Origin of the sequence: Candidatus Pelagadaptatus aseana (genome assembly GCF_040362265.1) — a bacterium.
In the GTDB taxonomy this organism is placed as follows: Bacteria; Pseudomonadota; Gammaproteobacteria; order Pseudomonadales; family Cellvibrionaceae; genus Pelagadaptatus; species Pelagadaptatus aseana.
This window is the reverse complement of the sequence record NZ_BAABNJ010000008.1, coordinates 1-57,487: the sequence shown is the minus strand read 5'-3', so window position 1 is coordinate 57,487 and position 57,487 is coordinate 1. Positions and strand designations below refer to the sequence as shown.

Here is a 57,487-nt window from a genome sequence, read left to right as displayed (position 1 = left end):
CTGGCATGATGCTGTCCGATGATTACATCAAAGCCGTAGCCGAGGCTGTTCACTCTGTGGGCGGCCTGTTTGTGCTCGATTGCATTGCCTCCGGCACCATCTGGGTGGATATGAAATCACTGGGTGTGGACGTGCTGATCAGCGCGCCGCAAAAAGGTTGGAGCGCATCTCCTTGCAGTGGTCTGGTGATGATGACTGCCGCGGCCAATGCCCGTCTGGCTGAGACGACCAGCAGCAGTTTTGCCTGTGATCTGAAAAAATGGCGCCAGATTATGGAGGCCTACGAAAACGGTGGTCACGCCTATCATGCCACCATGCCCACCGATGCCTTGACCCAGTTTCGCGACACCATGCTGGAAACCAAAGAGTATGGTTTTGACAAGGTGCGCGCCGAGCAGCAGGAGCTGGGCGATCGGGTTCGGGCCCTGCTGAAGGCCCGTGGCATTCAGAGTGTCGCCGCTGAAGGTTTTGAGGCTCCGGGGGTGGTGGTAAGTTACACCCGCGATGCCGAGGTGCAAACCGGTAAGAAGTTTCTGTCTCTGGGGCTGCAGATTGCCGCAGGTGTGCCCTTGCAGTGCGATGAGCCTGAGGGTTTCCAGACTTTCCGTCTGGGGCTGTTTGGTCTCGACAAGCTGCACAATATCGACCGCACCGTTGCCAATCTGGAAGAGGCTCTTGATAAAGCGGGACTCTGAGTTCCGCAACCTCTGATATCTGTCAGTTCCGGCCCGATTCCTTACTTTTCGGTGCCGGGACTGTATCTTCTTCGGTATTTTGATATATTTGAGTAATCCATAACTCATAAAAAATACCCATCCATGCCCCTGCTCAAACTATGCTTATTGGTCATCTGGCTTGCGTCGCTGGCACCCTCTGCCCTTTCAGCGTCCGTGCTGAAGATGGATTGTTTTGCCGCGGATGATGGCAGCCCCTACTCACCATTGACATCTTTGCTGCGTGAATTGTTTGAGCCGTTTGATAAGGAGCTGGTCTGGCAGAGTGAGATGACCGTGCCCGGCACCAGTCAACAGTTGATTGACGGAGAGCTGGATGGCTCCTGCGGCCGACTCAAGGTCAGTAACCATCAAGAAATCTGGCCGGATATGGTGTTTCTGGATGTCCCGGTGGCGGCCGTTCATACCGCCATCTGGGTGCGGCGTGATACCGAGAGGCTGGATCCAAGGTCTGACAAAATCGGTTATCTGAAAAGTATGGAAGTGTTTCAGGATCAGGCGAGTGCCATGGGGTTTGCCAATGCTGTTGCTTTTGATCAACCGGGGGCACTGTTTGAGTCACTGCGGCAGGGTGAGTTAGATGGCATCTTTGGTGATGAGGGCTTGCTGGGTTTTGATCAGCATGTGGCTGGTATGCGCCATGAAGGGCTGTATGTCTATGAGCGCATCTCCAAGCTTCAGGCCTATCCGATGATTCACAAACGCTTTGCCCATCTGAAGTCGGCATTGGAGGCGCGCTTATCCATACTCACCCGGCGCTTTATGGACAATACGGTGGCCCTGCAAATGCCGGGACAGCTGCCTGCCCCTGGTGCTGAAACCATTGTCTTTGGTTGTCCACGCTATCCGGGGTCATTAATCAGTAATGCCTTCGAAGCGTTGCACAGTCAGGCTTTTGCTCGACTGGGTATGGCTTTTAAAATGGAATCCCTGCCTTTTTTACGGGTAGAGCAGGGGTTGGCTGATGGCCGTTTCGGAGGCTCCTGTGGTCGCCCGGTTTCTCTGGATAGCGCTTTGGGTGTTCCGCTGGTGCCGGTGGATTATCTGTTGGCGAGAATTTCGATTCAGTTGTGGGGCGCCCGTCAGCAGCTGAGGCAGGAATCCCTGTTTGAGCTCCCAGAGGGCAGTCGTGTTGCTGCCGTCAGAGGCATCTCACTGGGGCCGGTCGACTTGCGGCGCTATTTTCAGGATCGTGGTGTAAACCTGATCGAGCGTGGTGATGTACGTCAGGTTGTGGAAATGATCTCCAAGGGTGAAGTGGATTATGTACTGGGTTATCAGACGCCGTTTATGGATGCCATGAATACCGTCAAGGTGAAGCGGGATCTCTATCTGATTGCCTCCGGCCCGAAAGAGAAAATTATCCCGTTTTTGTCGGAGCAATACGCGCACTTGCGTGATGATTATGCTCAGGCCCTGTTGGGGGTGGGGGTCAACTTTGATCAGGTGGTACTGGAACTGTCCAATCGCTCTCTGGTGTATTACTACCCCGACTACGAATAACAATAACACTGCCGAATAACGTTAATTAATCTGTTAATACTATGCGAACACTCAAACACCTCTGGTGTGCGGCCACTCTGTTGCTGACCTGTAATCAGGTTGGTGCCGCCACTGTTAATGACAGCCTCAAAGTGGTTGAAACAACCAACCGCTCGGCCATTGCCTCTCAGAAAAAGGTAGACAAGCTGGCTCTGGAAACCCAGCGGATGCTGGAAGAATATCAACGCATCCTGCGCAATACCGAATATCAGGATGCCTACAATGCTCAGTTGCAGCAGTTGAAACAAAATCAGGCGATGGAAATCGATGCCCTGAAACAGCAACTCAATGATATTAATGTCACTCAGATGCGTATTGTGCCTTTGATGTTCAGCATGGTCGATGCGCTGGAAAAGTTTGTGGTTCTGGATTTGCCCTTTCAGCAGGCCGATCGCATCAGTGCCGTGGTTCAGTTAAAACAGCAGTTGCGCAACCCCAGTCTGTCCGTGCCGAATAAATATCGCATGCTGTTGGAAGCCTTTCAGGTAGAAAGTGACTATGGTCGCACTCTGGACGCCTATCAGGGGCGACTGAGTGAAGGTGAGGTGGAGCGCTCTGTAAACTTTTTAAGAGTGGGTCGCATCGCGCTCTACTATCAGACGCTCGACGGACAGGAGAGTGGTTTGTGGCATGTTGAAAATGATCAATGGCAAGTGTTACCCGAGACCATGAATCACGCCATCAAACAGGCCATGCGTGTGGCCAGAAACCAGTTGTCGCCGCAGTTGATGAACTTGCCTGTGATCAAGCAGCAGGAGGGAGAATCATGAAGCGCAGTATGCCATGGTTAATTGTTTGTCTGCTCTCATGGTCCGGGCTGGTATTGGCCTCTGAGCAGCCGGCAACCGGTGTGGATTACGATGGCCGGCAAATTACCAATCTCGATGAGCTGTTGAATGCTGTGCGCGAAACCCGGCGTCAGGAAAAGCAGCTGCAGCAGCGGCGTGAGAGAGAATTCCTTAATGCCCGAAACCGGCAGAAGGCTCTGCTGGAGCAGGCCAAGAGGGACTTTCGCATTGCCCAGAAAGACAATAACCCGCTGCAAAAAATCACCGAGCTGAATGCCGCGGAAATCAAGAAGCTGAAACAGCAACTGGAGACGCGCAAACAGGAAATGGGCGATGTCTACAGTATCTTCAATGAGTTTTCCGGTGATCTGGCGACGGTTCTGAATGGCTCAATGACGGCGGTGGAATTTCCCGATCGCAGTGAGCAGTTGCAGCAACTGGCCAACCGCGAGCGCCTGGCCAGCATTACCGATATGGAAAACCTGTGGTTGTTGTTGCAGGAAGATATGACGGCCACGGCCAAGATCAAACCATTGACTGTGCCGGTAGTGGCCACCGATGGCATGACCGAGATGGCGGCAGTGACTCGTGCGGGGGCTTTTACCGCATTCAGTAACGGTCGCTTTTTGCGCTATATCCCTGAAGTGGGTGAGTTGTTGGCGCTGGAGCGTCAGCCAGCCGGTCGCTTTCAGGCGGCGATTGCCGATTATGAAGAGGCAGCCGCGGGCGAGCTGACCCGGATTACGGTGGATCCCTCCGGGGGCAGTTTGTTGGGTTTGTTGTCCTACACCCCCGATTTGCGCGAGCGCATTGAGCAAGGCGGTCTGGTGGGGATGATTATCCTTGGCCTGGGTGCTCTGGGTGTTGCCATCACTCTTTGGCGCCTCGGTTATCTGAGCTGGGTCTACAACAAGATTCGTCGCCAGCAGCGCAACATTCATCAGCCCTCGGATAACAACCCGTTAGGGCGCGTTATTTTGCAGGCTCAGCAACACAGCGAGGGCGCACTGCAGCAGTCCGACAAAGGCGAAGCCCTGCAATATACCCTTGATGAAGCCGTGCTGGTGGAGGTGCCGAGTCTGGAGCGAGGCCACAACTTTATTAAGCTGCTGGCAGCCATTTCGCCGTTGCTGGGACTGCTGGGCACTGTGACGGGAATGATCCTGACCTTTCAGGCCATCAGCTTGTTTGGCAGTGGCGATCCCAAATTAATGGCCAGCGGTATTTCCCAGGCGTTGGTGACTACCGTGCTGGGGCTGGTGGTGGCTATTCCCTTATTGTTTGGTCACAGTCTGGTGTCCTCTCTGTCGCGCAATATGATTCAGCGCCTTGATGAGCAGTCGGCGGGTCTGATGGCTGAGCATATGGGCGCCGATGACAATATCCTGCCCAGGTAATCGAGATGAAGGTATTGCAGGATTTACAGTGGCTGATGGATCAGGGCGGTGACGTTCTCTGGGCGTTGTTTGCCACCTGCCTGATGCTGTGGTTTTTGATTCTTGAGCGATTCTGGTTTGTGCAGCTGACTTTTCCCAAGCGTCTGCAACGAGCGGTGAGTCAGTGGCATGAGCGCACGGCTAACCGCAATGACCAGCACAATCACTGGCTCGATCGCAGTGGACGCCAGTTGACCATATCCGAGTGCAAGCTGCAGTTGCAGAGTAATCTGGCGATGATCAAAACCTTGATTGTGCTCTGCCCGCTGTTGGGTTTGTTGGGCACGGTCACGGGTATGGTGAGCGTGTTTGAAGTGATTGCAGTGGTGGGGACCAGTGACGCTCAGGCCATGGCTCAGGGGGTCTACCGAGCCACAATTCCGACCATGGCGGGATTGGTGGTGTCGCTGTCCGGGTTGTATTTCTCCTCTCGCTTGCAGCATCAGGCGGATGCACAGGTCAGTCTCGCCACCGACCATTTAATGAATTCCTGATTGGGGTCGTTTTGCGTAATGAGTCTACGTCGACATAACAAAAACAGTGACGAAGCCGAGCTGGATATGACGCCGATGCTCGATATCGTCTTTATCATGCTGATCTTCTTTATTGTCACCACCTCGTTTGTCAAAGAGGCGGGTATTACGGTGAATACCCCGAAATCCCAGACGGCTTCGAAACAGGAAAGTGCCAATATTTTTATCGCCATCACCCGCGATGGCGAGGTGTGGATCGATAAGCGCCCGGTGGATGTCAGGGCCGTGCGCTCGGTGGTGGCCCGTCTGCATGCGGAAAACCCCGGCGGCTCGGTGGTGATCCAGTCCGACAGTGATTCCGCAACCCGCACACTGGTGGCGGTGATGGATCAGGTGCGCATGGCCGGTATTGAGAAAATTGCCATTGCGGCCGACGAGGCCGGCTGATGCGTCTGTTGTTACTGCCGGTGGCGCTCGCCATCACCGTGGGCATTTTTCTGTTTATGCAGCGCCTGATCAATGTGGATGGTTCGGATCTGGATCAGGTCGAGATCGCGGCGGCGGTGACCCTGTATAAACCGCCACCGCCAGAAGATCCGGAGCCGGAAGATGAGCCGGAACCAGAAGCTGCAGAAGATGAGCCGCAAATGGAATCCTTGACGGCGGCGGTAGAGAGTCCGCAGCCATTGCAGGATAGTCAGGCCCCCCCTCTGGATGTCGGTCTGGGCAATATCGATATCGGTCCTGTAGGCGATGGCTGGAGTGCGCCTGCCGTGGCGGGTTCCGGTCTGGAAGGATTGGGGCAGGATAACAGCGGTTATGTTGAGGTGGTGCCCTATACAACGCGAAAACCCGTAGTGCCAGAGCTGGCCTGGAAGAATAAGGTCAATGGCTGGGTATTGGTGGTATTTAACGTGGATACCCGCGGTGCAACCAAAAACATCCGAATACTCGATGCCAATCCCAGAGGCATTTTTGAAGAGGCGGTCCTGGAGGCCGTTTCGACATGGCGTTACTCCGTGAAGGGTATCAGTGGGTACCGGGGCGATATGGTGTTGACTCAGAAAATCGAGCTCAACTGGAAGGATTACAGACCGGAGAAGGGCCTGTGGTGAGGCGAATTGGGTTGGCTCTGGCAGTTGCCTTTACGGCAGTGATTGTGACACCTGCATCCGCAGAGTATCGCAGTAAGGTGTATCTCGATCCAGGCAAGAAAATTGATGAAAGCGTATCGCTGTCGATCGAGCAGTTGGAGCAGCAACTTGGCAGTTTTGATGATGCCTATGCCCGCTCCAGTGCCGGTCGCCATCTGGCTCGCCACTATCTGAATAACAAACAATACGATAAGGCCGTCGAGTTTTATCGCAAAGCCCTTGCCGATCAAGGTCTGTCGGAGATTGCCAATCGGGAGATGCAGCGTGAGCTGGCCTCGGTTTATTTACTGAAGCAGGATTACCCCAAGGCTCTGGCGTTGTTGCAGGATATCAGGGCCCAGTTGCCCGAGCCCGATGACGGATTGCTGTTGCTGATAGGGCAGGCGCAGTTCAAAAGCGGTGATTATCTGGCTCTGGCCGATACGCTGGACGATTTGATGGATCGTCTTCAAACTTTGTCTGACCCACAGCTGAAACAAATGCTGGCGATGAGCTGGGGCAGTCGCAATTATCAACAGAGCGAAACCCTTCTCAAGACCATGATTGATCGCGCGCCGGAGGATATGACCCTGTGGCGTCAACTGACGTCCATTTATCTGACTCAGAACAAACAGAAAGCGGCGCTGGACCGGTTGGCTCTGGCCCGTGAAAAGCGTCTGGATTTTTCCGAGCAGGACATCAAGTTACTGGCCAACCTTTATATGTCCACCAAGGCGGCCGAAAAGGGTGCCAGGGTATTGTCCGAGGCCATTGGCAGCGGCGAGCTGGAGGCCAACGCCGAGCATTACAAGCAGTCATTCGAATACTGGCTGATGGCCCGTGAACAGGCCAAGGCAACCACGGCCTTGAAGCAGGCCGCCAGTCTCAGTGGTGAGATGGAGTTGTATTTGAAGCTGGCACAGCTGTATATGGAGCGGGAAAAGTGGGCGCAAATGAATCAGACTATTTTGCAGGCCTGCCGTGATACCGTGGCAGACAAGTACGTGGGTCGCGCCAATTTGTATCTGGGTATCAGTCAGCTCAAATTGAACGATAGAGCTGGCGCGCGCCGCTCCCTGATCAATGCCACCCTGATGGGTTCCCAGTGGCAGAAGGCCAATCAGTGGCTGCAATTTATGCAGGCTGAACCGGCCAGTGCCAAAGAGATGCGCTCCATTAAAGGCCCCTGCCAGCCCCTCGATCCGGACATTCGCATTGTTGAAGATGCTCTGATTGCCAGCGTCGACCAGGCCAGCGTCGACCAGGCCGGTGGCGGGGCGCAAAACACTGAGTCTGAGGCATCCGCCGGAGACGGGGCCAGTGAGCTCAATATCAAGGTGGTGGAACAACAGCGTTTCTATTTCACCACGGCCAAACTGCAACGCGACACGATGCAGCAGCAGCTGCGACGTTTGATGGTGCCGCTGGGAGTTCGTTTGGTCCGCAGCGGTGGTTCGATTGATGGGCCGCTGCACATCTTTTTCAAGGGTGACGAAATCATGCAGGGTGAGTCCCTGAGTCTGAGTGCCGGTTTTCCCATCAAGGGTGCGCCACCCTCCAAAGGGCGTTACAAGAGCAAAATATTGAAGGCCTTTAAGTGCGCCTCATTGCAATACAGCGGTCCTGCCGATGGCCTGCGTGCGGCCTGGGAGCAGCTGGCCCGCGATGCGCTGGTGGCAGGTTATGAATTGAGTGGCCAGAGCCGGCAAATTCTGGAGCGGTCAGATAACGGTGATGAGATCAGTGCGGAGTTGCAGCTTGGGGTTCTTTAAAAATACGGTCATTGCGAGGAGCGTAGCGACGTGGCAATCCCTTTGCGGTGATACGTGATCTTAGAGATTGCCGCGTCGCTGTGCTCCTCGCAATGACGAGAGGTTATTTGAGTTGCCCTAAAAGCACCTGCAGCGGATGTGGCAGCTGTACCTGATCCTCACGCTTCACCTGACTGCGACACGAGTAACCGGTTGCCATCAGTTTGCCGTTGTTTTCCGGCTGCTTGATGATCTCACCCCAGGACTGACGGTAAATGGCCTTGGAGGTCGCTACGTTTTTGGCTTCGTGGCCGTAGGTTCCCGACATGCCGCAGCAGCCAGTCGCCTCCAGTGAGTAAGCCTGGCCCAGACCGGTAAAGATGGTTTGCCAGTCTGCCATGGAGGCTGCGGCATTGGTTTTCTCGGTGCAGTGGGCCAGCATTTTGTACTCGCCTGTCTTGAAGTCATTGCGGTGTGTCGCCAGTGCATCGGTCTGTTGTGCCAGCCACTCCTGAATCAGGGCGACTTTAGGCGCCTGTTCACCCATGACTTTCTGGTATTCGCTGCGATAGGCCAATGTCATTGATGGTTCCAGACCAATCAGGGGAATGCCCGTATCGGACAAGCTGTTCAGGAACTCGGCGGTTTTGCTGGCCGTGTTTTTGAACTGCTTTAAAAAGCCGTGCACGTGCAGGGGTTTTCCATTGGCTTTAAAGGGTGACAGCATGGGGTTGAAGCCCAGTTTCTTCAGCAGCTGCAGGGTGTCGAGTACCACCTGAGTATCAAAGTAACTGGTGAAGGCGTCCTGTACCAGAACCACACTCCGGGCTTTGTCTTTATCTGACAGGGTCAGAATGTTTTCGATGGTGGCATAGCGTACCCCGAGGCCAGCTATGGCCTTGTCGAGATCCACGCCTGACAGCAGGGGGCTGTCGACCATGCCTGCGGTGCGAGCCATAAGGCTCTGCATGAATTTGGGCTTGATCAGAGCGTTATAAAGCCAGGCCATGCGGGTCAGGACCGGGATCATATACTCCAGTCCGCCAATAAAATAATCTTTCAGTGGGCGCAGGTAGCGGCCGTAATAGATTTCCAGAAACTTGCTGCGAAACTCCGGCACGTCCACTTTGATTGGGCACTGACCGACACAGGATTTGCAGGCTAGACAGGCGCTCATGGAGTCCATCACTTCGTTGGAGAAGTCGTAGTCGCCTCGGCTGCGACCCCAGGTGTTTTTAATGCGGGCTGGCAGCGACACAAAAAAGTTTTGCTGACGCTGGTTCTGGCTTTCGGCTACGGGATCTATGCCACGTTCGCTCAGTTGTTTGAGCCATTCGCGGATCAACGATGCGCGCCCTTTGGGGGAGTGAATACGCTGGCGCGTGCCTTTCCAGGATGGGCACATGGCGTCATTGGGGTTCCAGTTGAAGCAGGCGCCGTTGCCATTGCAGTACATGCCTTCGCTGTAACCCTCCCACACGTGAACCGGAATGATGCGGTCCTGCTGGCCACGGGTCGGTGCCTCGTCGATTTTGGTGAGTTCGATGCTGGCTTTAGGGGTGGCGATTTTACCCGGATTCAATTGGTTGCGAGGATCGCAAGTGGCTTTGATGCGTTGCAGTTGCGGGTAGAGATCACCGAAAAACTCCGGAGCATACTCAGAGCGCAGGCCTTTGCCGTGCTCTCCCCAGAGCAGTCCGTGATATTTCTTGGTCAATGCGGTGACGCCATCGGAAATTTCGCGGATCATCTTTTCCTGTTCCGGATCTTTCATGTCGATGGCCGGGCGCACATGGAGTACGCCGGCGTCTACATGACCGAACATGCCATAAGCCAACTGATGGCTGTCGAGCAGGGCGCGGAACTCCAGAATAAAGTCGGCCAGATGCTCAGGTGGCACGGCAGTGTCTTCCACAAATGGAATGGGGCGGGCTTCACCCTGAGCGTTGCCCAACAGGCCCACGGCCTTTTTGCGCATACCCCAGATTTTGTTGACCGCACCAGAGCCCATGGCAATGGAATAGCCGATGCTTGCGCCCTGACCGTTGGCGGCATCCAGTTGTTCGGTCAAACGGGCCATATTCTGTTTCAGGGTGGTTTCATCGTCGGCGGTAAACTCCACCAGATTGATGCCCTGAATGTTACTCTCGCCGTCGGCTGCAAAAAACTCCGATACGGTGTGCCAGACGATGTCGTTCATGGCCAGGTTGAGCACTTTGGAATCAATGGTTTCAATCGACGTGGGGCCGGCTTTCATTAACTCGGTGGCATCGCGCAAGGCGGAATTGAAATCCGCGTATTGCACATTGACCAGTGCTGAGCACTTGGGGATAGGGAGCAGGTTAAGCTTGGCTTCGGCGATAAAGCCAAGGGTGCCTTCAGCGCCACAGAGAACGCTGTTGAGATCAAACCGGTCGTCCTCGGTGCGGATATGGGCGAGATCGTAGCCTGTCAGGCAGCGGTTCAGTTTCGGGAATTTGTCGGCAATGGCCTGATGGTGCTCCTGCTGAATGTCGTTAACCACGCGATGCAGTTCGCCAACCCGATCCTGACGACTGGCGACCGACTGGTATTCCTCATTGTTGAGCGGTGTTGAGGTCCATTGGCTGCCGTCGAGAAACACCGTGGTCAGTGAGAGCACATGATCGCGGGTTTTGCCATACAGGCATGAGCCCTGTCCCGATGCGTCGGTATTGATCATGCCGCCGATGGTGGCGCGATTGCTCGTGGATAATTCCGGAGCAAAGAACAGACCGTGAGGTTTCAAGGCGGCATTCAGCTGATCTTTGACTACACCGCACTGAACCCTGACCCAGCGCTCTTCCGTGTTGATCTCCAGAATATTGTTCATGTGTCTGGAGGTGTCGACAATCAGGCCATCGGTTAGCGACTGGCCGTTGGTGCCAGTGCCGCCACCGCGGGGGCTCAGGACAATATCGCGAAAGCCCTTGGTGTTGCTTAACTCGGTGATGCGGATCAGGTCGTCGATATTGCGCGGATAGATGACCCCCTGTGGCAGCACCTGATAAATGGAGTTGTCGGTCGCCAGAACGGTGCGATTGGCGTAGTCCGGGTTCAGGTCGCCTTCAAAACCACAGGATTTGAGGGTGTTGATAAAAGCCAGGTATTGAGCCTGAACCGGGGAGGTCTCTTGGATGCTGGGGATCATGGGCGTCGCTGTGTGTCTTCAATATCGGGTGGCATTTTACCGCGGAGCCCGGACCTGTGGCTAGGCGGTAAAGTGTAAATTGGTGTTCTATAGTAAATACAAGCCAGAGCAGGGATAAGCCATGACTTATACAGAGAATCGCAGGCGTTGCGAGCGCATACCTTACCCGGAATCCGGTGTGACCACGGTCATTGTTGGTGCCAGTACGGATAATTATTCTGCACAGGATATCCAGGTGGTGGATTTCAGTCGGTCAGGGTTGGGAATACAGTCTGGCAATCGCTTTGCCGTGGGCGATACCCTGCAATTGGATATGTCACTGTCAGGCGGGCCGCCACTGCACCTCAATGCCGTGATCTGTAATCGCCGACAGGGCAAGAATAGCTACCGCTATGGCGCCTTTTTTGAGTATGAGGTGTTGCCCACGACCCGGGAATCCGGTGATGTGTTGGAGCAGGTGGAGATGGATCTGAGTGAGATGCGCAGCGGTCGCTGAGTTATTCCTCGTCACCAAAAATCCCAAACAGAGCATCCTTTTCATCTGCGCTGACATTGGCCGTCGGTTGCATATCTTGACGCACCCCTGCTTTAACCTGATTGCGCCCGCCATGCTTGGCTTCATAGAGGAGGCTGTCTACCCGGGCGACAAATTCTTCCCGGGTTTCATGGTGTGTGTGGGTGTAGATGTCGATCCCCATACTGGCCGTTAACTGAATACTCTGGGCGCCCGCTTCGGTTTCAAATTCCAGTGGGGTGTCGGCGATCAAGGCTCGCAGCCGCTCCGCAACCTGAGTGCCCGTGAGAAGGTCGGTAGAGGGCAGAATGACAATAAACTCTTCACCGCCGTAGCGGCAGGGAATGTCCAGTTTGCGAATGGCAGTTTTCAGTAGCTTGGCGGTCTGCACTAATGCCAGGTTGCCTACCTCGTGCCCCCAGTTGTCGTTGACCTTTTTAAAGAAATCCAGATCCACCAGAATCATGGCGGTGGGCTGACCGGTGCGCTGGGTGCGCTCCATTTCTTTGTCTATGATCTGACAGAATTGGCGGTAGTTGCCCAGTTGGGTCAGTGAATCGGTTTGCAGTTGTTCGTTGAGTGCCTCAATGGTTTCCCGGCTGTTGATCAGCTCATCAATAATGTTGCACTGGTTTTCGCCCACCGGGCAGGTCGGGGCGGTTTGAGGGGTATCGCTTGGCACTCTGACTCCTTGGTTGTGGTTTTTAGTAGCGGCCACATTTGTCCTTATTTTAGGTAATTTTTCGGCGATAGAAAGAGCGGCTGTTGTTACAATTCAGGACAAACAGACTTTTTACCAGCGTGAATCAGGAAACGGTTATGGATTTGGAAGCGGTTCGTCGGGAGTATCTGGCGGGTGGATTGCGGCGCAATGATTTGAACGATGACCCGATGGAGCAGTTTGAGTTGTGGTTAAAGCAGTCCATTGATGCGGGTTTAAAAGACCCCACGGCGATGACGCTGGCAACTGTGGCGAGCAATGGCCAGCCAAGTCAGCGGATTGTGTTACTGAAAAATCTCGATCAGCGGGGGTTTGTTTTCTATACCAACTACCACAGTCGCAAGGCCGATGAGATTGAGGGTAATCCTTTGGTCAGTCTGCACTTTCCATGGCATATGCTGGAGCGTCAGGTAAAAGTGTGTGGTCGGGTGGAAAAGGTCTCCCAGACCGAGTCGTTGAAATATTTCTTGTCGCGCCCCAAGGAAAGTCAGTTGGCCGCCTGGGCTTCCGAGCAGAGCCGGCCGGTGTCGTCCCGGCAATTATTGATGCAGCAATTCGGTGTCATGAAAGATAAATTCAGCAAGGGTGAGGTGCCGCTGCCCAGTTTCTGGGGTGGCTACCGGGTAGTGCCTGAAGAAATTGAATTCTGGCAAGGGGGCGAGAGCCGTTTGCACGATCGCTTTTCTTACTCGCGCGATGGTGATAATTGGGATATTCAGCGATTAGCCCCGTAACCCCTCAGTCCCTGTCATCCCGAGCGCAGCGAGGGATCTCTAAGGAGGCTCTCTTGCCGGAAAGAGATTTCTCCGCAATGCGTCGAAATGACATTAATCAGTATGGGTTTTAGTAATGAAATACATCGAAGTAAAACAGCCTGGTGATGCCACTGGCATGCATTTGGTGGAGGGTGCTGCGCCTGTGGTGGGTGCGGGAGAGGTTCTGATTAGCGTCGCCTATGCCGGAGTCAATCGCCCGGATGTATTGCAGCGGCTGGGTTTGTATCCGCCGCCGGTGGACGCTTCGCCGGTGCTTGGTCTGGAGGTGTCTGGTGAAATTGCCGCTGTAGGCGAAGGTGTGGCTCGCTGGCAAGTGGGTGATCGGGTGTGTGCCTTGGTCAACGGCGGGGGCTATGCAGAGCAGGTGGTAGTGCCGGCCGGGCAGTGCCTGCCAGTACCTGAAGGGCTTTCCATGGCCGAGGCTGCTGCCTTGCCGGAAACCTGCTTTACCGTCTGGAGTAATGTGTTTGATCGGGCCGGATTAGAGCTCGGTGAATCGCTGATGGTTCACGCTGGCGCCGGAGGCATTGGCACCACGGCCATTCAGATGGGGGTGGCTCTGGGAGCCAAGGTATTTGCCACGGTGGGTTCACAAGATAAGGCAGAGCTATGCCGCTCGCTGGGGGCTGAGCTGGTAATTAATTACTGCGAGCAGGATTTTGTCGATGTCGTAATGGCGCATACTGCTGGCAGGGGGGTGGATGTCACGCTGGATATTGTTGGCGGTGATTACATCCAGCGCAATATCGATATGGCCGCCATTGAGGGGCGTGTCGTCAATATTGCCTTCTTGCAGGGGGCCAAAGCGGAAATCAATTGTATGCCGGTGATGCTCAAGCGATTAGTCCTGACGGGGTCTACCTTGCGACCGCAATCGACACAAGCGAAGGCGCTTATCGCCAGTCGACTGCAGGAGACGGTCTGGCCGTTGATTGAATCCGGCAGGATCAAGCCGGTGATGGCCGCTGAGTTTGATCTGGCCGATGTCGCAGAGGCTCATCAGTTAATGGAGTCCAATCAATTGCTCGGCAAGGTAGTGTTAAAAGTGTCGCAATGATGAGAGGCTGAAAAGGTTTGTCATGACAGAGAAAAATAAACGCCCTCTGGAGGGCATTCGTGTTATCGAGATGGGGCAGCTGCTGGCGGGTCCCTTTACCGGCACCATGCTGGCCTATTTTGGTGCCGAGGTGATCAAGGTTGAGCCGCCCAATGGCGGTGACCCCATTCGGGGTTGGCGTCTGGTTGAAGACGGCACTTCCTATTGGTTTCGCAGTCTGGGGCGCAACAAGAAATCCGTGACGCTGGATCTGCGCCAGCAACAGGGGCAAGCGCTGGCTCGGCAATTGATAGATAAGGCCGATGTGGTGGTGGAAAACTTTCGCCCCGGTGTGATGGAGAAGTGGGGGTTGGGGCCTGAGGAGATCAAAAAGACCAATCCTGAGCTGGTTTACGCGCGGATTTCCGGGTTTGGTCAGACCGGTCCCTACGCGTCGCGTCCAGGCTATGCCTCTGTCTGTGAGGGTATGAGTGGATTTCGCTACGTCAATGGCTTTGCGGATCAGGCGCCGGTGCGACCCAATCTCAGTATTGGCGATACCATTGCCGGTATTCACGCGGCGCTGGGTATCGTGATGGCGTTGCTGGCCCGGGAAAAGGGTAATGGCAGTGGTCAGGTGGTGGATGTGGCTCTGTACGAATCCATGTTTAACCTGATGGAGGCGGTGGTGCCAGAGTACTCCGGCGCGGGTGCGATTCGCGAGCCTTCAGGTACCACGGTTACCGGCATTGTGCCCACCAATACTTATCGCTGCGGTGATGGCAAATACGTGGTGATTGGCGGCAATGGCGATTCGGTGTTTAAGCGTCTGATGGAGGCTGTCGGGCGCAAGGATATGGCTGAGGATGATCGGCTGAAGAGCAATGCCGGGCGGGTCGAGCATGAGCTGGAAATTGACAAGGTATTGGCTTGCTGGTGTCTGGAAAGACCGTCCGAGGCCGTGCTTGCCACTCTGGAAGATGTTCGGGTTCCGGCAGGTCCTATTTACAATGTGGCGGATATGTTTGCCGATCCACATTTTCAGGCTCGGGGCCTGTTTGAGCGGGTGGAAATAGACGGTAAGCCGCTGGATATACCAGCCATTATGCCCAAGCTCTCGGGTACACCGGGTGAGACCCTGTGGCCGGGTGGCGAAGTGGGTAGTCATAATCGGGATGTGCTGGAGGGGGTGTTGAGCTTGTCCGAATCGGATCTTGCTCGCCTGAAGCAACAGGGGGTCATAATTTGACCGGTGGTTCATTAACACGATTCTTTTGGTGATAAAAGGTCACTTTTTCAATTTCAATTTGTCTTAAACGGACAAGTTTTTGTCTTGCTGCGACGGTGTTAATTACTGTTAAGAAATGCGGGTAAAAGCTTGGACATTCATTCCAAACCCTTCTATGATTCTGCGAATCTGCCTATCTATAAAGGCAGTATCCTCTGTCCAAAATAACTTATAAACACTCTTCGAGGAGAGAATAAATGAGAAAGAGAGCTTTAGCTGCCGCGGTCCTCGCGGGCATGGCTACCCAAGCGTCTGCCTTCCAGTTTGATACAAATGAAGATTGGGACGTTCGCTGGGATAACACCTTTAAATACAACCTGATTCAGCGTGTTGCTGACTACGACGAAGATGTTGTAGCAGATACTTTTACCGCTGATTCCGATCGCAGTTTTGAAAAAAACGATATCGTCAGTAATCGTGTTGATTTGTTGTCTGAGCTGGATGTGGTTTGGAAGGACACTTTGGGCTTCCGTGTTTCCGCCGCCGCTTGGTACGACCACGCTTACAAAAACGATATGAACTCTGATGATATCGATATTGTTAACTGGGGTACTGCCAAGAGCACCTTGCCTGGTGAGTTGACCGATCGTGGTGAAAAATATCACCATCAGGGTGGTGAGCTGCTGGACGCCTTTGTCTTCTGGAACTGGGAGCTGGGTGATGTTCAGGGTAACTTGCGTGCTGGTCGTCACGTGATCTACTGGGGTCAAAGCTTGCTGGGTACTGCTGCAATCAATTCCGCCGGCGGTGCAATGAACCCTCTGGACTTCTCTAAAGCTCTGTCTGTACCGGGTTCTGAAGCCAAAGAGCTGTTTATGCCCACCAACAAGATTTCTACCCTGATGCAGCTGACTGATAACTTGAGCTTCTCCGCTTATTACAGTCTTGAGTATCAGCACACACGTCTGCCTACCGGTAACTCCTATTTCTCTCCTTCGACCGGTTTTACTGACGATTATGAGACCTTCTTCCTGGCTCCGGATTTGGGTTATGCGGCAGAAATTCACGATGACGAAGAGCCCGGTTCTGGCGAGTGGGGTGTGAATTTCTCCTACTATTTCGAAGATCTGGGTATGGAAGTTAGTGCTTTCTACCTGAACTATCACGATAAGATTCAAAATGGTTTGACCGCGTCCTTGAACCCACTGGGTCTTGTTGTTGCCTCCCAAGGTGTGCTTGCGGGTGTTGTTCCGAACCTTATTGCCGATAACATTGCGGATGGCGTAACCGATGCACGTTACATCAATGCTCCGGGTGCCGACCAGGCCCTGATTCTGGCTGATGGTACTGTTGCGTCCTCTATCGGTGATGCTAAGTGGGTCTACAAGGCCGATATTGATCTGTATGGCCTGTCTTTCTCCAAGCAAATTGGCGATATCAGCTACGGTTTGGATATCGTTCATCGTCGTGACATGCCAATCCGTGTGGACTTGAACAGTGTGGTTGGGCGTTCTGCAAGTGAGCTTGTGGCTACTGGCTTTGCAACAACCTTCACTTATGCCGACTTTTTGGCAGCTGACGAAGATAACTACCCACAAAATACCGGTGACACTTGGCACGTAGTGATCAATGCCCTTGGTCTGTTGAATGACAACGGCTGGTGGGAAGGTGGTAGCTACATTATCGAAGCCACCTTTAACTGGGTTGAAGACATCGATTACAGCCGTCAGCCAGAGTATCTGACCCTGGTTACTCAGGATCTCGAAGGTTCCGGTAATATCTATGTTGACGAAGGCCGTATCGCCAGCCACTTGGCTGTTTTGTTCCGTCCAACCTGGTATCAAGTGTTCCCGGGTGTTGACCTGACTGTGCCTGTTTCTGTGAGCATCGGTATCGACGGTAACGGTACTTCCAGCTTCCTGGGTGATGAAGAGTCCGGTAGTGCTTCTATTGGTCTGGACTTCAACGTTAACCAAACCTGGTCTGCAGCTATCAAGTACAACAGCTTCTTCGGTCCTGTTGATAACGGCTTTGGTAACCGCCTGAAAGACCGTGACAACATTTCTCTGACTTTCAAGCGCACTTTCTAAGTAGCGATATAAGAATAATCTAAGGAGATATACCTAATGTTATTTCGTAAATCTTTGATTGCAGCGGCCTGCACCCTGACTCTGGGTGCTACCCAGGCTTGGGCTGGCTCTGCTGAAGAAGCTGCCATGCTCGGCGGCGACAAGTACACCCCTGTAGGTGCAGAGCGTGCAGGCAACGCCGACGGCTCCATCCCTGCTTGGAATCCTAACGGCCCGGCCAACTTTGATGCCGCTGGTGGCGCTTACCCTGATCCGTACGCCGGTGAAGCCAAGCTGTTTACCATCGATGCCTCCAACGTTGATCAGTACGCTGACAACCTGACCGAAGGTGTTAAAGGTCTGATCGCCAAAGGCAACGGCTTCTCTCTGGATGTTTACCCATCTCACCGTGACATTGGCTACGCCGACTGGATTGTTGCCAATGCCAAGTACAACGCTGAGCATGTAACTCTGGAAGACGACGGTCAGCGCGTAAACGGCAACAAGCCGGGCGTGCCTTTCCCGTTTCCTAAGTCTGGTCTGGAAGCGATCTGGAACCACATGGTTCGTCCGATTCCTTCGCACACCTACACCTACGACAGCTACTACGTAACCAGCTCCGGTAAGCCGATTCTGTCGACTACCGCTGAAGGTTTCTACAAGATGGTAGCCTTTGAAGGTGAAATGGTTAATCAGGTTGCTTCTGATGTGCCTTGGCTGAAGCTGCGTATTAACTACTCTGCCCCAGCCCGTCGTGCCGGTGAGATTCTGCTGGTACACGAGCCAGGTGCTGACTTTACCGAAGGTAAAGGCCGTAAAGCATGGCAGTACCTGACTGGGCAGCGTCGTGTACGTCTGGCACCTGCGGTAGCGTTCGATACGCCAAACCCAGGTATCGCCGGTACTTCTACCTACGATGATTCTTTCATCTACAACGGTTCTCCAGAGCGTTTCAGCTGGACTCTGGTTGGCAAGAAAGAGATGTACATCCCTTACAACGCCAACAAGTTCGTTATGGAAACCGAAATCGCCGACGCACTGGGTGAGAACTTCATCAAGCCTGAGTACGTTCGTTGGGAGAAGCATCGTGTATGGGTTGTTGAGGCTGACCTGAAAGACGGTAAGCGTCACATCTACAAGAAGCGTCGCTTCTACCTGGACGAAGATACTTGGGGTGCTATGGCTTCTGACGCCTACGATGCCCGTGACAACCTGTGGCGTGTACAGCTGAACTACCCAGTTCACTTCTACGACAAAGGCATGAACTGGGGTACCAGCTACACCGGTTATGACCTGCTGCAAGGTATCTACAACGTTAATACCAAGCCAACTCCAGGCAAGCTGAAGCTGGAAGTGACCAAGGGTGATAAGTTCTTCACTCCGAAAGGTCTGGCTCGTGGCGGTGTTCGTTAATCGAACACCCCCGTGTTGAAGGGGGTGCCGCCTATGGCGGCGCCCCTTTTTTGTAAGAAATTTAGTGTTTAAAAATTTTTGAGGTAGTCGTTATGCTGGTGACAAAAACCAGAATCTGTCTGCTAATCTGCTTGTTTATTTCGCAGTTGGCCCAGGCGTCGGTTGATTACGATGTGCTGGATTTGCCTGCTGTCGAAAGCAAGATGGCAACCAAGTCTTTAATTTACAACGTAAAGACGTTTGGTGATCGTACATTCGCAACAGGTCATAAAGGTCATATCCTCTATTCTGATGATAATGGCGACACCTGGACACAAGCTCAGGTGCCGGTTCGTCTGGGTATTCTGGATATTTATTTTGTCAATGCAGATAAGGGTTGGGCCGTAGGCCATGGTGGCGTGATTTTGCACTCTGCCGATGGCGGTGAAACCTGGGAAAAGCAATATGACGGCTATCGCTTCGGCGAAGAGGGGCTCAAGTATTATCAGCAAAGAGCTGAGGAAGACCCCGAGAGCGAATTAATGGAAACACTGGTGTATGAAATGGAATACGCCGTTTCACAAGGTGCGGATAAGCCCTTTTTCAGTGTTTATTTTGATTCCGAGACCGTAGGTTATGCCTTTGGTGCCTACGGCATTATTGTTAAGACGGAAGATGGGGGTAAGACCTGGGTGCACTGGATGCACACAGTGGAAAACGACAGCTACTACCATCTGTTCGATTACACCATGATGGAAAACGGCCGTTTTCTGTTAAACGGTGAGGCTGGTCTGATTTTCGATGCCAGTGTTGAGGATGATTACACAACGTTACTTCCGAATTCTCCCTACGAGGGCAGCTTCTTTACCAGTACGACTGCATCAGATGGCAGTTTGATTGTCGCCGGTCTGCGCGGATTTACCTTTGTTAGTCAGGATAACGGTCAAAATTGGCAGGAGTCGAAAAAGCCGCAGACCGGTTCCGTGGTTGATTCGATTACTCTGGCGGATGGCCGCGTGATTGCTGTGGCAATGACCGGTGAGGTTTTGGTGAGTGACGATAATGGCAACAGCTTTAACAAGGCTGCCATCCCATACGTAGGGCCAATTTTTGCAGTTGGCGCTGGCGGAGACGGCCACTTGTTGTTGGCCGGCCCCAGAGGCATTATCAAGGTCGCTTTTGCCGACTGAATAAACCTGATAAGAAAATAGGTATTTGGAGAATTTTAAATGGCAACTTCATCTGACAATGATCTGCCGGTAATCGCCGATCTAAAGGATTTTGACCCAAGCACGGGTACTTTCCTTGAAAAGCTGGTGTTTAACCATCGCAGCACCGTGGTGATTCTTTGTGTTATCACCACGATTATTCTTGGCTATTTTGCAGCGCAAATTCAATTGCAGGCCGGTTTCGAAAAGATGCTGCCCAAGAAGCATGAGTTTGTACTGAACTACAACGACAACCGCGAATATCTGAAAGGCTTGGGTAATAATATTCGTGTGGTTTTGTCCAACAAGCAGGGCGATATTTACAATAAGCAATATCTGACGCTGTTGGAAAAACTCAATGATGAGTTGTTCTTCATTCCAGGCGTGAACAAAAATGCCTTGAAGTCCCTGTGGACACCAAACACCCGCTGGCGTGTTGTGACCGAAGCGGGCTTTGAAGGTGGTCAGGTAATTCCGGGTGATTACGATGGCTCTCAAAGAACCATCGATATGATTAAGATCAATGTGCGCCGTGCCGGTATCATTGGTGATCTGGTAGCCAACAACCATCAGTCATCGGCGATTATGGTGCCATTGATGGACATTAATCCGGTCACCGGTGAGAAGCTGGACTACAAAGAGCTGAGTGACGAGTTAAACAGAATTGTTGCTGACTTTCTCGCTGAGGCCAAGGCTGAAGGCGCGGATGTGGATGTTCACATTACCGGTTTTGCCAAGCTGATTGGTGATTTGATCGATGGCTTGACCGTTGTGATTGGCTTCTTTGCTATTGCTGTAGTGATTGCGACTGCCCTGTTGTATTGGTACACCAAAGGCTTCCGTGCCACGGTTATGGTGATTTTCTGTACTTTGATTGCGGTTGTTTGGCAGCTGGGTCTGCTGTCCCTGTTTGGTTATGCGCTGGATCCTTTCTCGATTCTTGTTCCATTCCTGGTGTTTGCCATTGGTGTGAGTCACGCGGCGCAGAAATTGAACGGTGTGTTACAGGATATGGGTCGGGGTACTCACAAGTATGTGGCTGCCCGTTACACCTTCCGTCGCCTGTTCCTTGCGGGTGTAACAGCGCTCCTGTCTGATGGTGTGGGCTTTGCCGTACTGATGATTATTCAGATTGATGTGATTCAGGATCTGGCCGTAACTGCGAGTATTGGTGTACTGGTTCTGATCTTTACCAACCTGATTCTGACGCCAGTTGTGCTGTCTTACATCGGTTGTGGTGAGCGCTCCGTTAGGCTGGCTTCCAAACCACAGAAAAGTATGGAAGAGATGCACTGGTTGTGGCGTTTCCTGCTGCTGTTCACTGAAAAGCGTTGGGCTGTCGTCGCTATCGTGATCGGTGTGATTCTGGCTGTTGGCGGTTTTAAAATCCGTGAAAATATCCAGATTGGTGATTTGGATCCCGGTGCTCCTGAGTTGCGCCCTGACTCCAAATACAATCGCGATATCGCTTTTAATGGTGCCAACTTCTCGGTAAGCAGTGACATTTTTGCGGTTATTGTCAAAACACCACGTGACCGCTGTGCCAACTATAAAGAAATGAGTCTGGCCAATGAACTGGAGTGGCGCTTCCGTCAACTGGAAGGTGTGGATGATATTCGCGGCCTCAATGTTCGTGCTCGCAGCATTATGGCTGGTATTAATGAAGGCTTCCCCAAGTGGATGGATTTCTTCCGCAATCAGGACACCATCAACTACGCAGTACAAGAGCTTGTGACGCTGGGTATGGTGAATCCGGGTTGTTCAATCTACCCAATGATGGTTTATCTGAAGGATCACAAAGCAGCGACCCTGACATCGGTTGTTAATGTTCTTGAGGAATTCAATAAAGAATATCAAACCGATGAGATTCAGTTCCTGGGTGCCGCTGGTAGCTCTGGTTTTGAAGCGGCCACCAATATCGTGGTGAAGGCTGCCAATACCAAGATGCTGTTCTACGTATACGGTGCGGTAATCTGTCTGTGTATGTTGACCTTCCGCTCCGTAGCCGGTGTGGTCTGTGCGGTACTGCCTCTGATGTTGACCTCGATTCTGTGTGAGGCTCTGATGGTTGTACTGGGTATGGGTGTTAAGGTGGCTACCTTGCCGGTAATTGCACTGGGTGTTGGTATCGGTGTGGATTACGCACTCTATGTACTGACTGTGATTCTGGCAAAAGAGGCTGCCGGCTTGCCATTGAAACAGGCTTACTACGAGACTCTGAACTTCACTGGTCGTGTGGTTGCGCTGATTGGCGTGACTCTGGCCGCGGGTGTAATTACCTGGGCCTGGTCGCCCATTAAGTTCCAGGCGGATATGGGGATTCTGCTGACCTTTATGTTCCTGTGGAACATGGTGGGCGCATTAATCCTGATGCCGGCTCTGGCTTACTTCCTGCTGAAGCCAAAGCAAGAGCATGCGTGATTCACTTTTCAATAAGTGAGTAAACAAAAAACGGAGCCATTTGGCTCCGTTTTTTTATGTCTGCTGGCAAGCGCTTTGAGGTGTTTGTCATCCTGAGCGTCAGTGAAGGATCTGTTGGGGGTTCTTCCTCCTTTCAGTCGTCAGAATGACAGTTGTGGTTGTTCGTTAGCTAGTTACAGTACTTGTCCACCGCTTCCTGAGAGGTTTTGATTTTTTCCTTGCGCTCATTTTGGTCGATAAAACGGTAGTCATCCCCTTCTTTTACCCGAATTCGAGGTTTCTCTTTCAGGGTTTTAAGATTGAACTTGGCGCGCTTACAGTTTTCTTTGTTTTGAGAGGCGACTTTGGGGTCCGCAGGAGCGTTAGCCTGTTCGTCGAAATTATCTCTGTCGCCTGCGGGTTGGCTTTCCGTGCTCGGTGCGATTGCCTTGGGAGCGGCTGGTTCGCCTTTAATGTTGGACGTGTGCACTTTGATGGATGGTTTGTCGGTAGGGGGGTGCGAGGAATAGTGGGTGGTGCCGTTTTCATCGGTCCAGCGGTAAAAATCCTTGCTCACAGCCTCACCGCAGATCAGCAAGCCAAGTGACAGTGCCATAAGCTGTTTCATCGGGGTGCCTGTGAGTGTTCGTGCTGGGCGCATAGTCCAAGTCCTTTACTTTTATATGAGATGTAATGCATTAAGCATAAACTACTGGCGAGCATATGGCAGCCTTTTGAGGCGTTGGCAGAAGGCTGATGTTGACCAAAAGCCTTACAGGGCTTGACTTTGGGATTAAAATTGCGAGAATGGCGGGCTTCGCTAGATGGCGTGTAGAACGCATTGTAACCTCAATGCATCTCAACCAGGCTCGGCTACTCAGAAGTAGAGGCTTGGCCCCGGTTCTATTCTTGACCGGGTCTACTCGCGGTAAGTCAACCGCTTACCGGACCATCCCAGTTGCGTAGGTGCGTCCACCGGCGTTACCTATTCGGCGCTGGTGCAGCTAACCCGCTGCTCCGGGTCGATAAAGCTTCGTTTTGAATCGCTCTTGTTGACCATCACAATAGCCGGTAGACGGGTATTGCTGAGTCGGTGTGCTTAAAAATGCATCCGGTGGTGGGTGGCGATTCGTATCTGATTACAGTACGCAAATATTGAATTGTTTTGAAAGAGGACAAGCAGGTGGAAATGCTATCAGGCGGCGATATGTTGATTCGCTCCTTGGAAGAAGAGGGTGTTGAGCTCGTTTTCGGGTACCCGGGCGGGGCAGCACTGCATATTTACGACGCCATATTTAAGAATGAGGCGGTCAAACACATTCTGGTTCGTCACGAGCAGGCTGCGACGCATGCTGCGGACGGCTATTCGCGCGCTACCGATAAGGTCGGTACCGTGCTGGTAACATCGGGTCCCGGTGCCACCAATGCCATTACTGGTATTGCCACGGCGCATATGGACTCCATTCCGATGGTGGTGATTTCCGGTCAGGTGCCGGCAGAGAAAATTGGTGAAGACGCATTCCAGGAAACCGACATGATCGGTATTTCCCGGCCGATCGTTAAGCACAGTTTTCTGGTGAAGCACGCCAGTGAAATTCCTGAAATCGTCAAAAAGGCTTATTACATCGCCAGAACCGGTCGCCCGGGGCCAGTGGTTATCGATGTACCCAAGAGCGTTACCACTCCGGGCGAATTGTTCCCGTTTGAGTACCCGAAGAAAGTAAAAATGCGCTCTTACACTCCGGCTGTAAAAGGCCACAGTGGTCAAATCAAGAAAGCGGTACAGATGTTGATGGAGGCCAAGCGTCCTGTCATCTATTCCGGTGGTGGCGTTGTCACGGGTCAGGCCAGTGATTTACTGACGGAATTGGCCAGGGAATTAAATTTCCCGGTAACCAATACCTTGATGGGTTTGGGGGCGTTTCCAGGATCAGACCCCCAGTTCCTGGGTATGTTAGGTATGCACGGTTTCTTTGAAGCCAATACGGCGATGCATCACTGTGATGTGATTCTGGCTGTGGGCGCACGCTTTGATGATCGTGTTACCAATACGCCAAGCAAGTTCTGTCCGAACGCCAAGATTATCCATATTGATATTGATCCGGCGTCTATTTCCAAAACCGTCAATGCGGACGTGCCTATTGTGGGTTCCGTTGACAGTGTTCTGAAAGAAATGGTTGCGTTGGTCAAATCCAGCGATGAAAAGCCGGACGAGACTGCGCTGGGCGATTGGTGGAAACAAATCAACGAATGGCGTGATCGCCATGGCCTGTGGGTCAAGCCCCGTTACAATACCGGTGGTGACAAGATCATGCCTCAGGAAGTTATCCAAACCCTGTGGGAAGTTACTGAAGGTAAGGCCATTGTGTCTTCCGATGTTGGCCAGCACCAGATGTTTGCTGCCCAGTACTATCGCTTCGACAGTCCTAAGCAGTGGTTGAACTCCGGTGGTCTTGGCACCATGGGTTTTGGTTTGCCTGCGGCTATGGGAGCTGCGTTTGCGCACCGCGATAAAGACATTGTCTGTGTGACCGGCGAAGGCTCGATTCAGATGTGCATTCAGGAGCTGTCTACCCTCACGCAGTACGGGTTGCCAGTGAAAATAATCTGTTTGAACAATCAGGCGCTGGGCATGGTGAAGCAGTGGCAGGATATGGTCTATGATAGCCGCTATTCTGAAATCCACTATGAGGATTCGCTGCCCGACTTCGTCAAGCTGATGGAGGCCTATGGCCACGTAGGTATCGAGGTGACTGAGCGCTCCGAATTGCGAGCCAAGATGGAAGAAACCTTTGCCTTGAAAGACAAAGTAGTATTTTTAAATGTTTACGTGGACCCAGCCGAGCACGTTTACCCAATGTTGGTAGCGCCGGAAGGCTCCATGCGCGATATGTGGATCAGTAAGACGGAGCGCACCTAAGATGAGACGTATTATTTCGGTATTGATGGAAAATGCCCCGGGTGCCTTGTCGCGAGTTGTAGGCTTGTTTTCCCAGCGTGGTTACAATATTGAGACCCTGACTGTGGCGCCAACCGAGGACGAGACCCTGTCACGCCTGACGTTGACCACCATTGGTGATGATCACAAGATTGAGCAAATTACCAAAAACCTCAACAAATTGATTGATGTGGTTAAACTGGTTGATTTGACTGAAGGTCAGCACATTGAGCGTGAGCTGATGATGATCAAAGTGAAGGCTACTGGTGCTCAGCGCGCTGAAATCAAGCGCTGTGTTGATATCTTCCGTGGTCAGGTGATTGATGTGACCAGTTCCGTTTACACCGTTCAGGTGGCCGGTACCAGCGACAAGCTGGACGCCTTTGTCCAGGCTGTCGGTGACGCTGCCATTCTGGAAGTGGTGCGTTCCGGTGTTTCCGGCATCTCTCGTGGAGAAAAAGTGCTGAGTCTGTAGCTTTGCATCTCGACCATTGAGACGATAAAAGAGTCTGAGCGGCCTGCCCCCTCAGGCTCTTTTTTTTTGCATTTTGCAAAAGCTGTTTTACACAATATTTTCCCTCTGTAACACATCCTCTTTGTGCTTTGTTGGTGATACTGACATCAACGTTTGGGTAACTGTGTGAGATTGAGAAATGAACTTTTCAGAGCTTGAAAAAGATTGTGATCATCAGGTTAAGGCGCTTGAGGCCAGTGTCAGGGAGTTGACCGAGCGCTTCAGGGATCTGGATATCTCTGTATTTAATCATGAGTTGGAAGGCAAGGTTGCAAACCTTGAAATGCACCTCAATGAATTGTTGGAAAAGTCTGCGCAGCAACAGGCTGATGTTCTGGAGGTTCAGTTAAAGCAGGGTTTTCTTGAAGATTCTCTCAATAAAGTGGTGGCCAAAGAGGATTTTGATCCCATTTTGCACCTGCTGAATGGGGCGATTGCCGATATGCGTCATGGTTTTGAGGGCGAGACAGAGGGGTTGCCAGCGGATCGCCGCTGAACTTAATGTTTGCCACTCCAGAATGCGTTAATGATGGGGCTCTTGAGGCGTTTTTTCAGAGTGCATAAGCCTACATCGTAATACCCCAGTTCCTGATCCATTTGCAGTATTTGTACTCTGTCTACCAACGGGCTGTTGTCCAGCACAATGCGCGGAACGGCGCCAATACCAAACCCCAGACTCACCATGCTGACCAAGGCCTCGTTGCCTGCTACTTGAGCGTAGATCAGAGGCGCAATGCCGAGTTTGCGAAACCATTGATCTACCCTGTCTCTGCCCAGTCCTTCCTCCGAGAGGATCATGGGGGTTTGTGCCCAGTCGTCTTTCGATGTGGGGATTCTCAAGCCGCTTTTGGGGGCGATAAATACCAGCGGTGAAACCGTAATTCTTCTGAAGGCCAATTTGTCGGGCAGTGCTTCAGGGCGCGCCACAATCGCAATGTCTTCCTGTTCGTTGGTGATGCGGGATATGCCATAGGCGGCGTCTCCGGTGTGCAGCTTCAGCTCGATTTTAGGGTGTTCCTGACGAAACTCTCTGAGGGTGTCGTAGAGAAAGCTGTAGCTGGCGGTGACCGAGCAATAGATGCTGATGGAGCCTTTCAGTTCACCGCTTCCCGATTGTAGGTTTTCTTTGAAGTTATCCCACCCCTGCAGGGTTTCTCTGGCATATTCCTGCAACTGTTTTCCTTCCTGAGTCAGGGTTACCGACCGATTGTCTCTTTCAAACAGGACTACGCCCAGTGATTCTTCCAGTTGTTTGATGCTGCGACTCAGGGCGGACGGGCTGATGTGGCAGGCCTCGCTGGTGCGGCCAAAATGCAGGGTCTCTGACAGGCTGAGAAACAGGCTGAGGGAACGGCTGTCCATAGTGATTGTCCGTAGCAGGCGCTATCAAGATTTTTCGTTGCGTTAAATGAAATATAGTGTTGCAAATATATCATTTTACGCAACAAAGGCAATTTACTAGACTGCGCAGCGTTCATTTCTAGTGGCTCCCAATCTGGAGCTGAATCACTGTATTGCTGAAGGAGTTTCCAAATGCAGGTTTATTACGATAAAGATTGCGATCTTTCCATTATCCAGGGCAAGAAAGTTGCCATCATCGGTTACGGTTCTCAGGGTCACGCCCACGCCTGTAACCTGAAAGATTCCGGTGTTGACGTGACCGTTGGTCTGCGTCCATCTTCCTCTTCCGTTGCCAAAGCCGAAGCTCACGGCCTGAAAGTAGCTGACGTGCCTTCTGCCGTTGCTGCTGCGGATCTGGTAATGATCCTGACTCCAGACGAGTTTCAGGGCCAGCTGTACCGCGAAGAAATCGAGCCAAACATCAAGCAGGGCGCTACCCTGGCTTTCGCTCATGGTTTCTCCATTCTGTACAACCAGGTTGAGCCTCGCTCCGATCTGGATGTGATCATGATTGCGCCTAAGGCGCCTGGCCACACTGTACGTAACGAGTTTGTTAACGGCGGTGGTATCCCTGATTTGATCGCTATCTGGCAAGATGTTTCCGGTAAGGCCAAAGACGTTGCTCTGTCCTACGCTTCCGGCGTGGGTGGTGGTCGTTCCGGTATTATCGAAACTACCTTCAAAGACGAAACCGAAACTGACCTGTTTGGTGAGCAAGCGGTTCTGTGTGGTGGTGCCGTTGAGCTGGTTAAAATGGGCTTCGAAACCCTGACCGAAGCGGGTTACGCTCCAGAAATGGCTTACTTTGAGTGTCTGCATGAGCTGAAGCTGATCGTTGACCTGATGTACGAAGGCGGTATCGCCAACATGAACTACTCCATCTCCAATAATGCGGAGTACGGTGAGTACGTAACTGGTCCTGAGGTGATCAACGAGCAGTCTCGTGAAGCCATGCGCAACGCTCTGAAGCGTATCCAGAGCGGTGAGTACGCCAAGATGTTCATTGCTGAGGGTCAAACCAACTACCCATCCATGACCGCTCGTCGTCGCAATAATGCGGCTCACCCAATCGAGCAGACTGGTGAGCAGCTGCGTTCCATGATGCCTTGGATTGATAAGATCATCGATAAGTCCAAAAACTGACAGCTGCGCTGTCATCGTGAGCCGCAATTGCGGCGAATGATCTCCTGAATCAGGCAGAGTTTTGATTGCAGGAGATTATTCGATCGCTACGCAGCTCCAAACGACAGTGGATGGCTTAGGTTTATAGGCCGTCACAGTTGACGAAAGCGGGGGGTGTCATTACAATGCGCCTCCCGCTTTTTAGTGGTGGGTAGCCCTGTGTCTGGGCAGGCTGTTTTGCAGTTCTGTGCTAAGTAATGGGGTGAGTTTTAACAAGTCTTTGATTTTAAAAGACTATTTTTTAATTTTTTGGAGTTATTTTTCATGGCAACGATTAACCAATTGGTTCGTAAGCCTAGAAAACGTAAGGTTCAGAAGAGCGATGTACCTGCTCTGCAAAACTGTCCTCAGCGTCGCGGTGTTTGCACCCGCGTTTATACCACTACTCCTAAGAAGCCTAACTCTGCTCTGCGTAAGGTTTGCCGTGTGCGCCTGACCAGTGGTTTTGAGGTGACTTCTTACATCGGTGGTGAAGGACACAACTTGCAGGAACACAGCGTTGTATTGATCCGTGGCGGTCGTGTAAAAGATCTGCCTGGTGTTCGTTACCACACTGTACGCGGTAGCCTCGATACCTCTGGCGTGAGTGATCGTAAGCAAGGTCGCTCCAAGTACGGTACCAAGCGTCCTAAGTAAGGGCTGCATGGTCTGGCAACAGGCCTAGTAAGACTTGATACCCAACGTTTTCGGTAGAACCGAGTAAGGCTAAGCGCGCTCATAGTGTAAGAGTCAAAGGGTAGAAACCCGGAGGCAGTTTAAGTTGTGAGAGCGTTGTCTTAGAACAAACCTGAAGAAGAGGCGAATTTAAAATGCCAAGAAGACGCGTAGTCGCCAAGCGTGAAGTATTACCAGATCCTAAGTTCGGTAATATCACGCTGGCGAAATTTATGAATATGGTGATGATCAGCGGCAAAAAATCCGTTGCAGAGCGCATTGTTTACGGTGCTCTGGATATCGTTGCTGAGAAAACCAACCAGGATCCATTGGAAGTATTCGATGAGGCTCTGGAAAAAATTGCACCAATGGTTGAGGTTAAATCTCGCCGTGTTGGTGGTGCTACCTACCAAGTGCCAGTAGAAGTGCGTCCTGCACGTCGTCAAGCTCTGGCCATGCGTTGGTTGGTGGAGTACTCCCGCGGTCGCGGCGAGAAGTCCATGGCTCAACGTCTGGCTGGTGAATTGGTTGATGCTTCCCAGAGTAAGGGTGCAGCAGTCAAGAAGCGTGAAGACGTTCACCGCATGGCCGAAGCGAACAAGGCGTTCTCTCACTACCGTTTCTAATACGAGTAGCTGGAACACATTGTTTAGCACCAAAAGGCAGCACCATTTATGGGCTGCCTTTTGCCGTTTATTAAGCTTGCTTAAAGGCTGTAATGATAAGAGCCCTCAGCGAAAAATTAAGAGCCTTCAGCGCTTTTAAAGTCGCGATTGCGAGCTTAAAACTTAAAAGCCAGTTTAATAAACGGTAAAGAACCGCTGACTAACAACACTTTCGGAGACACAATCCGTGGCACGTTCAACCCCTATTGCACGCTATCGTAACATTGGTATTTGCGCCCACGTGGATGCTGGTAAAACCACCACCACCGAGCGCGTATTGTTCTACACCGGTCTGTCTCACAAGATTGGTGAGGTGCATGACGGTGCTGCCACCATGGATTGGATGGAGCAGGAGCAAGAGCGTGGTATCACCATCACCTCTGCGGCAACCACCTGTTTCTGGTCTGGTATGCAGCAGCAGTTCGACAAGCACCGAGTTAATATCATTGATACTCCGGGGCACGTGGATTTCACCATTGAGGTAGAGCGTTCCCTGCGTGTACTGGATGGCGCCGTGGTTGTTCTGTGTGGCTCCTCTGGTGTTCAGCCGCAAACCGAAACCGTATGGCGTCAGGCCAACAAGTACGAAGTACCACGCATGGTATTCGTCAACAAGATGGACCGTGCGGGTGCCGACTTTGATATGGTGGTTGATCAGCTCAAAGAGCGCTTGAAAGCTAATCCGGTTCCTCTGCAAATGACCATTGGTGCCGAGGAAAACTTCAAAGGCGTGGTCGATCTGGTGAAGATGAAGGCCATCCTCTGGAACGAAGACGATATGGGCATGACCTTCGAGTACGGTGATATCCCGGAGGATCTGCAGGATAAGTGCGAAGAAATGCGCGAATACTTGGTGGAAGCGGCAGCGGAAGCCAATGAAGAGCTGATGGATAAGTACCTGGAAGAGGGTGAGCTGACTGAGGAAGAGATCAAGTCTGCCATTCGTCAGCGCACGCTGGCTAACGAAATCGTTCCGGTTATCGGTGGTTCTGCCTTTAAAAACAAAGGTGTGCAGGCCATGCTGGACGCCGTTGTTGAATATCTGCCTTCCCCGGAAGAGGTAAAGGCGATTGAGGGTATGGTTGAAGGCAAGGGCGGTGAAGAAATCGTTGAGACCCGCGAAGCCAATGATGATGCGCCTTTTTCTGCGCTGGCCTTTAAAATTGCCACCGATCCGTTTGTGGGCACCCTGACCTTCTTCCGTGTTTACTCCGGTAAGATGGAAAGCGGTACGGCGGTATACAACTCCGTAAAAGGCAAGAAGGAGCGGGTTGGCCGTATGGTGCAGATGCACTCCAATTCCCGTGAAGAAATTAAAGAAGTATTGGCCGGCGATATCGCTGCTGCCATTGGCCTGAAAGACACCACCACTGGTGACACCCTGTGTTCCGAAAACGACAAGATCGTTCTGGAGCGCATGGAATTCCCTGAGCCGGTAATTTCTGTAGCCGTTGAGCCAAGAACCAAGGCGGATCAGGAAAAGATGTCCGTGGCGCTGGGTAAACTGGCTCAAGAAGACCCTTCCTTTAAAGTGGCAACCGATGAAGAAACCGGGCAGACCATTATTTCCGGTATGGGTGAGCTGCACTTGGATATTATTGTCGATCGCATGCGTCGTGAATTTACCGTAGAGGCCAATATTGGTAAGCCGCAGGTGGCCTATCGTGAGCGCATTACCCAAGTGGCGGATATCGAAGGCAAGTTTGTGCGTCAGTCTGGTGGTCGCGGTCAGTATGGTCATGTGTGGGTGAAGTTTGAGCCTGCCGAAGACACCAATGCCGAAGGCTTGGAATTTGTAAATGAAATCGTCGGCGGTATTGTTCCTCGTGAATACATCCCGGCGGTAGAGAAAGGCATCTCCGAGCAGATGCAAAACGGGGTGGTAGCCGGTTATCCGCTGCTGGGTCTGAAAGCGACCTTGTACGATGGCTCTTTCCACGATGTTGACTCCAACGAAATGGCCTTTAAAATTGCGGCCTCCATGGCGACCAAGAAGCTGCGTCAGGAAGGTGGTGCGGTATTGCTGGAGCCAATGATGAAGGTGGAAGTAGTTACCCCCGAAGAGAATATGGGTGACGTGGTGGGCGACCTTAACCGCCGCCGCGGCATGATCCAAGGTATGGATGAAAACCCATCTGGTAAGGTTGTAAATGCAGAAGTGCCACTGGCCGAAATGTTCGGTTACGCCACTGATTTGCGCTCCGCGACTCAGGGGCGTGCGACCTTCACCATGGAGTTTGAGCGCTACGCTGAAGCTCCGAAGAACATCGCTGATGAAGTGATTGCCAAAAACGGCGGAGGCGAGTAAGGTTCGCCAGTTATTTTTATTATCGTTACTGACACTTTTTTAGAGGACTAATACAGTGGCAAAAGAACAATTTGAACGTAGTAAACCCCACGTAAACGTGGGCACCATTGGTCACGTTGACCACGGTAAAACCACTCTGACCGCAGCTCTGACTCGCGTATGTTCAGAAGTATGGGGCGGTGAAGCCATCGATTTCGCTGGTATCGATAATGCTCCAGAAGAGCGTGAGCGTGGTATTACCATTGCAACTTCTCACGTTGAGTATGACTCCCCAAGCCGTCACTACGCTCACGTAGACTGCCCGGGTCACGCCGATTACGTTAAAAACATGATTACTGGTGCTGCTCAGATGGACGGCGCTATTCTGGTATGTGGTGCGACTGACGGTCCTATGCCTCAGACTCGTGAGCACATCCTGCTGTCCCGTCAGGTTGGTGTACCTTACATCGTTGTATTCCTGAACAAAGCGGACCTGCTGGCTGAAGACTGTGGTGGCGTTGACTCTGAAGAGTACGCTGAGATGCTGGAGCTGGTTGAAATGGAGCTGCGTGAGCTGCTGGAAACCTATGAGTTCCCAGGCGACGACACTCCAATTATTGCTGGTTCTGCTCTGATGGCCCTGAACGGTCAGGACGACAACGAGCTGGGTACCTCTGCTGTTAAGAAGCTGGTTGAGACTCTGGATGAGTACATCCCTGAGCCAGAGCGTGCCATCGACGGTGCATTCATCATGCCTATCGAAGACGTATTCTCCATCTCCGGTCGTGGTACCGTTGTTACCGGTCGTGTTGAGCGCGGTATCGTTAAAGTTGGTGAAGAAATTGAAATCGTTGGTATCAAAGAAACCACCAAGACTACCTGTACCGGTGTTGAAATGTTCCGCAAGCTGCTGGACGAAGGCCGTGCCGGTGAGAACGTAGGTGTTCTGCTGCGTGGTACCAAGCGTGACGAAGTTGAGCGTGGTCAGGTTCTGGCTGCTCCAGGTTCTATCACTCCTCACACCAAGTTCGAAGGTGAGGTTTACATCCTGTCCAAAGATGAAGGTGGTCGTCACACTCCATTCTTCAAAGGCTACCGTCCACAGTTCTACTTCCGTACAACTGACGTAACTGGTGCTTGTGAGTTGCCAGAAGGCGTAGAAATGGTTATGCCAGGCGATAACATCCAGATGGAAGTTACCCTGATTTGCCCAATCGCCATGGACGAAGGTCTGCGCTTCGCGATCCGTGAAGGCGGCCGTACCGTTGGTGCAGGTGTTGTTTCTAAAATCATTGAGTGATCATTGATTTAGAATCTACCGAAAAGGGTCGCATAAGCGGCCCTTTTTTTTATCTCCAGGGATGGAGTGTATGCCACGGGAGGCATGGATGCCGGAAGTGGCGAGGACGTGCTGCATAAACATAGTGTCGGGCTTGGTAAATGCCATAACCTTCCTTTAAGATTGTCTGTAAATAATTATTACTAATAAAAATTAGACCTATGAAGTTTGATGACCTCAGCTTGGTGCCGGGTAACAGGCTGCAATTACAGTTTAAAAAGACGCCAGACAGTCGTGAAAACTCGTTCCTGGTTGGTTATCGCAGTGGTCGTAGCATTCTGATTACTACTCCTGAGATTTCCAATGGCAGTCCCAGATCCACAAAAGTGGGTGAGCAGCTGAATGTGCGCCTGTTTTCTTCAAAGACCAATTCCGCTGCGGCCTTTACCACCCAGGTCAGCCATGTGTCGGTTGTGCCGTTTCCCCATTTGCACCTGTCCTACCCACAGAAAGTCGATACCGACGAAGTGAGGAAGGCGGCCCGCGTTGCCACCAATCTGAAAACTGTGGTCGAGGTTGAGGGTGAGCCGATTGGGGCTACCATTGTGGACCTGAGTACCTCAGGTTGTCGGGTTGAATCGGATCAGCCTCTGGGCCAGCCGGGTGAAACCATTAATCTGCTGACCTATATTCAAGTGGCGGATACTTCGCGTCGCTTTCCACTGCCAGCTGAAATTAAGAATCAGCAGGAGGAAAATGGCATTTACAAGTATGGTATGGCGTTTTCCGGCATGTCAGAAGAGATAACGCTGATCCTCCATGCCTATGTTTACTACCAGTTATACCGTTAGGTCGATCTTTATAATTGCTGGTCGAAGCCTATATCTCTCATAAATTTCGCCATCTCTTTCAGGTATTTACCCTGATCCAAATGCATCAGGTGATTGCCGGGAAACCAATGAATATTGGGTCTGTCCCAGTGGTCCCAGAGTAGGCGGGCGTGTTTGGGTGGCGCCAGGCGGTCCCCGGCACCGGCAATAATCATCAAGCGATTCTTCTCAAGCCTGGGTTGGTAGGTCAGCGCCGAGCATACTGCCATGCGATGACGGAATTCTGAAATGGGGGTTCCGGTTATTTTCAGCATGGCTTTAATGGCGGTATTCATCGGAAACCATTCCAGCATCAGATCGGGCAGTGATACCACCGGTACATTGGGGATGGCGAACTTAAGCCGGTCTTCAACACTGGCAAGCAGAGACGACGTATAGCCGCCAAGACTGATACCCGTGACCCCAATATTGGTCACTCCCTGACTTTCGAGATAGTCCATAAACACTCTGAAGTCGTGGACAGCGTGGGCAAAAGATTCATTGACATGCCCCATGCCTCCGGCGAAGAAGCCATGGCCACTGAATGGCGAGAATCTGGATTGTCGTTTGCCGTGGTGGGGTAGGGTGTACAGCAGGATGTCGTAGCCTTGTTTATAAAACCATGGCAGCGCAAAGAACATGCGATTGAGCCAGTAGGGATCGGCCATAAAACCATGCACAATGGCAATGGTCGGTCTGGGGCCGTCGTTGTGTTTCCAATATTGGGCCCAGGCTCGGCTGTTTCTTTTGCGTTGATTGTATCTTGCTCGAATCGATGGGTTGACCGGTTCAAACGGGCTTTCAAAGCTTAACAGGCTGCACTCGCCGTCTTTGGGGCGAAACCGCAATAAGCCCGCGGATCGTATATCGATTTTTATTTTGGCGCTGTCGGGTGGGATAAAAAAGCTGCCCGGATCGCCTTCATCGGCTTTGCCTTTATAGAATTCAGCCATTTTCTGATCGCGTCTGATCTGACCCGGTGACATGCTCAGCGGCAGTGCCAGAGATCCCACCAGGCTGGAGCCGACCGTTCTCAACAGATAGTCGCCCCATGCTGTGCTTTCGACAATGGCTTCGGTTTTTATGTCCAGTTCGAAATCATCCGGAAATTTATGAAAACTGCTCTCGAGGTAATCCCACCAGGGCTGCTCGGGCATAATCCGGCGAGTATGGCTGTAGGTGTTGTTGGCAACCCGGGAAACGGTCGCGGCGATGCGGTTCATAACGTCAGTCTCGATGCTTTTTTATTATTGTAGACATCATGATTTTACCTAGTGGGTAAAAGACCCTGCCAGAACATTTGGTGATAATAACCGGGTTATATTCATTCAAATCAGGCAGGTAATGACCATGTTGGCGAAGCTGGAGCACACGGGAAATAAATTGTTGATGAAAACAATGGGGGTTGCCACCCGGGTGATTCCTATTCGTGAGCCTCAGTTGTATCAAGGCGCTGAGTCGTTGTTAAAATTGGGTCAGGTAATCGCCGACTCTGGCCACAGCAAACTGTTGATTGTTACAGGCGCCGGCACTGTCAAGCGAGGGCAATTGGATCAGTTATTGCGGATGCTGGATCTTCGCAGTGTCGAATACGCGATTTACGATGGTATTGAACCGGATCCAACCTTTGCCATCGTCAATGATGGCTTGCAGATGTTGTTGAGTGAACGCTGTGACGCGGTTCTCGCAGTCGGTGGTGGTTCAGCCATGGATGCCGCCAAGGTGATGGCACTAGCCGCTGGTAATGATTGTGCTCCGGAAAAATTGAAAGGCTATTTCAAGGCCAGAAAACGCTCTTTACCATTCTATGCGGCGCCAACCACGGCAGGCACCGGCTCTGAAGTGACCATTGCCTCCGTGATTTCCGAAGACCGCTCTCATCGCAAAGCGTTTGTTTTGGATACCAAGCAATTGCCAAGGGCTGCGGCATTGGATCCGGAACTGATGCTCAGTATTCCTCCCTTGCTGACTGCGGCTACGGGTATGGATGCTCTCACTCATGCCATTGAATCCTACATTGGTGGCTGGGGCACCCGGCAGACCGATGCCTGGGCTCTGGAGGCGGTGAAATTGATTTATCAGAACCTTCCAGTGGCTTGCGCAGACGGTTCGGATTTACAGGCCCGAGAAGCCATGGCTCTGGCTTCTTATCGGGCCGGGCAGGCATTTACCAGGGCGTCAGTGGGTTATGTTCATGCCATTTCTCACCAGTTGGGAGCGCGTTATGGTGTACCGCATGGTTTGGGGAATGCGGTAATTTTGCCGCATGTTGTCGAGTTTTCCCGTGATGCTGTACCCGACAAATTGGCGCGCCTGGCGATCGCTGTTGGATTGGGCAATTCCCTGGATTCACACTCTGTGTTGGCGCAGCAGTTCGTTGAGTCGCTGTTTGAACTGAATCAGCGTCTTGGGTTGCCACCAGTGATCAACGAGCTTAAAGCTGAAGATATTAATCGAATTGCTCGGGCAGCCAGAACGGAGGCGCATTTAAACTACCCGGTGCCAAAGCATATGAGTCAGCGAGAGTGTAGTCTGTTACTGCGCCGTTGTTTGCCCCGATAAGCCGCTAGCGGGCGTAGACAAAATACTGCAAAAGGTCTTTCCAGGTTAATAGCCCCAGCAGGTGATCCTCTGCGTCGGTCACAGGTAAGCAGGAAAAGTTATTTTCCAACAGCAGAATCGATGCGGTATCAAGATCGGTGTCTTCATCTGCGCAAACCACCTGATTGGTCATGATGTCGTTCGCGCTCTTTTGCAGTAGATCGCGATCCATGTTGCGCTCAGCTTCGGTACCTAAAAAGGGGCTCATACTTACGCTGATGTCGCGATCGGAGATGATGCCGACCAGCTTGCCATTATCGACCACCGGGATGTGGTGATAGCTGACGCGCTCAAAGATATTGGCCAGCTGTTCCAGTGATACATCTGGGGTTACGGTTTTGGGGGTTGTGGTCATGATTTCAGCCACAGTATGCGTAGCGGTTTTATTCATCGGTAACTTGCTTGCCTTTTACTGCTAAGGTTGTTTGGTTGCGCTCATCATTGTTGATGTAAGGGATGTCATTGATACTGATCTGGCTGTTGGGGAACAGCTTTTTGTTGATCTTGATGGTAGCCTGACTGGCGTTTTGCAAAAGGTCTTCCAGGCTCTGCAGCTGCTGCTCCAGAATCTCCAGTTGGTTGTTCAGCCGTTTTACTGCGGCATCTATTTTTCGGGTTTTGTCGATCAGTACTTTGCCCAGATTTTCTTTCTTACCGCTGGCGCTGACTTTATCCATAAAGGATTGCAGTTGCGTCAATTCTTTCTGACGCCGCTCGCGCTCATTGACCAAGAGTTCCAGTTGTTGTTTTAGGCGTTTCTTTGAGGCGCAGCTCAGTTGAGTCTTGACGTAAGCAGAGCTGCCAAGCGTATTCACTTCGACGGATTCACCAGCGCTCGCGGTACCTCCCAGTAGCACGCCCTTGCCACCACCTTCGCCCATCACTATTTTGTGGTTGGCCACCAGTTGACTGTTCATGGCGTACTGGCGGGCGCTGATATCACCATTGGCTCTGGCGTCGGTTTGGTTGAAAAATAGTGCCTGAATATTACCGCCGGCGGTCAGTGTCGAGGTGAACTTTGGGGCCTCTTCGTCGCCGTCATCCACCTGTTCGCTGATTACTCCTGCACCAATCAGAATATTGTTGCCGGCTTTCAGGGTGGCATTTTCCACGAAGCCTCGCACGGCAATGTCGCCACTGGCCTCAACCAGCATCTGTGAGCAAACGTTGCCGGTAATGGTAATGGAACCATCGAAATGAATGTTGCCGGTGCTGAGATCGACATTTTTTAATTCCAGGGTGTCACTGATACTGACACTCTTGGGGCCGATCACCGGATGACCTTTCATGGTGGCAATCAGAACATTGGTGTCGTTTGCTGAGATTTCTGAACCTGTGTGCTTGGCAAAGTTGATCACTTTGCCATCTTTGGCTTTTAACGTTTTACCGTAAACGTCGCTGCCCGGTGTACCTTTGCTAGGTTCGGTTCGGCGCATTAATTCGGTGCCCGGTGAGATGGCTGGATATTTTCTGGTTTCGTAGTAATTGGTGGTGCCGTCTTCTTCCAGTGTCGTTTCCTGTTGCTTTGGGAGTTCCAGTAGCAGAATAAACTGACTGTCTTTTCCGTGCAGAGGCTCTGTCCCGGTCGCAATAAGCTGTTGTTCAACGGGGGTGCCTGAAATACTTTGCTCCAGCGCTGAGCTCAGTGCGGTTATGTCACGGCAGTCAGGTGCTATTTTTTCTTCGTCCAACAACTCTATCAGTTGTTCCATGGTTAATGGATCTCCGCCGTTGGCGGGGGTAATAGACAGTGTGCATTGCATCTTGTCGCCGCTGATAAACAGTTCGGCTTTGGCGTGGTGTCTCGCTCCGATGATGACCTGGAGTGATTCGTCAGTATGCAGTTTGGTTAACAGTTCCTGCAGTGCCGTTTCGTCAAGGGGGATGGTGTCGAGCTTTTGTTGTTTGATCAGTTCCTGCAAGTGAAACTTGCTGGTGGGTGTGTCACTGTCGTTTGGTGTCAGTCTGGCGACCAGGTCGTCGCCATCCAGAATTACTTGCACACTGGCGTAGGGGAGTTTGGTTTCACTCTCCTGTTGAGGAGGCGCTTCTGATTGCTGCTCAGCCGTTTGGTTGTTCTCTTCAGTACTCATCGGCATTAACCCGTGTGTTTAAATAACAATAGCACTGGAGCGGGTTTCGGCAAATACAGGGAGAAGGCAGTTGGTCCGGTTAATCTTCCAGTAGTCGCTTGGGGTGCATACCATTTACAAACCCAAGGAAGGGGGGGTGAATGCTGTAGCCGAGCATCCGTTGGATGTGCTCACTGCATTGTTTTACCGTTGCCTTGGAAATCGACAGGCTGTAATTCTCCTGTGGCCTGAGCCAGCTGTCACAATACTGGGCTGTGACGCACATACGGGCATTGTCGGATTGATTGGCTCCGCCTCCATGCCATAAGGTGCCGGAAAAAAACAGCATGGAGCCTGCGGGCATAATCACCGGAATCTGTCTCGGGTCGTTGTTGGGCAGAGGTTGTTCATTGCCCCATTTGTGGCTACCCGGAATGATGGTGGTGGCACCGTTGGTTTCGGTGAAATCATCGATGGCAAAAATGGTGGCTGCTCCCAGCGGTTTTCTCGGCCGGGGGATATCGTAGAAAGCATCGTCGTGGTGCAGGGGTTGTTGTGCCTCGCCCGGCAGGATGTTGATGATCTGCAGTTGCGACAACAGATAATTGGGGTGAAAGAGCTCATCCAGTACGTTCAATACCAGAGGGTCATCCACCAGGTCATTGCAGATCAGGGTTTTTTCAAAGGTGGCGTAGAGCCTTTGGGTTTTAAAACCCTCAAAATTATTGCGCCCACTTTCATGTTCGAACAATGCCAGAGCGGTTTGTTTGATCTCTTGGCATTGTTCGCGGCTAATCATGTTCTCGATAATAAAATAGCCGTTTTCATCCAGTTGCTTGAGATAGCCGGATAACAGTTCTGGATCAATTTTTTCCTGACTGCCAGCGGTGGATTGATATTTTGTCGCCAGAGGGGCTTTAAAGTACTCGTTTTGATCTTTGACTATGGTTTTTTTCATGAGCCCTGCCCCTTGTGTTGTTAGTGAGATACCTCGGCGGCGACGTCCTGATCAAAACTGGGCTGATTGTTTACCATCGCCATCATCCCCGGGTAGAGCTCATCCAGATCTCGCTGGATGGTTTCCAGTGGCAGATCGTCATATTCGCCCCGGTCATTGAGATACTCCATGTGTTTGTTACCGCTCTGATCAAACTCGTGATAGAGGGAGTCGTGTTCGCCATCAAATTCCAGCGGGTGTAAACCGAACTTTTCACACAGTTCAAGGTTGAATGCGGGGGTCGCCTTGACCCATTGGTTATCCAGGTAAATGGATGTATAGCCATGCCAGTAAAAAACATCGGTCTTCATGACAGCACGCATACGAGCCGTAGAAAGGTGATTGCAAACATCGGCAAATCCCAGTTTTGCCGGTATGCCCACGGCACGACAGCAAGCGGCCAGCAATATGGCCTTGGGAACACACCAGCCTCGTCCGCTGTTGAGGGTTTCAACTGCGCTCATGCCGGTGACAGTCAGCTGCAATTTGTAGGGATCGTAGCGAATATCATCGCGAACCGCATAGTAGAGTGCCAGTGCTTTGTCTTTATCGGTGTTACAGCCGCTGATGGCTTTCTGACTATAGGCAATAATGGCTGGATCATCGCTCTGGATGGTGGGGGTGGCTTGAAGACAGGCCTGGAGGGCTGCTTGCATAACGAGCTCCTGAAAGGTTACAGGTTCAGAGTAACGCTCAGGTGTCCGGGAGACAAATGACAGAATGGGTCGTTGGGGTTGATGAATTCTTTGCTTTGACAAGTTATCACTGTCATCTCTCGCTGGGCTCGAGATGACAGTGAAGTGGCCTCAGGATGACCGTGGTCTGAGATCAGGCCAGTTTGTCGGTGGCTACATGGTAGGTCGGATCTTCCATAACATTGACCTCACACAGATCGCCGGCGCGGGTCAGCAGTTGGCGACACTCGGGGCTGAGATGGCGCAGATGCAGGGTTTTACCCTGGGCGCTGTACTTCTCTGCCAGAGAGTCCAGTGCTTCAATGCCGGAATGGTCACTGACGCGGGAGCGCTTGAATTCAATGACCACATGCTCCGGGTCGTTTACCGGATCGAACAATTCTTTGAAGTAGCTGACGGAGCCGAAGAAGATCGGGCCACGCAGGTCGTAAACCTTGTAGCCGTTTTCATCTTTGTAGATGTCGGCCTGAATGTGCTGGGCGTGTTTCCAGGCAAACACCAGTGCGGAAACAATCACACCCACCACAACTGCAATGGCCAGATCGTAGGCAACGGTAACACCGGAAACCAGAACAATGATGCCTGCATCGGTGGGTGGAATCTTGTGGATGATGCGGAAAGAAGACCACTCAAAGGTGCCCAGAACCACCATGAACATGACGCCAACCAGCGCCGCCAGCGGAATCATTTCGATGTATTTGGCACCGAACAGAATAAACCCGAGCAGTACCAGAGCGGCGGTGATACCAGACAGACGACCACGGCCGCCGGAGTTGATGTTGATCATGGACTGGCCAATCATGGCGCAGCCGCCCATGCCGCCGAAGAAGCCGTTGGTGGTATTGGCGATGCCCTGACCGATGCACTCGCGGTTGCCTTTGCCGCGGGTCTCGGTCAATTCATCAATCAGAGTCAGGGTCAGCAGGGATTCAATCAGGCCAATAGCGGCAATCACCAGCGAGTAGGGGAAGATGATTTTCAGGGTTTCCAGATTGAAAGGCACCATGGGAATGGCGAAGGTGGGCAGTTCGCCTTTGAGGGTGGCGCTGTCCGCCTGATCGGCAGGTAGCATGTCACGCACAAAATCGATCACAGTACGGGCTTCCAGATCCAGTCCGATCACCGCCAGTGTCACGGCAACAATGGCTACCAGACCCGATGGCACGGCAGTGGTCAGCTTGGGAAGGAAGTGCATGATGAACATGGTCACCAGGATCAGTGCGCCCATGGTGTAGAGCATTTCGCCCTGCATCCATTCCATCACACCGTCCGTGGTTTCGATTTTGAACTGACCAAGCTGTGCGAGGAAAATCACAATCGCCAGACCGTTTACAAAACCCAGCATCACCGGGTGGGGCACCAAGCGGATAAATTTACCCAGTTTCAAGACCCCGGCAGTAATTTGTATCAGTCCGGCCAGGATGACGGCGGCAAACAGATACTGGACACCGTGGCCGGCGACCAGAGAAACCATCACTACAGCAGTTGCGCCGGTGGCACCGGAAATCATGCCGGGGCGTCCGCCAAAAATGGAGGTCAGCAGTCCCATCATAAAGGCCGCATAGAGGCCAACCATGGGTTCAACCCCGGCGACAAAGGCAAAGGCCACGGCTTCTGGGACCAGCGCCAGGGCTACGGTAAAACCGGACAGGAAGTCGGCTTTGACGTTGGTCGTATTGGAAGTAATCAGTCTAAACATGATGTTCTCTTGGGATAATGGGCCGTCTGGTGCGGCCTTGGCAGAAAAAGGGGGCGGATTTTATCAGAAATCACTCGTCAAGCCCAAAGTTTAGCCGGTCTTTGGCGTTTTTGACGGCTTTGCCAGAGTGGAAGGAAATGTAAATGGCCCATGCGCTCTGGTGCTTTCGTGATATGTTAACCGTGCGAATAAACATTCACTTGAGAATAAAAAGGAAAACAGATGATCGGATACGTAACTCTCGGCGTTAACGATATGGGCCGAGCCAAAGACTTTTACCTCAAACTGCTTGCCGATATGGACGTCAAGGTGCTGGTGGATATGGATCGCATTGCCATGATTGGTCGCTCAATGCAGGAGCCCATGATTGCAGTGTGTGTCCCTTTTGATGAGCAGGCGCCGCACCCCGGTAACGGTAATATGGTAGCCATTCCTGCGGGCTCAAAGGAGAACGTCGACAAGCTGCACGCCAAGGCGCTTGAATTGGGTGCTACCTGTGATGGCGAGCCCGGGCAACGTATTCCGGATATGTTCTACGGAGCCTATGTGCGCGATCTCGATGGCAATAAATTGGCCTTCTTCGAGTTCGGTTGATTTTTATTAGCATCGCAGACGATCAAGCCAGCCCAGTGCTGGCTTTTTTGTGCCTGTTCGGCGTTCATAAAACTGCAGTACTTCGTTCACCCGGTTGACTTAAAAGCGACCCGAAAACGTCAACTAAGCTTCCTATTATGGCGTAATCCAGTGGGGTGCAGTGCCATTGCAATGGTTGGCTCTGCCTGAGAGGAGCGTGATATGAAGGTAACAGTTTTTGGTTCCGGGTATGTGGGTCTGGTTACAGCCGCCTGTTTGGCGGAGGTTGGACACAATGTCTGTTGTATGGATGTGGATGCCTTTCGGGTGGGGCGCCTGAACAAAGGCGAAGTCCCTATTTTCGAACCCGGATTGCAGGAGATAGTCCAGACCAATCTGGAGGAGCAGCGACTCTGGTTTACCTCAGATTCTTCTGCCGCTGTGGCCCATGGTCAAATTCAGTTTATTGCCGTGGGCACACCTTCTGGACCTGATGGCAGTGCCGATCTGCGGTTTGTGGATGCCGTGGCAGCCCAGATTGGCGATCAGTTAAAACGCCGTGCGCTGGTGGTGGTCAAGTCAACCGTGCCCGTGGGTACCGGGGATCGGGTGCGCCAACAGATATCAATGGCGCTGCAATTGCGCGATGTGGCGCTCGACTTCAGCGTGGCCTCCAATCCAGAGTTTTTGAAAGAGGGAGCGGCGGTAAACGATTTTATGAAACCTGATCGCATTATTGTGGGGCGCAGTGAGCAGCTTGATGAAAAGGGGCTGGTTGAGGACATGATGCGCGAACTCTACGCGCCATTTAATCGCAATCACGATCGCTTGATGTTTATGGATGTACGCTCGGCAGAGCTGACCAAGTACGCTGCCAACGCCATGCTGGCGACCAAGATCAGCTTTATCAATGAAGTGGCCAATATAGCCGAGCATCTGGGGGCTGATGTGGAAGCTGTGCGCAACGGCATAGGTGCTGATCCGCGTATTGGTTACCACTTTATCTATCCGGGTTGTGGGTATGGGGGTTCCTGTTTCCCAAAAGATGTATCGGCACTGGAGCATCTCGCCCGAGCGCATGATTATCAGCCGCTATTATTGCAGGCGGTGGATGCTGTGAATCACCGCCAGCGCTTGTGTTTGTTCGATAAGCTTGAGGCTTTTTATCATGGAGACCTGGCGGGCAAGCGCATTGCTGTCTGGGGTTTGGCGTTTAAACCCAATACCGATGATATGCGTGAGGCCCCCAGTCGCTATTTGATGGAGTCGCTGTGGCAGGCCGGCGCACTGGTGCAGGCGTTTGATCCACAGGCCCAACGCGAATGCCGGCGTTTGTATGGCGATCATCCGGCACTGACGTTGTGTGGTTCCAAGGAGGCGGCATTGGAGGGCGCTGACGCACTGGTGATCTGCACAGAGTGGAAAAACTTCTGGGCCCCTGACTTCGAACTGATCGCCGAATCTTTACAGGATCGGCTGGTGGTCGATGGTCGCAATATCTTTGCACCAGAGATCGTGGCCCGTTATGGCTTGCGTTATCTGTCGATTGGGCGGCCGGAGACGGCCCTGGCTAAAACACGTCCCGATCTTTCGGTCGTCGGCCAATGATGTCGAGGGCGGCCACCCGATAGGCTTCGGCCAGAGTGGGGAAGTTGAACACGCTCTCGACAAAGATATCCACATCGGCGTTGGCCAGCATGGCCATCTGACCGATGTGGATTAATTCGGTAGCGCCTTCCCCGGCAATCATGACGCCGAGAATCTTGCGCCCCTGATTGTCACAGACAATTTTCAGCATGCCATTTTCGGTGCCGGAAATATGGCCCCGGGCAATTTCGGCGAAGATGGCTTTCCCCGTGATGGCCTCGGGATATTGTTTGCGCGCCTCGGTTTCACTGAGGCCCACCGAGGACAGTTCCGGAATGCCATAGATGCCCGACGGAATCATCTGGCTCATGGAGCCGATCGGCAGATTGAGGGCGTTACAACTGGATCGACGTCCCTGTTCCATCGAGGTTGAAGCCAGTGAGGGGGGGGGCCGATAACGTCGCCGGCGGCATAGATATGCGCTACGGCAGTTTGCAGTTGATCATCGACACTGAGCGTACCCTGCTCGTTCAATGACAGGCCGGCATTTTCCAGATGCAGGTCTTTGACATTGGCTAACCGGCCGGCGGCACAGAGCATTTTTTCACTGCGAATGACGGAGCCGTCATCGCACTCGGTCACCACCGCCGACAGGCCGTCCCAGTAGACTTTGTTAATCTGAGTGTTGCCCATCCAGATGCCGCCCATCTGGGTGAACTCCTCCACAAAGGTGTCGGTTAAATCCTGATCAAGAAAGCCGAGAGGGCGAGGGTATTTGTCAATCATGGTGACGTTTACCCCCAGAGCCTGAAAGATCGAGGCGTATTCGCTGGCGATCACGCCGCCGCCAAGCACCACCAGACTTTTGGGCAGGTAAAGCATGGATAGAATCGAGTCACTGTCGAAAATATGCTCATGGTCGACGGGAATGTTATCCGGTTTTCTTGGGTAGGAGCCGCTGGCAATTACGATGTCATTGGCGCTTAACAGCAGGGGCTCTCCCCGGACTCTGTCCACCTGAAGTTGAGTGGGATTGAGAAATTTGGCGCGTCCGTGAATCCGGTCGATGTGATTGCGCTCGATTTGCTGACGCATATATTCATCGTGTGATTTCAATACCTGATCCAGACGATCAATCAGGGTGGCCAGCTCGGTGGCTTCATCCAGTTCAAACTCGGCCAGCGCTGCCGTATGTCGCATGCGCTGAACCCGCAGTGCATTTTCGCGCAGGGTTTTGGAAGGGATGGTGCCGCGGTGAACGCAGGCGCCTCCGAGCATTCTGTCACGCTCGATCAGGGCGACCTTGCGCCCGGCTTTGGCCGCTTGAACCGAGGCCTTTTGGCCGGCAGGGCCGCTGCCGATGACAATGAGGTCGTAGTGCTTGATGTTACTGCTGCTTGCCTTGCTGTCGCTCATCAACCGGTCATCGCCTCCATGCTGCTGATGATATCCCCCTGTTTATCCAACAGTGCTTCCACTTCGTCCGGGTAGAGATTGAGGTCGCCGAGTACCTCGCGATCGAGCAACTCCTGCTGGCTCAATGTTTCAGGTTTCAGTGTCACGGTAGCGAAGTCCGCCGCGGCATTGATGATGGCCGTTTGTTCCATGGCATGGGGGGCGTCGTTGTAACGGTAAAAATACTGCAGGGATTCACAGATGATCATCGGCATTTCCCACTTTTTCAATACGCAGCTGCCCACCTCCATGTGCAGGTAATCTTCAATGGCATAGAGCTCGTCGCTACTGATGGTCAGCTGCAACCTTGAGCAGGAATCCAATGCAGTCTGAATCAATACGGGACGACCAATGCTGTGTAACAGGCCGCAGAGAAAGGTGGCTTCTACATTCAGGCGACAGCTGCGTGCTATCTCTTTGCTCCACAGGGCGGTTGCCAGAGCGTGTTGCCAGATGTATTCGATGTGCGACTCGTGCCCGGGGGTATTGAACATTTTGGTGCTGACGGATGCCGCGACGGCTATGTCGCAAATCAGGTTCATCCCCAGCCGGGTAATGGCCTGCTGCAGAGACACCAGGCTGGCGCTGGGGGTGTAGGCCGCCGAATTGGCAATGCGCATGACGTGTGCGGCAAGGGAGGGGTCACTCTGGATCAATTGAGACAGCTGGATGGCATCGGATTCAGGATCCTGTGACAGGGTGACCGCCTTGTTGGCAACTTCCGGTAGCAGGGGAACCTGAATGTCTTCCTTATCCATGCGACTTTCTATGTCGGCGATTAATTTTTGAGCAGCGTCTGACAGTGATGGGGATTCACCGGGCATACGGTCAGTTCCTAGTAAATGAAGGTGGGGCAAAGTCATTGCCGTATTCTTTCAGTGAGTGTAGACCAAAAGGTCATTGGCGTACGCATTTGTTCAGAGTTTTGTGAGCCCGAGCACTGTTATAAGCGGAATACTCCGACTACACTGTCAACAGGAGTGAACCTCTCGTCGTAAACTAACGGTGATGAGTGGTGAGATAAGGTGTCAGTGAAGACACCAGAAACAACATTGGAGGTAACTGTGGAAGACCTTGCCACAGACAATAAGGATTTGGTCTGGGATCTCGAGTCGTTTAATCAGCGGCAAAGGGCCATTGACTATGTTATGGGTTTTGAAAACAAGCTCTGTGTTTATTCCGATTCTGTTGAGCAGCTCTATACCAATTACAATATTTTCTTCCCCAAGGAAGAGCAGCGCCGTTTGGTCATATTACCTAACCCCTATGCCCATCACGATGTGTTTCAGGGATTGCCTGAAGATGCGGTGTTTGCTACGGGTTTGAATATCATTCCCGGTGAAACTGTGGGCAAGAAGGGACTCTATCTGACCATTCCATTCCGCTCTGGAAAAAATCGTTACCGCGCTGTTCCCCTGCAAATGGGGTTGGAAGTCATTAACCGCCAGCGTCCGGAAAACAAGCCTCTGCTTCCTGTGCTAAAGAAAGGCGATTTGCGCGAACTGGATTCCAAAACTCCCTGCCTGCACCTGCATTGTCTGGATCTCGACAAGATGGAAGATCTGTCGGCCATGGAGCGCAATGGCATCAGAAAAGTCATCATGGAGCGTCTCAGCGATATCAGTTAAACCACTGGCTCCTGAGTCTTTGTATTTTTGTTTTGATTTCCTGTCAGGCAGTTTGTCCACAGCGGGCTAAAACGGGTTAGACTTCACGACTCCAATAATAAAAATACGGGAGTCCCGGTGGATAGCCAGCTGCTTCTCTTTCTTGTTGTGCTCTACGGAGCGCTGTTGTTTGGCATTGCCTGGTTGGCTGAACGCTATTCCTATCGAATGCAACAACGCTGGTGGCGACCTCTGATCTATACGCTGGCCATTGGCGTTTACTGTAGTTCCTGGACTTTCCTGGGGGCGGTGGGAACCGCAGTGGAAAGTGGCTGGCACTACGCCAGCATTTATGTGGGTCCGATTTTACTGGTGATCTTCGGTTGGCCTTTTATCCGGCGTCTGCTGGTGATCAGCTCCCGCAACAAAGTGACCTCCATCGCCGATTTTATTGGTTCACGTTACGGTAAAAATCAACGGCTGGCTGCGATTGTGACTTTGGTGGTGGTGGTGGGAACCCTGCCATACATTGCTTTGCAGCTGCGCGGGGTGGGGATAGCCTGGGAAACCATTGATTGGCACGATGAAGGCAGCCCCGGTTTTGATGCCATTTCCAGTCTGATTACCGCCATGGCGATGGCTTGGTTTGCCATTTTATTTGGTACCCGAATCATCGATGGCCCGGAGCGTTTGCGGGGCATGATTACCGCTGTTGCGGCGGAATCCGTGGTCAAGGTTGTCGCCTTTATTGTGGTGGGGATGCTCGCGGTCAGTCTGCTATTTCAGAACGATATGGAGGTGTCCAAGCTGGCACCCAATTTTTCTCTGTCGCAATTGACCAGTCCGCTGTTTCTGACACAAACTTTTTTGGCAGCTGCTGCCATTATCTGTTTGCCCAGGCAGTTTCACGTGATGGTGGTGGAGTACCAGCATCGCAGTGATCTGCGCTATACCCGGTGGTTGCTGCCACTGTATCTGGCCATTTTCGCCGTTGTGGTTATTCCGGTGGCTCAGGCCGGTACTCAGTTGTTTGGCGGCTCCGGTATTTCGTCCGACAGCTACATTTTGACTCTGCCCCAGTGGATAGGCTCAGAATCGATTCTGGCTCTGACATTTATTGGTGCTCTGTCTGCCGCGACCGGGATGGCCGTGGTGGCAACCATTGCCCTGTCCATCATGATCTCCAACGAATTGATTGTGCCCGTGTGGTTGCGCCTGACATCACGGCGCGGTCGCTCCGCGGCTGATCTGGGAACGTCGCTGCGGCTGATTCGACGCCTGTCCATTGTTGCGGTGTTGCTTATGGGCTGGGGGCTGGAGCGGATGATGGCCAATGTGGCGGCGCTGTCGTCCATGGGGTTGATCTCATTTGCCGCCGCTGCTCAGCTGGTGCCGGCAGTACTGGCCGCGCTTTACTGGCGTAAGGGCCACTCCAGAGGGGTGATCGGTGGGCTGATTACAGGGATGCTGGTGTGGTTTTACTGTTTGTTAATGCCAGCGATTTTAACCGCTTCCCATCCATTGGTGTCACAGGGTCCCTGGGGGATTGGCTGGCTGTCTCCGTACAATCTGTTGGGGTTGGGCTGGTTGGATTCTCTGAGTCACGGCGTCCTTTGGAGTCTGTTATTAAATTCTCTGGTTTTTGTTGGCCTGTCCCGGATCTCCCGGTTCAGCTCTCTGGATTTAAGACAGGCCGCGGCTTTTACCCGCTTGCGCTGGCATATCCGTCGTCAGCGCTTGGATATGGAGCCCTCCGGTATTGAGGTGCGCCAGTTACAGGCCTTGGTGGAGCCCTTGTTCGGAGTGGAGCGAACCCGCGAAATCTGGCAGGAGTTTGAACAGGTCATAGGTCACCGCTTGCTGCCCCACGATCAGACCCCCAAGTTTGCAGTACAGGCCACAGAAAGTGATCTGGCCGCCATCATTGGCGCGGTATCGGCCCATAAGGCAATGCAGCTGTTGCTGACCCAACAGCCGTTGCAGTTGCAGGATTTTGTCAATCTGGTGGGGGGCAGCTCGCGCCAATTGCAATTCAGTCAGACGCTGTTGCAGACAACGCTGGAAACCATTCCGCAGGGCATCAGCGTTGTTGATAAAGATCTGAAGTTGGTTGCCTGGAATCAACAGTATCAAAGCCTGTTCAGTTTTCCTCAGCGTTTGCTTTACGTTGGTTGTGATATTGAAAAAATTTATTACTTCAATGCCGAACGTGGTTATCTGGCACTTGATGATGATGATGTGGATGCCGCGGTCAAACGGCGTCTGGCGCAGCTGAAAACCGGGCAATCTCATCGCTTTGAACGGGTGCTGCCCACTGGTGAGGTTCTGGAAATTCGAGGCACCCCGCTGGCCAATGGTGGCTATGTGACCACCTACACCGATGTTACCGATTACCATGAGATGGTTGGGCAGCTGGAGGCAACCAAGGCGTCGCTGGAGGACAGGGTGACGTCGCGCACCAAAGAGTTACGTCAGGCCAACTTGTCCCTGCAGCGAGAGAATGAGTTGCGTGGTCGCATTGAGGAGGAGTTGCAGGAAGCCCACGCCAGCAAGAGTCGTTTTCTGGCAGCGGCCAGTCATGATTTATTGCAGCCCATCAATGCGGCGCGGCTGTTTGTGACATCACTCAGCTCAAAAATTCACGACTCCCACGAAGAGGCGCTGATGCCAGACGTGGGCCATCTGGATTCGGCGTTGGCATCGGCCGAACATCTGATCAGCTCACTGCGGGAGATTTCCAGACTGGGATCAGGGAAGGAGCGCGCCAAGCGCGAGCACTTTTCTCTTAACAGTTTCCTGCACCCCCTGGCTCAGGAGGCAAACGCTCTGTCACTGAAGCAGGACTTGCAGTTTGACTGGGTCAACAGCAGTGTCTGGGTTTATTCGGACCCGCATCTGTTGCGGCGAGTGATTCAAAACTTTATTTCCAATGCTCTGCGCTACACCAAAGAGGGCAAGGTTCTGCTCGGCTGCCGGCGCAAGAGTGGCCATGTGGTGATCGAGGTCTGGGATACCGGGCCCGGTATCGCCGAGGAAGATTTGCAGCGCATTTTTGAAGAGTTTGAACGGTTGCCCGGTACTGTGGCGTCTCAGGGGCTGGGATTGGGCTTGTCGATTGCCCAGAGGATAGCTCAGCTGTTGGGGCATCCTATCAGTGTCGAATCGAAACAGGGCGTGGGGTCGGTATTTCGCATTGTGGTGCCTCTGGGTGAAGAGCAACAGCGGCAGCAAAAACCCAAGCGCATGGCGGATCCACATCTCAATGGCTTGCAGGTTCTGTGTATCGATAATGAGCCGGCCATTGTGGCCGGGATGCAGTCGTTGCTGGAGCAGTGGGGGTGTGACGTGGTCACCGCCTCGGATCTGCGGCAGGCGCTCAGCAACTGGAGTCATCAGCAACCGCCTCAGTTGATTCTGGCCGATTACCATCTCGACGAAGAAACCGGCATCGATGTTATTGAGGCGTTGTCGTACCACTGGAATCAGAAATTGCCGGGTATTGTGATCAGTGCCGATAACAGTGATGCGGTACTGGAGCATGTGCAGCAGGCGGGATTGCTGTATTTGTCCAAGCCGGTTCAGCCCGCTGGCCTGCGCACTTTTATGCGCCGTGCCCTGAGGCAGGGTAAGGCCTCCTAGCGATGCAGATTAGCGGTTGTAGTGAACGGGCACTTCCAGAGTGTCCTTCACTTCTTCCATCACCACATAACTGGTGCAGTCTTTAACCCCTGGCAACGTCAGTAGGGTCTCGCCATAAAATTTTCGGTAGGACGTCATGTCCGCAACCCGGGCTTTCAGTAAGTAATCAAACGTCCCCGACACCAGATAGCATTCCTGTATTTCCGGCAGGGCTTCAGCCGCCTTGCTGAAGGCTTCAAAGTTATCCTGAGAGTTGCGTGACAGGGTGACCTGTACAAATACCACCAGACCGGCCTTGAGGTAGTGGGGGTTGATCAGGGCGGTGTAGCCGCGAATAACGCCTTCGCGTTCCAATCGCTTTATGCGCTCGACACAGGGTGTCGCACTGAGGCCCACGGTGCGTGACAATTCGGCAAAGCTGATTCTGCCGTTTTTTTGCAGGGTGCGGAGAATGTTGCGGTCAATACTATCGAGCTGTTCCATGGGAATTCACTACCGGCAGATAACTTTCTGAATCTTTTTTGGTTGAAACAACCAGATACTACCAAAAATACTGTGAAAAACACTGCTTTTTGCTGTCTAAGATAGACGAACTTCTTTTTGAAGCGATGTGAAGCAGTTGATCTAATTATTATAAGGAGTTTCGAAATGTTGATAGGTGTTCCCAAAGAAATCAAAAACAACGAGTTCAGAATCGGTCTGACTCCGGCGGGTGTCAAAGAGCTGGCAGCCCACGGTCATCAGGTGATGGTGGAAAATAATGGCGGTGCTGCCATTGGTTTTGATAACGACCAGTACCTTGCAGCCGGCGCCCAGATTATTGATACAGCAGAGGAAATCTTTGGTCGCGCAGATATGATCATCAAGGTCAAAGAGCCCCAGCCTGAAGAGTGTAAAATGCTGCGCGAAGGGCAGTTGCTGTTTACCTATTTACATCTGGCTCCCGATCCACTGCAAACCGAATTGCTGGTTAAATCTGGCGCTACCTGCATTGCTTACGAAACGGTAACGGATAACCTCGGTACCTTGCCATTGCTGGCGCCCATGTCGGAGGTGGCTGGGCGTATGTCGATTCAGGCCGGTGCCCATCATCTGGAGAAATCCCAGGGTGGGTTGGGTTGCCTGCTTGGTGGTGTGCCTGGTGTAGCGCCTGCCAAAGTGTTGATCATTGGCGGTGGCGTAGTCGGTACACAGGCTGCGCGAATGGCGGTTGGCTTGGGCGCGGATGTGACGATTCTGGATCGCTCCCTGCCGCGTCTGCGCGAGCTGGATGTCGAGTTTGATGGTCGTGTCAACGCCATTTTCTCCACCACCGATGTGATTGAGCAACATGCGCTCGAAGCCGATTTGGTGGTTGGTGCGGTCTTGGTGCCAGGCGCAGCCGCCCCCAAGCTGCTGACCCGGGACATTATCAGTCGCATGAAGCAGGGTGCGGTCGTGGTGGATGTGGCCATTGATCAGGGTGGCTGTTTCGAAACTTCACGGGCCACCACCCATCAAGAGCCTACCTATGAAGTGGATGGTGTCATTCACTACTGTGTGGCCAATATGCCCGGTGGTGTCGCTCGCACCTCTACTATGGCATTGGTTAATGCAACCCTGCCGTTCGCTCTGCAGTTGGCGAATAAGGGCACTGAGGCTCTACTGGCGGATCAACATTTGCTCAATGGTTTGAATGTTCACCGCGGTATGGTCACTTACCAGGCGGTTGCTGATGTGCTGGGTTATCCGTATGTGGAAGCAACCGAAGCTTTGCGTGTTGTTGATGCGGATTGTGCGGCTTGATGTCGGGTAATTAATTTATTTTTTTGATTAGCTTTGAAGTGAGGTTTCGCCCTGCTGGGCGACTTCATTTCTTTTACTTGTGTAAAAGAAACCGAAGCAAAGAAAAGCACACCCCGGTTCGTTGGCCTTCGGCTCCCCTCACTGTGAGCTGATCTCACGGGTCGGTGTAACGCGCGTCCCTGCGCGGTACACCTAAATCGCACATCCCTGTGCGATTTACCCTAATCTCAGCTCGTCGTTCGGCAACTCACAGGGGCCCAGGGTGCCACTGTCGAATTTGGCACACCGAATCCCCTTCAGCGCGGCTGAGAGAATTGAATTTTTCTGGGGTTAAAAGTGCAGGGATGCACTTTTAAGGTTCAAGCGCCAGGACGGCGCATTGAACCGGCCCTGGAAAAATTGAATTCTCGAAGGAACCCGAAGGGCCGTGCGCAGGGGCGGTTTTAGATTGTTAAGACCTTTGGGCGCCCAAAGGTCTTGACTCGCCCATAAGGGCGAAACCGATACGAAAAAGAAAACTAATCACCCTGAGTCTTGCGAAACTCATCCAGTGTCACCCCGGGATTCACCGCCAATTGACTTAGCGCCACAGCTGCCTGAGTCCGTGAGTGAACACCCAGCTTACGAAAAATCTCTGTCATATGCGCCTTAATGGTGGTCTCTGTGACATTCAGCTCATAGGCAATCTGCTTATTCAATAAGCCCTGACTGACCATGGTGGCCACCCGAAATTGCTGGGGGGTCAGATTGGCCAGCGCATCCGCCACGTTCAGTTCTTCTTCGCTGACCACCGTTTCCGGGGTACCTTCCGGCAACCAGATACCACCCTCCAGAACCGTATGCAATGCCTCGCTCATGGTTTCGACCGGAGCGCTTTTGGGCAGGTAGCCACTGGCGCCATGGTCAATGGCGCGGCGCATGATCTCTGGTTCTTCATGACCTGAGACGATCATCACCGGAATGCTGGGGTATTGAGCCACCAGAAAAACAAGGGCGCTGAAACCCTCTGCGCCGGGCATGTGCAAATCGAGCAGGATCAAATGAATGTCGTCGGTGGATTCCAGTTTTTTCTGCAGTGAGGAAAAGTCTTCTGCTTCTACCAGACAGGGCTGGTCAAACTGACTTTCCAGAGTCCCCTTGAGAGCCATACGGAACAGGGGGTGGTCGTCCGCGATAATGATAGTGGGGCTCAAGGCCATTGGGTCTCTCCGTTGATAGCGGCTTTGGCAATGGGTTGCCGCCGAATAATTTATTATTTTAGATGGTCTAAACATAGCGCTATTTTAGGTTTTAAATCAAGCCAGTGAGTCGCAGAATGACCTCTGTTTGGTCGGGTTTATTGACCTGTTTCCAGTATGCAGACAGGCAAAAAAAAGGGCCTGAACAGCAGACCCTAAGCAATCCCAAGGGGGGATTTGACTGTCGCCCTAACGGGCTCTTCATCGAGAAGCCATTAGCGGATTTAATCGAAAAGCCATTAGCGGATTTTACTAAGAAGCCATTAGCGGATTTTCAGTGGATAGTAATTTCTCCATTTTGTATCTGAATGGTTTTATTGTTCAGCAGCGCCCGGTAAATCTGATGGTTCTGGGCGGCAGGTCCACAGGTTTGCCTGTCACAGCGGCTTTCGGCTTCGCAAAAATCACTTTGCGCTGAAGCCAGTTCGTAAAAATCAATATCCCGTGCGTGAGCTGTGTCCGGATCAAGGTCAAGCACAATTACGTGATGGACGTGGTTGGTCTTTTCCAGCTGGTTGCATGCTTTATCGATCTGATCCTTGAAATTGTTCTTACCATTGTCATCGCTGTTGGCGGTTATAACGATCAGGGACTGCTGTTGTTCTATGTGGTTGGCCAGCTCGTTTGCGGATAAATTCTTGTCCGGTGTGCTGTGGATCGCTCCGATACGAGTGCAGGCCAGCATGGCGATTACGATTTCCGGAACCGCAGGCATAAACAATGTAATTGCATCCCCGGAGTTTACCCCGAGTGCTTTTAAGCCATTGGCCAGACGATTCATTTCATCACTTAACTCACCATAAGTAATGGTTCGTTGTTCGTCATCGTTTTCAGATTGCCAGACAATGGCAGCCTTTTGGGCGTTGGTTTGGGCATGACGACCCAGGCAGTGTTCAGTGACGTTGTCTGCGCCATCGCTTGCCTGCACCATGTACCGCTCCATTCATTAATCATTTTGATGATGGAAATTCTTATTAGAAGTGCGGTCTTTTGCCATTAGACAATGGTCTATCGGTGCCTGAATTAGAAAGCAGGATTTCTGTAATGGTTAACAGATAGTGAAAAAGTTTCTTAGACCTTGGTCGTAATTAGACCAACGACTAATACCTCGGTTTGCCCCACCTGAGTATTACTGTTAGTGCGAAATAAAAAGCATTGGGCTGTTGTTTTTGTCCTCTACAACTAACTGACTCTGGAGAGCTGGGGAATAATATGAAAATACAAATAATGAAAAAACCTTTAGTCGCCGCCGTTGCAGCTTGTGCGTTGGGTGCTGCTGCATTGCCTGCTGTTGCAGCGGATGATGCGGTATTAAAGCGCATGGAAATGCTGGAGCAGGAGCTTAAGGCTCTGAAGGAATCGCTGCAGAAAAAAGAAGAAGTGCAGTTGAAAAAGGGTGTCGAGCTGAAAAAGGGGACCCGTTTTCAGTATGGCGGTTATATCAAGATGGATATGACATCTACGGATACCACCGAGATTCCTCACTACTTTCATCCGAACAGTATTGGCATCGAGGATGAAGCATCAGGCGAGCGTGAATTTGGCACATCCGCCAAGCAATCTCGCTTCTGGCTGAAAGGTAATCATGAAACTTCTGCTGGTGATATCGTGAGTTACATTGAGATGGACTTTACTGGTGGTGATGATCAGGAGAGACTGACCAATAATAATGCCAGTCGACTGCGTCATGCATTCCTGAAATGGAATTATTCTGAAGACTCTTCGCTGCTGGCCGGTCAATTCTGGTCAACATTTATGAATACCGGAGCCTATCCGGAAACTCTGGATTGGGTTGGCCCAACCAGTGGTATCGTGTTTATCCGTCAGCAGCAGTTGCGCTGGACTACTAAGATGGGCGGTGGCTCATTTATGTTAGCGGCTGAAAATCCTTTCTCCTATGTTGATGGCGATCTTGACGATACGACCGATACACCGGATTTGGTTGTTCGCTAAGATGGCAAATGGGGTAACTTGAGTTATGCCCTTGCAGCTATGTCTCGTAAGGTGGATTTTACTACCGATAACGATCCTGGTGCTGACAAAGACTACGATGATGAGACTGAAAACCTGACTGCGTTTAGTGTTTCCGGTAAATATGCATTTGAAAACGGTAACGACCTGAAGTTTATGTACACCACAGGGAACCCCGGTCGCTATCTGGCTTTGGGTACATGGGAAGATGCCTATGTAGACGGCTCTGACCTTAAGGCATTGGATGTGGATGGCTGGTATATCGCTTATAAGCATAAGTGGAACAGCAAATGGCGCTCCAACTTTGTCTATGCGGCATCTGAAGCAGACAATCCTCTGGATGGTGATTCTACAGAGTCTATCTATAACGCCAATATCAATCTGATTTATTCTCCAACTCCAAAAATGTCTCTGGGTGCTGAGTACGTTACTGGCGAGAAAGAATTGAAAAATGGCGATGATGGCGATGCCACTCGTGTTCAATTTACTGCCAAGTACGCTTGGTAAGTTAATTGCCCAACTAGACCAACGTCCAATATTAACCGGCGTTGGTCTACGTAAAACTAAAGATGTAATCATAACAACTATTACATGAGGAATTGCATTATGGCTTTTAAATCTGAAGCTGATGCGCAGGCATACTGGAAGGAGAATCTCAGCTTGATGGTCAAGCTGATGGTGATCTGGTTTGTAGTGTCTTTTGGCTGCGGCATCTTGTTGGTCGATGTGTTGAATACCATCCAGTTGGGTGGCTACAAGTTGGGCTTCTGGTTTGCTCAGCAGGGTTCTATTTACACTTTTGTGGGTTTGATTTTTTACTACACAAAGAAAATGGGTGAGCTTGACCGTAAATACGGCGTAGACGACGAATAAGGAGTAGATCATGGATCTCAAGACAATGACCTACATCGTCGTAGGTTTAACTTTCGCACTGTATCTGGGTATCGCTTTCTGGGCGCGCGCTGGATCAACCAAAGAGTTCTACGTTGCTGGCGGTGGTGTAAACCCTGTTGCTAACGGTATGGCGACTGCAGCGGACTGGATGTCTGCGGCATCTTTTATCTCCATGGCGGGTTTGATTGCCTTCCTGGGTTACGGTGGTTCTGTATTCCTGATGGGCTGGACCGGTGGTTATGTAATCCTGGCGATGTTGCTGGCTCCTTACCTGCGTAAGCACGGTAAGTTCACTGTTCCCGAGTTTATCGGTGATCGCTTCTACTCCCGCGGCGCTCGTATCGTAGCGGTTGTGTGCCTGATTATCTGTTCTGTTACTTACGTAATCGGTCAGATGAAAGGTGTGGGTGTTGCTTTCTCCCGCTTCCTGGAAGTGAGCTATGAGGCCGGCCTGCTGGTAGGTATGGTTATCGTATTCTTCTACGCCGTAATGGGTGGTATGAAGGGTATTACCT

The 57,487-nt window shown here is 52.1% G+C and carries 51 protein-coding genes (1 of these 51 cut by a window edge); 35 read left to right on the top strand and 16 right to left on the bottom strand.

Annotated features, from left to right (window positions below; genetic code table 11):
• The 8 genes from ACPXV9_RS12795 to ACPXV9_RS12760 form a co-directional block, all read left to right on the top strand.
• Positions 1-695, top strand: the 3' portion of a protein-coding gene (locus ACPXV9_RS12795) for an aminotransferase class V-fold PLP-dependent enzyme (protein WP_423897727.1). It extends 436 nt beyond the left edge of the window; the window shows 695 of its 1,131 coding nt (coding positions 437-1,131); the start codon falls outside the window, past its left edge; the stop codon is at positions 693-695.
• Between the two features lie 123 nt (positions 696-818).
• Positions 819-2,237: a hypothetical protein gene (locus tag ACPXV9_RS12790; RefSeq protein ID WP_423897725.1), complete on the top strand. Its 1,419-nt coding sequence runs from the start codon at positions 819-821 to the stop codon at positions 2,235-2,237.
• 41 nt (positions 2,238-2,278) lie between these two features.
• Positions 2,279-3,046 carry a DUF3450 domain-containing protein gene (locus tag ACPXV9_RS12785; protein ID WP_423897722.1) on the top strand — a complete coding sequence of 256 codons (768 nt, stop codon included), beginning with the start codon at positions 2,279-2,281 and terminating at the stop codon, positions 3,044-3,046.
• Positions 3,043-4,461, top strand: a complete 1,419-nt coding sequence (locus ACPXV9_RS12780; protein ID WP_423897721.1) for a MotA/TolQ/ExbB proton channel family protein — start codon at positions 3,043-3,045, stop codon at positions 4,459-4,461. Before ACPXV9_RS12785 ends, ACPXV9_RS12780 begins: the two co-directional genes overlap by 4 nt.
• 5 nt (positions 4,462-4,466) lie before the next feature.
• Positions 4,467-4,994: a MotA/TolQ/ExbB proton channel family protein gene (locus tag ACPXV9_RS12775; RefSeq protein WP_423897719.1), complete on the top strand. Its 528-nt coding sequence runs from the start codon at positions 4,467-4,469 to the stop codon at positions 4,992-4,994.
• 18 nt (positions 4,995-5,012) lie between these two features.
• Positions 5,013-5,420 (top strand): ExbD/TolR family protein, encoded by a 408-nt coding sequence (locus ACPXV9_RS12770; RefSeq protein WP_423897717.1) that lies wholly within the window; start codon positions 5,013-5,015, stop codon positions 5,418-5,420.
• On the top strand, positions 5,420-6,088 hold the full coding sequence (locus ACPXV9_RS12765) for an energy transducer TonB (RefSeq protein ID WP_423897714.1): 669 nt from the start codon (positions 5,420-5,422) through the stop codon (positions 6,086-6,088). The genes ACPXV9_RS12770 and ACPXV9_RS12765 overlap by 1 nt, the downstream gene beginning before the upstream one ends.
• The gene (locus ACPXV9_RS12760) at positions 6,082-7,878 is read left to right on the top strand and encodes a hypothetical protein (RefSeq protein WP_423897712.1); all 1,797 of its coding nucleotides are present in this window, start codon (positions 6,082-6,084) and stop codon (positions 7,876-7,878) included. Before ACPXV9_RS12765 ends, ACPXV9_RS12760 begins: the two co-directional genes overlap by 7 nt.
• Positions 7,879-7,981: 103 nt before the next feature.
• On the opposite strand, the gene ydiJ is transcribed toward ACPXV9_RS12760, so the two are convergent.
• Complete coding sequence (gene ydiJ, locus ACPXV9_RS12755; protein ID WP_423897709.1) at positions 7,982-11,026, bottom strand: D-2-hydroxyglutarate dehydrogenase YdiJ; 3,045 nt, start codon at positions 11,024-11,026, stop codon at positions 7,982-7,984.
• 121 nt (positions 11,027-11,147) lie between these two features.
• Between ydiJ and ACPXV9_RS12750 the strand changes: the two genes are divergently transcribed.
• Positions 11,148-11,522 carry a PilZ domain-containing protein gene (locus ACPXV9_RS12750; RefSeq protein ID WP_423897706.1) on the top strand — a complete coding sequence of 125 codons (375 nt, stop codon included), beginning with the start codon at positions 11,148-11,150 and terminating at the stop codon, positions 11,520-11,522.
• 1 nt (position 11,523) lies between these two features.
• On the opposite strand, the gene ACPXV9_RS12745 is transcribed toward ACPXV9_RS12750, so the two are convergent.
• Positions 11,524-12,222: a GGDEF domain-containing protein gene (locus tag ACPXV9_RS12745; protein ID WP_423897704.1), complete on the bottom strand. Its 699-nt coding sequence runs from the start codon at positions 12,220-12,222 to the stop codon at positions 11,524-11,526.
• 137 nt (positions 12,223-12,359) lie between these two features.
• On the opposite strand from ACPXV9_RS12745, the gene pdxH reads away from it, so the two are divergent.
• From pdxH to ACPXV9_RS12710, 7 genes are all read left to right on the top strand, one after another.
• A complete protein-coding gene (gene pdxH / locus ACPXV9_RS12740) occupies positions 12,360-12,995 on the top strand; it encodes a pyridoxamine 5'-phosphate oxidase (RefSeq protein WP_423897702.1) in 636 nt (211 codons plus the stop codon).
• Positions 12,996-13,110: 115 nt separating this feature from the next.
• Complete coding sequence (locus ACPXV9_RS12735) at positions 13,111-14,094, top strand: NAD(P)H-quinone oxidoreductase (RefSeq protein ID WP_423897699.1); 984 nt, start codon at positions 13,111-13,113, stop codon at positions 14,092-14,094.
• A 22-nt stretch (positions 14,095-14,116) separates the two neighbouring features.
• Positions 14,117-15,322 (top strand): CaiB/BaiF CoA transferase family protein, encoded by a 1,206-nt coding sequence (locus ACPXV9_RS12730; protein ID WP_423897697.1) that lies wholly within the window; start codon positions 14,117-14,119, stop codon positions 15,320-15,322.
• A 236-nt stretch (positions 15,323-15,558) separates the two neighbouring features.
• On the top strand, positions 15,559-17,391 hold the full coding sequence (locus ACPXV9_RS12725; protein WP_423897694.1) for a DUF1302 domain-containing protein: 1,833 nt from the start codon (positions 15,559-15,561) through the stop codon (positions 17,389-17,391).
• A 36-nt stretch (positions 17,392-17,427) separates the two neighbouring features.
• Positions 17,428-18,783, top strand: a complete 1,356-nt coding sequence (locus tag ACPXV9_RS12720; protein WP_423897691.1) for a DUF1329 domain-containing protein — start codon at positions 17,428-17,430, stop codon at positions 18,781-18,783.
• Between the two features lie 92 nt (positions 18,784-18,875).
• Entirely contained in the window at positions 18,876-19,952 is a 1,077-nt protein-coding gene (locus tag ACPXV9_RS12715) for a WD40/YVTN/BNR-like repeat-containing protein (protein ID WP_423897689.1), read from the top strand.
• 39 nt (positions 19,953-19,991) lie between these two features.
• A complete protein-coding gene (locus tag ACPXV9_RS12710; RefSeq protein WP_423897686.1) occupies positions 19,992-22,391 on the top strand; it encodes an efflux RND transporter permease subunit in 2,400 nt (799 codons plus the stop codon).
• Positions 22,392-22,560: 169 nt separating this feature from the next.
• Here ACPXV9_RS12710 and ACPXV9_RS12705 read toward each other — a convergent pair whose 3' ends face one another.
• Positions 22,561-23,031, bottom strand: coding sequence for a DUF4124 domain-containing protein (locus ACPXV9_RS12705; protein WP_423897684.1), 471 nt, complete (start codon positions 23,029-23,031; stop codon positions 22,561-22,563).
• 522 nt (positions 23,032-23,553) lie between these two features.
• On the opposite strand from ACPXV9_RS12705, the gene ACPXV9_RS12700 reads away from it, so the two are divergent.
• The 3 genes from ACPXV9_RS12700 to ACPXV9_RS12690 all read left to right on the top strand — a co-directional run bounded on the left by ACPXV9_RS12700 (position 23,554) and on the right by ACPXV9_RS12690 (position 26,318).
• Positions 23,554-25,290: an acetolactate synthase 3 large subunit gene (locus ACPXV9_RS12700; protein WP_423897683.1), complete on the top strand. Its 1,737-nt coding sequence runs from the start codon at positions 23,554-23,556 to the stop codon at positions 25,288-25,290.
• A 1-nt stretch (position 25,291) separates the two neighbouring features.
• Entirely contained in the window at positions 25,292-25,783 is a 492-nt protein-coding gene (gene ilvN / locus ACPXV9_RS12695) for an acetolactate synthase small subunit (protein ID WP_423897682.1), read from the top strand.
• A 178-nt stretch (positions 25,784-25,961) separates the two neighbouring features.
• The gene (locus ACPXV9_RS12690; RefSeq protein ID WP_423897680.1) at positions 25,962-26,318 is read left to right on the top strand and encodes a hypothetical protein; all 357 of its coding nucleotides are present in this window, start codon (positions 25,962-25,964) and stop codon (positions 26,316-26,318) included.
• Positions 26,319-26,320: 2 nt separating this feature from the next.
• On the opposite strand, the gene ilvY is transcribed toward ACPXV9_RS12690, so the two are convergent.
• Positions 26,321-27,184, bottom strand: a complete 864-nt coding sequence (gene ilvY, locus ACPXV9_RS12685) for an HTH-type transcriptional activator IlvY (protein WP_423897678.1) — start codon at positions 27,182-27,184, stop codon at positions 26,321-26,323.
• Positions 27,185-27,355: 171 nt separating this feature from the next.
• Here ilvY and ilvC point away from each other — a divergent pair, with 171 nt between their 5' ends.
• The 6 genes from ilvC (at position 27,356) to ACPXV9_RS12655 (ending at position 34,141) form a co-directional block, all read left to right on the top strand.
• Complete coding sequence (gene ilvC / locus ACPXV9_RS12680; RefSeq protein ID WP_423897675.1) at positions 27,356-28,366, top strand: ketol-acid reductoisomerase; 1,011 nt, start codon at positions 27,356-27,358, stop codon at positions 28,364-28,366.
• A gap of 303 nt (positions 28,367-28,669) precedes the next feature.
• Positions 28,670-29,041, top strand: a complete 372-nt coding sequence (gene rpsL / locus ACPXV9_RS12675; RefSeq protein ID WP_423897672.1) for a 30S ribosomal protein S12 — start codon at positions 28,670-28,672, stop codon at positions 29,039-29,041.
• Positions 29,042-29,214: 173 nt separating this feature from the next.
• Complete coding sequence (rpsG, locus tag ACPXV9_RS12670; RefSeq protein WP_423897670.1) at positions 29,215-29,685, top strand: 30S ribosomal protein S7; 471 nt, start codon at positions 29,215-29,217, stop codon at positions 29,683-29,685.
• A gap of 226 nt (positions 29,686-29,911) precedes the next feature.
• Positions 29,912-32,032 carry an elongation factor G gene (gene fusA / locus ACPXV9_RS12665; protein WP_423897667.1) on the top strand — a complete coding sequence of 707 codons (2,121 nt, stop codon included), beginning with the start codon at positions 29,912-29,914 and terminating at the stop codon, positions 32,030-32,032.
• A gap of 55 nt (positions 32,033-32,087) precedes the next feature.
• Positions 32,088-33,311, top strand: a complete 1,224-nt coding sequence (gene tuf, locus ACPXV9_RS12660) for an elongation factor Tu (RefSeq protein WP_423897665.1) — start codon at positions 32,088-32,090, stop codon at positions 33,309-33,311.
• A 200-nt stretch (positions 33,312-33,511) separates the two neighbouring features.
• Complete coding sequence (locus tag ACPXV9_RS12655; protein WP_423897664.1) at positions 33,512-34,141, top strand: flagellar brake protein; 630 nt, start codon at positions 33,512-33,514, stop codon at positions 34,139-34,141.
• Positions 34,142-34,149: 8 nt separating this feature from the next.
• On the opposite strand, the gene ACPXV9_RS12650 is transcribed toward ACPXV9_RS12655, so the two are convergent.
• A complete protein-coding gene (locus ACPXV9_RS12650; RefSeq protein WP_423897662.1) occupies positions 34,150-35,382 on the bottom strand; it encodes an alpha/beta hydrolase family protein in 1,233 nt (410 codons plus the stop codon).
• A 127-nt stretch (positions 35,383-35,509) separates the two neighbouring features.
• On the opposite strand from ACPXV9_RS12650, the gene ACPXV9_RS12645 reads away from it, so the two are divergent.
• Positions 35,510-36,721: an iron-containing alcohol dehydrogenase gene (locus ACPXV9_RS12645; RefSeq protein WP_423897661.1), complete on the top strand. Its 1,212-nt coding sequence runs from the start codon at positions 35,510-35,512 to the stop codon at positions 36,719-36,721.
• A 4-nt stretch (positions 36,722-36,725) separates the two neighbouring features.
• On the opposite strand, the gene ACPXV9_RS12640 is transcribed toward ACPXV9_RS12645, so the two are convergent.
• From ACPXV9_RS12640 to ACPXV9_RS12620, 5 genes are all read right to left on the bottom strand, one after another.
• Positions 36,726-37,151, bottom strand: coding sequence for a CBS domain-containing protein (locus tag ACPXV9_RS12640; protein ID WP_423897658.1), 426 nt, complete (start codon positions 37,149-37,151; stop codon positions 36,726-36,728).
• A complete protein-coding gene (locus tag ACPXV9_RS12635) occupies positions 37,144-38,853 on the bottom strand; it encodes a FapA family protein (RefSeq protein ID WP_423897656.1) in 1,710 nt (569 codons plus the stop codon). The genes ACPXV9_RS12640 and ACPXV9_RS12635 overlap by 8 nt, the downstream gene beginning before the upstream one ends.
• A 79-nt stretch (positions 38,854-38,932) precedes the next feature.
• Positions 38,933-39,790, bottom strand: a complete 858-nt coding sequence (locus ACPXV9_RS12630; protein ID WP_423897653.1) for a phytanoyl-CoA dioxygenase family protein — start codon at positions 39,788-39,790, stop codon at positions 38,933-38,935.
• Positions 39,791-39,810: 20 nt separating this feature from the next.
• Complete coding sequence (locus ACPXV9_RS12625; protein WP_423897650.1) at positions 39,811-40,485, bottom strand: transglutaminase-like domain-containing protein; 675 nt, start codon at positions 40,483-40,485, stop codon at positions 39,811-39,813.
• A gap of 172 nt (positions 40,486-40,657) precedes the next feature.
• The gene (locus tag ACPXV9_RS12620; protein WP_423897647.1) at positions 40,658-42,223 is read right to left on the bottom strand and encodes a SulP family inorganic anion transporter; all 1,566 of its coding nucleotides are present in this window, start codon (positions 42,221-42,223) and stop codon (positions 40,658-40,660) included.
• A 222-nt stretch (positions 42,224-42,445) separates the two neighbouring features.
• Here ACPXV9_RS12620 and ACPXV9_RS12615 point away from each other — a divergent pair, with 222 nt between their 5' ends.
• Both ACPXV9_RS12615 and ACPXV9_RS12610 read left to right on the top strand, forming a co-directional pair.
• Positions 42,446-42,817: a VOC family protein gene (locus ACPXV9_RS12615; protein WP_423897645.1), complete on the top strand. Its 372-nt coding sequence runs from the start codon at positions 42,446-42,448 to the stop codon at positions 42,815-42,817.
• Between the two features lie 201 nt (positions 42,818-43,018).
• Complete coding sequence (locus tag ACPXV9_RS12610) at positions 43,019-44,404, top strand: UDP-glucose dehydrogenase family protein (RefSeq protein ID WP_423897643.1); 1,386 nt, start codon at positions 43,019-43,021, stop codon at positions 44,402-44,404.
• Here the strand turns inward: ACPXV9_RS12610 and ACPXV9_RS12605 are convergent.
• The 3 genes from ACPXV9_RS12605 to ACPXV9_RS12595 are packed head-to-tail and all read right to left on the bottom strand — an operon-like array spanning position 44,367 to position 46,662.
• Entirely contained in the window at positions 44,367-44,753 is a 387-nt protein-coding gene (locus ACPXV9_RS12605; RefSeq protein WP_423897640.1) for a hypothetical protein, read from the bottom strand. The two genes, ACPXV9_RS12610 and ACPXV9_RS12605, sit on opposite strands and share 38 nt — an antisense overlap.
• Complete coding sequence (locus ACPXV9_RS12600) at positions 44,750-45,799, bottom strand: FAD-dependent oxidoreductase (RefSeq protein ID WP_423897637.1); 1,050 nt, start codon at positions 45,797-45,799, stop codon at positions 44,750-44,752. The genes ACPXV9_RS12605 and ACPXV9_RS12600 overlap by 4 nt, the downstream gene beginning before the upstream one ends.
• The gene (locus tag ACPXV9_RS12595; protein ID WP_423897635.1) at positions 45,799-46,662 is read right to left on the bottom strand and encodes an HDOD domain-containing protein; all 864 of its coding nucleotides are present in this window, start codon (positions 46,660-46,662) and stop codon (positions 45,799-45,801) included. The genes ACPXV9_RS12600 and ACPXV9_RS12595 overlap by 1 nt, the downstream gene beginning before the upstream one ends.
• A 240-nt stretch (positions 46,663-46,902) precedes the next feature.
• On the opposite strand from ACPXV9_RS12595, the gene ACPXV9_RS12590 reads away from it, so the two are divergent.
• Both ACPXV9_RS12590 and ACPXV9_RS12585 read left to right on the top strand, forming a co-directional pair.
• Positions 46,903-47,466, top strand: coding sequence for a hypothetical protein (locus tag ACPXV9_RS12590; protein WP_423897633.1), 564 nt, complete (start codon positions 46,903-46,905; stop codon positions 47,464-47,466).
• 117 nt (positions 47,467-47,583) lie between these two features.
• Complete coding sequence (locus ACPXV9_RS12585) at positions 47,584-51,084, top strand: NahK/ErcS family hybrid sensor histidine kinase/response regulator (protein WP_423897632.1); 3,501 nt, start codon at positions 47,584-47,586, stop codon at positions 51,082-51,084.
• 9 nt (positions 51,085-51,093) lie between these two features.
• Here the strand turns inward: ACPXV9_RS12585 and lrp are convergent, their stop codons facing one another.
• Positions 51,094-51,567 (bottom strand): leucine-responsive transcriptional regulator Lrp, encoded by a 474-nt coding sequence (gene lrp, locus ACPXV9_RS12580; protein ID WP_423897629.1) that lies wholly within the window; start codon positions 51,565-51,567, stop codon positions 51,094-51,096.
• A gap of 165 nt (positions 51,568-51,732) precedes the next feature.
• Between lrp and ald the strand changes: the two genes are divergently transcribed.
• Positions 51,733-52,869: an alanine dehydrogenase gene (ald, locus tag ACPXV9_RS12575; protein WP_423897627.1), complete on the top strand. Its 1,137-nt coding sequence runs from the start codon at positions 51,733-51,735 to the stop codon at positions 52,867-52,869.
• A gap of 518 nt (positions 52,870-53,387) precedes the next feature.
• Here the strand turns inward: ald and ACPXV9_RS12570 are convergent.
• A complete protein-coding gene (locus ACPXV9_RS12570) occupies positions 53,388-54,068 on the bottom strand; it encodes a response regulator transcription factor (RefSeq protein WP_423897624.1) in 681 nt (226 codons plus the stop codon).
• A 313-nt stretch (positions 54,069-54,381) separates the two neighbouring features.
• Entirely contained in the window at positions 54,382-55,038 is a 657-nt protein-coding gene (locus tag ACPXV9_RS12565) for an AMP-binding protein (RefSeq protein WP_423897621.1), read from the bottom strand.
• A 296-nt stretch (positions 55,039-55,334) separates the two neighbouring features.
• Between ACPXV9_RS12565 and ACPXV9_RS12560 the strand changes: the two genes are divergently transcribed.
• The 4 genes from ACPXV9_RS12560 to ACPXV9_RS12545 all read left to right on the top strand — a co-directional run.
• The gene (locus ACPXV9_RS12560) at positions 55,335-56,060 is read left to right on the top strand and encodes a DcaP family trimeric outer membrane transporter (protein ID WP_423897618.1); all 726 of its coding nucleotides are present in this window, start codon (positions 55,335-55,337) and stop codon (positions 56,058-56,060) included.
• Positions 56,061-56,099: 39 nt separating this feature from the next.
• Entirely contained in the window at positions 56,100-56,585 is a 486-nt protein-coding gene (locus ACPXV9_RS12555; RefSeq protein WP_423897615.1) for a DcaP family trimeric outer membrane transporter, read from the top strand.
• 99 nt (positions 56,586-56,684) lie between these two features.
• The gene (locus tag ACPXV9_RS12550; RefSeq protein WP_423897613.1) at positions 56,685-56,951 is read left to right on the top strand and encodes a DUF4212 domain-containing protein; all 267 of its coding nucleotides are present in this window, start codon (positions 56,685-56,687) and stop codon (positions 56,949-56,951) included.
• A 10-nt stretch (positions 56,952-56,961) separates the two neighbouring features.
• Positions 56,962-57,487 (top strand): sodium:solute symporter family transporter (locus ACPXV9_RS12545; protein ID WP_423897611.1); only part of this gene is annotated, 526 nt, incomplete at its 3' end.

What these genes read in the sequence shown, in the direction of transcription:
- ydiJ (WP_423897709.1), bottom strand. Translation starts at nt 11,026, where the DNA reads ATGATCCCCAGCATCCAAGAGACCTCCCCGGTTCAGGCTCAATACCTG.
- ACPXV9_RS12690 (WP_423897680.1), top strand. Translation starts at nt 25,962, where the DNA reads ATGAACTTTTCAGAGCTTGAAAAAGATTGTGATCATCAGGTTAAGGCG.
- lrp (WP_423897629.1), bottom strand. Translation starts at nt 51,567, where the DNA reads ATGGAACAGCTCGATAGTATTGACCGCAACATTCTCCGCACCCTGCAA.
- ilvN (WP_423897682.1), top strand. Translation starts at nt 25,292, where the DNA reads ATGAGACGTATTATTTCGGTATTGATGGAAAATGCCCCGGGTGCCTTG.
- ACPXV9_RS12635 (WP_423897656.1), bottom strand. Translation starts at nt 38,853, where the DNA reads ATGAGTACTGAAGAGAACAACCAAACGGCTGAGCAGCAATCAGAAGCG.
- ACPXV9_RS12595 (WP_423897635.1), bottom strand. Translation starts at nt 46,662, where the DNA reads ATGCCCGGTGAATCCCCATCACTGTCAGACGCTGCTCAAAAATTAATC.
- ilvY (WP_423897678.1), bottom strand. Translation starts at nt 27,184, where the DNA reads ATGGACAGCCGTTCCCTCAGCCTGTTTCTCAGCCTGTCAGAGACCCTG.
- ACPXV9_RS12550 (WP_423897613.1), top strand. Translation starts at nt 56,685, where the DNA reads ATGGCTTTTAAATCTGAAGCTGATGCGCAGGCATACTGGAAGGAGAAT.
- ACPXV9_RS12555 (WP_423897615.1), top strand. Translation starts at nt 56,100, where the DNA reads ATGTCTCGTAAGGTGGATTTTACTACCGATAACGATCCTGGTGCTGAC.
- ACPXV9_RS12655 (WP_423897664.1), top strand. Translation starts at nt 33,512, where the DNA reads ATGAAGTTTGATGACCTCAGCTTGGTGCCGGGTAACAGGCTGCAATTA.
- ACPXV9_RS12625 (WP_423897650.1), bottom strand. Translation starts at nt 40,485, where the DNA reads ATGCAAGCAGCCCTCCAGGCCTGTCTTCAAGCCACCCCCACCATCCAG.
- rpsG (WP_423897670.1), top strand. Translation starts at nt 29,215, where the DNA reads ATGCCAAGAAGACGCGTAGTCGCCAAGCGTGAAGTATTACCAGATCCT.
- ACPXV9_RS12780 (WP_423897721.1), top strand. Translation starts at nt 3,043, where the DNA reads ATGAAGCGCAGTATGCCATGGTTAATTGTTTGTCTGCTCTCATGGTCC.
- ACPXV9_RS12775 (WP_423897719.1), top strand. Translation starts at nt 4,467, where the DNA reads ATGAAGGTATTGCAGGATTTACAGTGGCTGATGGATCAGGGCGGTGAC.
- ACPXV9_RS12715 (WP_423897689.1), top strand. Translation starts at nt 18,876, where the DNA reads ATGCTGGTGACAAAAACCAGAATCTGTCTGCTAATCTGCTTGTTTATT.
- ACPXV9_RS12610 (WP_423897643.1), top strand. Translation starts at nt 43,019, where the DNA reads ATGAAGGTAACAGTTTTTGGTTCCGGGTATGTGGGTCTGGTTACAGCC.
- ACPXV9_RS12565 (WP_423897621.1), bottom strand. Translation starts at nt 55,038, where the DNA reads ATGGTGCAGGCAAGCGATGGCGCAGACAACGTCACTGAACACTGCCTG.
- rpsL (WP_423897672.1), top strand. Translation starts at nt 28,670, where the DNA reads ATGGCAACGATTAACCAATTGGTTCGTAAGCCTAGAAAACGTAAGGTT.
- ACPXV9_RS12730 (WP_423897697.1), top strand. Translation starts at nt 14,117, where the DNA reads ATGACAGAGAAAAATAAACGCCCTCTGGAGGGCATTCGTGTTATCGAG.
- ACPXV9_RS12710 (WP_423897686.1), top strand. Translation starts at nt 19,992, where the DNA reads ATGGCAACTTCATCTGACAATGATCTGCCGGTAATCGCCGATCTAAAG.
- ACPXV9_RS12765 (WP_423897714.1), top strand. Translation starts at nt 5,420, where the DNA reads ATGCGTCTGTTGTTACTGCCGGTGGCGCTCGCCATCACCGTGGGCATT.
- ACPXV9_RS12640 (WP_423897658.1), bottom strand. Translation starts at nt 37,151, where the DNA reads ATGAATAAAACCGCTACGCATACTGTGGCTGAAATCATGACCACAACC.
- ACPXV9_RS12620 (WP_423897647.1), bottom strand. Translation starts at nt 42,223, where the DNA reads ATGTTTAGACTGATTACTTCCAATACGACCAACGTCAAAGCCGACTTC.
- ACPXV9_RS12720 (WP_423897691.1), top strand. Translation starts at nt 17,428, where the DNA reads ATGTTATTTCGTAAATCTTTGATTGCAGCGGCCTGCACCCTGACTCTG.
- ACPXV9_RS12600 (WP_423897637.1), bottom strand. Translation starts at nt 45,799, where the DNA reads ATGAGCGACAGCAAGGCAAGCAGCAGTAACATCAAGCACTACGACCTC.
- pdxH (WP_423897702.1), top strand. Translation starts at nt 12,360, where the DNA reads ATGGATTTGGAAGCGGTTCGTCGGGAGTATCTGGCGGGTGGATTGCGG.
- ACPXV9_RS12790 (WP_423897725.1), top strand. Translation starts at nt 819, where the DNA reads ATGCCCCTGCTCAAACTATGCTTATTGGTCATCTGGCTTGCGTCGCTG.
- ACPXV9_RS12630 (WP_423897653.1), bottom strand. Translation starts at nt 39,790, where the DNA reads ATGAAAAAAACCATAGTCAAAGATCAAAACGAGTACTTTAAAGCCCCT.
- ACPXV9_RS12705 (WP_423897684.1), bottom strand. Translation starts at nt 23,031, where the DNA reads ATGCGCCCAGCACGAACACTCACAGGCACCCCGATGAAACAGCTTATG.
- ACPXV9_RS12750 (WP_423897706.1), top strand. Translation starts at nt 11,148, where the DNA reads ATGACTTATACAGAGAATCGCAGGCGTTGCGAGCGCATACCTTACCCG.
- ACPXV9_RS12560 (WP_423897618.1), top strand. Translation starts at nt 55,335, where the DNA reads ATGAAAAAACCTTTAGTCGCCGCCGTTGCAGCTTGTGCGTTGGGTGCT.
- ACPXV9_RS12605 (WP_423897640.1), bottom strand. Translation starts at nt 44,753, where the DNA reads ATGAGCCAGATGATTCCGTCGGGCATCTATGGCATTCCGGAACTGTCC.
- ald (WP_423897627.1), top strand. Translation starts at nt 51,733, where the DNA reads ATGTTGATAGGTGTTCCCAAAGAAATCAAAAACAACGAGTTCAGAATC.
- ACPXV9_RS12570 (WP_423897624.1), bottom strand. Translation starts at nt 54,068, where the DNA reads ATGGCCTTGAGCCCCACTATCATTATCGCGGACGACCACCCCCTGTTC.
- ACPXV9_RS12785 (WP_423897722.1), top strand. Translation starts at nt 2,279, where the DNA reads ATGCGAACACTCAAACACCTCTGGTGTGCGGCCACTCTGTTGCTGACC.
- ACPXV9_RS12615 (WP_423897645.1), top strand. Translation starts at nt 42,446, where the DNA reads ATGATCGGATACGTAACTCTCGGCGTTAACGATATGGGCCGAGCCAAA.
- ACPXV9_RS12735 (WP_423897699.1), top strand. Translation starts at nt 13,111, where the DNA reads ATGAAATACATCGAAGTAAAACAGCCTGGTGATGCCACTGGCATGCAT.
- ACPXV9_RS12770 (WP_423897717.1), top strand. Translation starts at nt 5,013, where the DNA reads ATGAGTCTACGTCGACATAACAAAAACAGTGACGAAGCCGAGCTGGAT.
- ACPXV9_RS12650 (WP_423897662.1), bottom strand. Translation starts at nt 35,382, where the DNA reads ATGAACCGCATCGCCGCGACCGTTTCCCGGGTTGCCAACAACACCTAC.
- ACPXV9_RS12645 (WP_423897661.1), top strand. Translation starts at nt 35,510, where the DNA reads ATGTTGGCGAAGCTGGAGCACACGGGAAATAAATTGTTGATGAAAACA.
- ACPXV9_RS12725 (WP_423897694.1), top strand. Translation starts at nt 15,559, where the DNA reads ATGAGAAAGAGAGCTTTAGCTGCCGCGGTCCTCGCGGGCATGGCTACC.
- ilvC (WP_423897675.1), top strand. Translation starts at nt 27,356, where the DNA reads ATGCAGGTTTATTACGATAAAGATTGCGATCTTTCCATTATCCAGGGC.